Raw genomic sequence first — 57,671 nt, 5'->3', positions numbered from 1 at the left:
CTATAGATGATACTGGGGTATTATTACCACTTTTGCATAAAGTTTGTGAAAAAGGTTTTGAATTAGAAAAAAATCCTACAGAAATTGTAGATCATTTTTTTGAAAAATATCAGGAAAATCCAACTGAAAAAGAAAAAACAGATTTACTTTTTCGTTTTATTCAATTTATAGAACGTCAAGTAGTATTGTTTGATGCTGTAGAAGATGCTGCTTACCCAGTAATAAATAATATGAATGGATTTGGAACACTTAGAAATTCTAAAGACGCTGCATATCTTAACAATAAGAAAGACGAATTAAAAGCCCATTTAGAAGATTTTAAAGTTCGTATTGTGTTAACTGCGCATCCAACTCAATTTTACCCAGGTTCAGTTTTGGGTATTATTACAGATTTAGATAAGGCGATACAAAAGGATGATTTATTACTCATCAGAAAGTTATTAGCTCAACTAGGAAAAACTCCTTTCTATAAAAAAGTAAAACCATCCCCTTTTAATGAAGCTGTAAGTTTAATCTGGTATTTAGAGCATGTATTTTATCACTCTATACCAAAAATTTACAATTACATTCAACATCATATTTACGATGGTAAACCAATAGAAAATGAAATTATTGATCTTGGTTTTTGGCCAGGTGGAGATAGAGATGGAAACCCATTTGTAACTACAAAAATCACATTAGATGTTGCAGAAAGATTGCGTCAAACAATTTTAAAAAGCTATTACAGAGATGTAAGACGTTTAAAAAGACGTTTTACTTTTGATGGTGTTCAAGAAATTTTAGCAAGAGTAGAAAAAAGATTATACAAGCATGTAATTAGAAGCTATGTTGAAATTAACTTTTCTCAAAAAATTCTTTTAGAAGAATTATATGCTGCAAGAGAAATTATTGTAAACGAACATCAATCTTTATTTGTTGAGGAGTTAAATGATGTAATCAACAAAGTTAGAATTTTTGGTTTCCACTTTGCAACATTAGATATTAGACAAGATAGTAGAGTGCATCACCATGCATTTGTACAAATTGTAGAAGACTTACAAAAAACTGGAGATACAACGTTCCCTAAAAATTATTTAAGTCTTTCTGAAGAAGAACAAGTTGAGGTTTTATCTGTTGTAAAAGGTAAAATTGATCCAAGTATTTTAACGGATGAAGATTCTGTTAAAACCATAGAATCTATTTACGCGTTAAAAGAGATTCAACATAGAAATGGAGAGCGTGGAGCAAACCGTTACATTATTAGTAACAACCAAACTGCTTTACACGTAATGGAAACATTTGCAATGTTAAACTTATGTGGTTTTGAAAATGAATTACCTGTAGATGTAATTCCGCTTTTTGAAACTGTAGAAGATTTAGAAAACGCAGAAGAAGTAATGAGAACTTTATATTCTAATAAAGTTTATAGATATCACGTATCTAAAAGAAAAGACAAACAAACGATTATGCTTGGTTTCTCTGACGGAACAAAAGATGGTGGTTATTTAATGGCAAACTGGGGAATCTTTAAAGCAAAAGAAGCTTTAACAAGAATTTCTAGAGAATTTGACATTGAAGTAATTTTCTTTGACGGACGTGGTGGACCACCTGCACGTGGAGGAGGAAAAACACACCAGTTTTATGCTTCTTTAGGCCCAACAATTGAAGATAAAGAAATTCAATTAACAATTCAAGGACAAACAATTAGTTCTAATTTTGGTACTGAAAATTCTTCTCAATATAACTTAGAACAATTAATAAGTTCTGGTATTAAAAACGAAGTTTTTACCAAAGATCAGTTAAATGATAAACATAGAGATTTAATAGATGATATGGCAGCAACAAGCTACCAAACCTATGTAGATTTCAAAAATCATGATAAATTTTTACCGTATTTAGAAAAAATGAGTACGTTAAAATATTATGCAAAAACCAATATTGGAAGTAGACCAAGTAAGCGTTCTAATTCTGATACGTTAGATTTCTCTGCACTTAGAGCAATTCCTTTTGTAGGAAGTTGGAGTCAGTTAAAACAAAACGTTCCTGGTTTTTATGGAGTTGGAACTGCATTAAAAAAATATGAAGACGCTGGTAGATTTGATGAAATTATTGAATTTTACAATGCTTCAGATTTCTTTAGAACACTGTTAGAAAATAGTATGATGAGTTTAACAAAATCTTTCTTCGGATTAACATCTTACATGGCAGATGATGAAGAGTTTGGAGAATTTTGGAAATTGATTTTTGCAGAATACGAAACAACTAAAAGATTACTTTTAAAGCTTACAGGAGAATCTGAATTGATGGAAAACTTCCCAGTAGGAAAAGCATCCATTGTAATGAGAGAAGAAATTGTATTGCCTTTATTAACAATACAACAATTTGCTTTAAAGAAAATTCAAGAACTTCAAAAAACGAACGGAAGCCAGAAAGATATTGAAGTTTATGAAAAAATGGTAATGCGTTCTTTATTTGGAAATATTAATGCAAGTAGAAATTCTGCTTAAGGTTTTATTTATCAAATAATTACAGTATATTTATAAAGTAATAATTCGTACTATGAAAAAATACGCTTCTTTACTTTTAACTTTATTTGTTGGTAGTTTTTGTTTTTCACAACAAAAAACTACCAACAATAATTTTATTCCAGTTAGTATATACACAACTTCTTTTTCGGTTAAAACAGACATTAACCCTTCTTATGCTTCTCTTAAGAAAAATTTAAACTTCAAAAATTATTATAAATTTTCTACTATTTCTTTTGAAGATATTGACAGTGGACAATTTTTAATTTCTGATAAAAATCTCAGTACAAAGGCTACAATATTCATCTATGACGATTACAAAAGTTATAGAGATGAAAATCTTCTAAAAGGCTTTTTACAGAAGTACGATCCTACAAGATGGGATCCTTGCAACTTCAGACAAGCCAACATCAATTAATTTTCTTTATCTTTAAAGAAAAAAAATGCTTGTTAAAGTCTATGGTTCTGCCGTTTTTGGTATAGAAGCCACCACAATTATTGTAGAAGTAAATATTGATAAAGGTATAGGCTATCATTTAGTCGGTTTACCAGATAACGCTGTTCGTGAAAGTTCCTATCGGATTTCTGCCGCTTTAAATAACAATAGTTACAAACTTCCTGGTAAGAAAATCATCATTAATATGGCGCCTGCTGATATTAGAAAAGAAGGTGCTTCTTATGATTTAACTTTAGCTGTAGGGATTTTGTCTGCTTCTAATCAAATAAAGTCAGACAAGATTGATGAGTATGTAATTATGGGCGAACTATCTTTAGACGGAAGTTTACAACCTATAAGAGGCGCTTTACCTATTGCCATAAAAGCAAGAGAAGAAGGTTTTAAATATTTAATTCTACCAAAAGAAAACGCTAAAGAAGCTGCAATTGTAGATGAGTTGGAAGTTTTAGGTGTAGAAAATATTCTGGAAGTAATCAATCATTTTAATGGTGATCAAAAAATTGAACCCACTATTGTAGATACAAGAGCTGAATTTTATAAAAACATCGATTTCCCAGAGTTTGATTTTTCTGATGTTAAAGGGCAAGAATCTATAAAACGTTGCATGGAAATTGCTGCTGCAGGTGGACATAATATTATTTTGATTGGTCCTCCAGGATCTGGAAAAACAATGTTAGCGAAAAGATTGCCTTCTATTTTACCTCCGATGACTTTACACGAAGCTTTAGAAACCACAAAAATTCATTCTGTGGTTGGTAAAACTAAAAAAGAAGGATTGCTTTACCAACGTCCTTTTAGAAGTCCTCATCACACAATTTCGAATGTAGCACTTGTTGGTGGAGGACAATATCCAAGACCAGGAGAAATTTCTTTGTCTCATAATGGTGTTTTATTTTTAGATGAATTGCCAGAGTTTAAAAGAGATGTTTTAGAAGTTATGCGTCAACCTTTAGAAGATAGAGAAGTTACTATTTCTAGAGCAAAGTTTACAGTTACATATCCAAGTAGTTTTATGTTGGTAGCAAGTATGAATCCTAGTCCTTCAGGATTTTTTAACGACCCCAATAGCCCGATGACATCTTCTCCACAAGAAATGCAACGTTATTTGAGTAAAATATCAGGGCCTTTGTTAGATAGAATCGACATTCATATTGAAGTGACTCCTGTTCCATTTTCAAAACTATCCGAAGAAAGAAAAGGAGAATCTAGTGTAGATATTAGAGCACGAGTTACAGCATCTAGAGAAATACAATCTGAACGTTTTAAAGATTTTGAAAACGTACATTATAATGCACAAATGAGCGTAAAGCAGATTCGTGAATTTTGTAAATTATCTGAAGAAAGTAAAACACTTTTAAAAACTGCGATGGAAAAATTAAACCTTTCTGCAAGAGCTTATGACAGGATTTTAAAAGTATCTAGAACAATCGCAGATTTAGCAAATTCTAAAGATATTACTCCTGATCAAATTGCAGAAGCAATACAATATAGAAGTTTAGATAGAGATGGTTGGTTGGGTTAAAAACCTAACCTTTCTTTCTTTTTAAATAGATGTTATATATTAAACCTAGCATTATAAGAAAGATACCTAATAAGGTCCATAAGTTATAAACTTCATCAAACCAAAAAGCACCAATTATAATCATAAAAACAACTTCTAAATACTTTAAAGGAGCAATTACATTTGTTTCATGAGATTGTAATGCTTTTGTCATATACAATTGACCAAAATACCCAAAAACACCTAAACTCAGTAGAAGTAACCATTCTGTTAGATTGGGAGTTTTCCAATGATTAATAGACATTATACCTCCAAAAACGAAAGCCATTACCATAAAATAATTAATAATAACTAATGGGTTTTCTGAATTTCCAATTTTACGAATCACAACAAATATTAAACCTAAAAATACTGCTGATAGTATTATAAAAAACAACCCTAGAGAATGCATGTCTGTGCCAAATCCTTTTATAATTAAAACACCTATAAAAGCAATTAAAAACAACACCCACTGAATAGGTTTCACTCTTTCTTTTAAAAATATTAAAGCAAAAATCGCAGCAAAAATGGGAGAAGTATATCGTATTGAAACAGCTGTACCAACTGCTAAATAATTTAATGATTGAAAGAAGCACGTTAAAGAGATTACACCAAAAAGTCCTCTTAAAAACAACCACTTTTTATTGTTTCCTAAAATTGGAATTTTAGCTTTTAAAATTAACGGAATCGTAAACATTAAAGTCCCTATAGATCTAAAAAAAACAATTTGGTACGCATGAAATGCACCTAAATATTTTACAACAGCATTCATTAAAGAAAAAGCGATTACGCTAATTATCATATAAAGTATTGCAGTAGAACTTTTCATAAATGCTTATTTAGTTTTGGGCAAAAATAGTATTTTTAAAATTGGTTAACCAGTTTGATTTTAGATATTCTAAAAACTCCAGTTTTTATAACTGCTAGATTTTTCTAAGGTATCTTCGATAGAATCGTCTAATTCTTTAAAGAAATCGATACCTGTTAACGCTTCTATTTTATCTACAGAAACTACAAATTTGTACAAAGGCAAGTTTGATTCTTTATGAGGCATTAAAAAAGCCAACATTTTAATGCTACCGTTTGTTTTGTCTAAGATTACTTTATAAAATTGTTCTGGTACAGAAACAGATTCGCTACCAATTGTTTTTAAATTATTTTCTAAAACACCACCTGTAATTACAAAAATACCATCGTTTTTCTTTGCCCAATAACGTACTTTCTGTTCTAAACGATTCCAAATGCCTGCGTTAAACTGATGTTCTTGCGGACTAATATTACTTGTTAAAAAGGTTTCGTCATGTGCCGACTTTGCAAAACGTCTGTCTCCTGCCGGACATAAATGCCCTTTATCGAAACCAGACTTTTTATAATTACGCCAATGTGCCGCTTTCGTTTTTACAGCATTGTCTATTTGAAAATAAGGTCTTTTGTGGTTTGTTTTACTTAAATGTGCAGTTTTTAACTCGTAAGCAACCCATTCTGCTTGTTCGTGTTTTTCACTATATGATAACGAGTAATTTTCATGATGTACAACTTGATTAGTAGTACTTGTTGGTAAAAAATACTGGTTTGTTATTGCTTTTGGTGTTTTACCTGCTTCTATTAGAACGCCTTCTTCATTAGAATTTAAAAATTGTTCGTAACCATAAACTGCAATTAAAATAACTACAGAAATTATAGAAAGCAATGTTTTTTTCTTCAAAATAGATTTTTTTAGTATTCTTGATTGCTGCAAAGATATAGAAGTAAAAAAATAGAATCTACTTTTTTAAAATACTCTTTACAATCTTTAGGTGATGCTTTGTATGTGTATCCATAAAACGGAAAACTCTCTTCTTATTTATATGTCCGAATAATGGATGTCTGAAATAAGCATTGTCTTCTAAATTATTAATTCCTTTTATATGTTGTCTTGCTTCTGCTAATTGTGAAACAATTGCTGAATCTAAAATTACTTCTGGTGGTTTTACATATTTTGGTGCTTTCGCTTTTCCTCTTGGAAAAAAACCAATTTTAAGACATATTTTTCCGATGAAGGTAAAGTTATTTCTGAATAATGTTGGATCTGAAGTTTCCATACTTTTTGCCACAGCATTTAACACTTTTAAACTGTGATCTAAATGCCATGCAACATCAGCTTTAGAAATAGTTACATCTACACTTTTACTATGTGGAATATAACTTTCTAAAGTTTTTAATCTGTTTTCTAAAGTTGAAGTATTTACGGTTTTCATTCAGGATTTATTTTTTTGAAAGGTACTTAAAATTGATGAAACTCTTTTTATGATTAAAGAATCGATCGCGTTAAGGATTGAACGGTTTGTTTGAGCTCTTTTTGTTTTTTCAACAAAAAAGCGAGTAGTGAAAGCCTGTTAAAACGCCCAAAAAGATAAAGAGAGATTCCTCAATAGTTTATCTTGAGCGAAGTCGAAAGACCTAAAAAGGCTCATTTCGGAATGACAGAAAATGAAAAAAGCAGAAATGACAGACAAAGAAAAACCCTTTCAAATGAAACTGAAATAAATTCAGCTCAAGTGAAAGGGTTTTTGAGTTTTAATATTTGAGATTCCTCAATCGACTAAAAAGTCTCATTTCGGAATGACAATTATTTAGTATCTATAGTGTTCTGGCTTAAAAGGACCTTCTACTGTTACACCAATATATGATGCTTGATCTGGTCTTAATTCTGTAAGCTCAACTCCTATTTTTGCTAAGTGTAAGTTTGCTACTTTTTCATCTAAATGTTTTGGTAACATATACACGTCGTTTCCGTAAGCATCTCTGTTAGTCCAAAGTTCTATTTGAGCCAAAGTTTGATTTGTAAATGAGTTAGACATTACAAAACTTGGATGACCTGTTGCACAACCTAAGTTTACTAAACGTCCTTCTGCTAAAAGAATAATATCGTTTCCGTTGATGTTATATTTATCAACTTGTGGTTTAATAGTATCTTTTGTATTACCATGGTTTTTGTTTAACCAAGCCATGTCAATTTCGTTATCGAAATGTCCAATATTACAAACGATTACTTTGTCTTTCATTGCTTCGAAATGACGACCTTGAATAATATCTTTGTTTCCTGTAGTTGTAATAATAATATCAGAATTACCAACAACAGTTTCTAAACGCTTCACTTCAAAACCATCCATTGCTGCTTGTAAAGCACAAATAGGATCGATTTCTGTAACCGTTACAATAGAACCTGCTCCTTTAAAAGAAGCTGCTGTACCTTTACCAACATCACCATAACCACAAACAGTTACACGTTTACCTGCTAACATAATATCTGTTGCTCTACGAATTGCATCTACTGCAGATTCTTTACAACCATATTTATTATCAAATTTAGATTTTGTAACAGAATCGTTTACATTAATTGCTGGCATTGGTAAAGTTCCTGCCTTTACTCTATCATACAATCTGTGAACTCCTGTTGTAGTTTCTTCTGATAAACCGTTGATTCCTGCAGCTAATTCTGGATAACGATCCAAAACCATGTTTGTTAAATCTCCACCATCATCTAAAATTAAGTTTAATGGTTTTTTATCTTCTCCAAAGAATAAAGTTTGTTCTATACACCAATCAAATTCTTCTTCACTTAATCCTTTCCAAGCGTAAACAGCTGTTCCTGTTGCAGCAATTGCAGCAGCAGCTTGATCTTGTGTAGAAAAAATATTACAAGAACTCCAAGTAACTTCTGCTCCTAAAGCTTGTAAAGTTTCAATTAAAACTGCAGTTTGAATTGTCATGTGTAAACAACCAGCAATTCTAGCACCTGCTAATGGTTGAGAATCTCCATATTCTTCTCTCAAGCTCATTAACCCAGGCATTTCAGCTTCTGCCAATTTAATTTCTTTTCTTCCCCAATCAGCTAAAGAAATATCTTTAACTTTGAAAGGTACGTAAGCTGTATCTTTACTCATAATTATGTATATTTATATTCTAATTTTTTCGAACTGCAAAGTTACGACATCCATTTTAAAAAAGTATGCCTCTTTACAAAAGTTTAACGATTGATGAAAAAACGAAAGTTCTAATCTGGAAGATTGAAGAATCTTTTAATGTTTTAAACACGAACGTTTTACTTTCTGATAAAAGCCAGATTCGTTTAGATAGTATGAAATCTGAACTACACCAAAGAGGTTTTTTGAGTGTACGTCATTTACTAAAAGAAGCTGGTTATTCTGATGCTGATTTAGTTTATGATGAATTTGGAAAACCGCATTTAAAAGACGGAAAGCATATTTCTATCACACATTCTTTTACTTTTTCTGGTATTATTGTTTCTGATAATAAAACTGTTGGAATTGATATTGAAAAACAGCGTGATAAGATTCTGAAAATTGCACATAAATTCACACAAGTTGAAGAATACAAAACCATTGCAAATGCGGATGCTTTAATTAGTAAATTAACGATTGTTTGGGGCGCAAAAGAGAGTTTGTATAAAATTTATGGAAAGAAAAAACTGCATTTTATAGATCATATTTATATTGAGGACTTCTCTTTTGAGGATGAAAAAACAACTGGAGAAATTCGTTACAACGGAGATACATTACCTTATAATATTCACTTTTTAGAGTTTGAAGGTTTTACGTGTACGTATGCTTATTAATTAAGTTGCAATAATTTTTAGAAAACAAAATTCGTATTTTCGCAATTGTGAATATTTACCAAAACATTTTATCAGCAAAAAAGGTACGCAGGAAACTGTTAGCAGTTTTAATAGATCCTGAGAAAATTGATCTTAAAAATATCCCTTCTTTTTTTGAGAAAGTGCATCAATCTATTACTACGCATATTTTTGTTGGCGGAAGTACCGATGATAACAATCAAACAGAAAACGTAGTTACTGCAATTAAAAAGGCAACTCATTTACCTGTTATTCTTTTTCCTGGTGATGTTTCACAAATCTCAAAAAAAGCAGACGGAATCCTATTTTTGAGTTTACTTTCTGGCAGAAACCCTGAGTATTTAATTGAGCAACAAGTTAAGGCTGCACCTATTTTAAATAATTCAACTTTAGAGATTTTACCAACGGGTTATATTTTAATCGATGGAGAAACAGCAACGGCAACTCAAAGAGTCAGTAATACAAAACCAATTGCTCAAGAAAATTCAGAATTAATTTTAAACACAGCTTTAGCGGGTCAATTTTCTGGAAAAAAATTAATCTATTTAGAAGCTGGTTCTGGCGCGACGAAGGTCGTCTGCCAAGAAATTATAAAAGAGGTTTCTGATAATTTGAGTATTCCTTTAATTGTTGGTGGAGGAATTCGTTCTAAAAAACAACTCAAAAATGCTTTTAATTCTGGCGCAGATTTAGTAGTTATTGGAACTGCTTTTGAAAACGATGAAACTTTTTTTGAGGATTTAAAAAAATAAAACTTCTCCTTCTCAGTTTTTTATCATTTCAATCGAAAAAATGACTCGAACTGACAAAAAATATTAAATTTACATTCTTAAAAAAAATCAATGTCAGAAATTATTGACTTCCTTTTTGGACAATACAAAACGTATGAAACAATAGATATCGTTTTAGAAATTATTGCGGTAATTTTTGGTTTTTTATCTGTTTGGTTTTCTAAACAAAATAAAATCTGGGTTTTTCCAACAGGAATGATTAGTACCGTTATTTTTGTTTATTTATTACTGAAATGGGAACTTCTAGGTGATATGATGATAAACGCTTATTATTTTATAATGAGTGTTTATGGTTGGTATATTTGGACTTATAAAAGTGATGGAGAACACGCAACTCCAATAACTCGCACAACTTTAAAAGAAAAAAAACAAAGCATTGTCATTTTTATTGCAACACTTATTTTTGTGTATGCAGTCTATACTTATTTTGATAAATGGACAAGTTGGACCGCTTATGTAGACACAATTACAACCGCAATTTTCTTTGTAGGAATGTGGTTAATGGCAAAACGAAAATTAGAAAATTGGATTTATTGGATTATTGGAGACATTATTTCTGCTCCTTTATATTTTTATAAAGGGTTTACTTTTACTAGTTTTCAATATTTAATATTTACTTTTATAGCAATATTTGGTTACATCGCATGGAAAAGAAACTTAGACAAAAACCCATCAATCTTGTAAAGGTTGTTTTATTTGGGCCTGAATCATCAGGGAAAACGACACTTTCTCGTCATTTAGCACGTTATTATCATACTGTTTGGGCGCCTGAATTTGCGCGTGAATATTTACAAGAAAAATGGAATAACGAACGTAAAACTTGTGAAGCAGAAGATTTACTTCCTATTGCTGTTGGGCAAATGAAATTAGAAAACAAATTGGCTAAAAGAGCTGATAAAATTCTAATTTGTGATACAGATTTATTAGAAACTAAAGTATATTCTGAAGAATTTTATGGTGGTTTTGTAGATGAAAAATTAGATAAAGCAGCAAGCGAAAATCAGTATGATTTATATCTTTTAACTTATATAGATACTCCTTGGGAAGAAGACGATTTACGTGACAGACCAGAGTTACGCTTAGAGATGTTTAATGCTTTCGAAAAATCTTTAATAGACAATAACAGACCTTATATTTTATTGAAAGGTGATAAAGAAACTCGTTTAAAAAATGCGGTTGAAGCTATTGATAAAATTATTGCTAGCAAAGAGAATCTTTACTCTTTTTCTGATTCTTTACTAGATTTAGATATGCATTTTATGCATCAAAATAATGATTTTGGTAATTCACCAGAATATTAAATGAACACTTCTGAAATTATAAAAGAATTAAATTTTAAAGCGATTAGAAGTTCTGGCGCTGGAGGACAACATGTAAATAAAGTGTCGTCTAAAATTGAATTGACTTTCAATTTAGAAAACTCAAACGCTCTTTCTGACAGAGAAAAGGAGCTTTTAAAAACAAAGCTTTCTTCTAAATTAACGAAGGAAAACAACCTCATCTTATTTTGTGACGAAACACGTTCTCAACACAGAAATAAAGATCTTGCTATTAAACGTTTTTTAGATTTATTGAAGACGAATCTAATTCGCCCGAAAAACAGGAGAAAAACGAAACCGACTAAAGGTTCTATAAAAAGAAAAACAGAAAACAAAAAAAGAGTTTCTGTAAAAAAAGCACTTAGAAGAAAACCAAAATTGGATTAAACTCTAATAATTGGCAAACAAGTCTAGCCCTGATTGAACGGTTTGTTTGAGCTCTTTTTTATTCCTTTTTAGGATAAAAAAAGCGAGTAGTGAAAGCAGGAAATAGCTTCTAAAAAATTTAAGAATTCATTTTCTTTAAATATTCTCCCATTTTTTCATGCACAACGTTTACTGCTTGCAAAGGTCTTACCATTACTTTAATTTCTTTCAGTTTTCCGTCTTTTGTAAATTGAATCATGTCTACACCTTCTACCGTAATTCCGTTTATTTCTGTCTCGAATTCTAAAATTGCATTCTCGTTATCACAAACTTCTCTTACGTATTTAAAACTACCGTTTCCAATAATTTCTGCTGCTGCCATTAAATACATTCCCACCATAAAACTGCCTTTAATTGGTCTAAATACAATTGGAGAATATAGAATTGCATCGTCGTCTATAAAATCACTAAAGTCTTCGTAATTTTTATTTTCTACAAAATTGTGCCAAGTATCTAATCCTTTTAAAGTGCTCATCTGCTATTTTTTATTTATCAAATTTACAAAAAAATACGTTTGTTGTTTTCTATGTCAAAAATCTAACTTAATTTCGCCGCGTTCTCATAAAGGGGTGCTTTAAAAAGCTGAGATCATACCCAATGAACCTAGAACAGATAATGCTGTTTAGGGATTTTGAATGTTTTTTCGAGAAAGTATCGTAATTTACTTATACTTTTCTCGTTATGACAAACACTAATTATTCAATATTAATCACAAGAATAATTACCTCTTTTTATTCGTTTTAAAATTTTTTAAAATGAAAAAAATTACCATTTTTTTATTCTTGTTTGTAAGTACACTTGCAAACGCCCAGTCCTTTACGCTTTCAGGAAAAGTAGTAGACGAAAACAATGATTTTTTACCAGGAGCAACTATTTTGGTGAAAGAAAGTAAAAAAGGAACGTCCACCGATTTTGATGGTCAGTTCTCTGTAAATCTTTCAAAAGGAAAGTACACAATTCAAGTTTCTTTTATTGGTTACAAGTCTGTTTCTAAGGAAGTTTCTTTGACTAAAAATGATGAAATTGAGTTTTCGTTATTGCCAGATTCTACGGTTTTAGAAGAGGTTTTGGTTTCTGCAGTTCGTGTAAAAGCGAATTCACCTGTAACACACTCTAACTTATCAAAAAAGGAAATTGCTAAGCGTAATTTAGGGCAAGACATTCCTATTCTGCTTAACTATTTACCTTCTGTAACTACATCTTCTGATGCAGGAGCTGGTGTTGGTTACACATACATTCGTGTTCGTGGTTCTGATGGAAGTCGTGTAAATGTTACTGTAAATGGAATTCCGTATAACGATGCTGAAAGCCAAGGGAGTTTTTGGGTAAATATGGGAGATTTTGCTTCTTCTACAGAAAGCTTACAATTACAACGTGGTGTTGGTACATCTACAAATGGTTCTGGTGCTTTTGGTGCAAGTTTAAATATTTTAACCGATGCTATTTCTGAAGAAGCTGGTGGAGAAATTTCGAACTCTTTTGGTTCTTACGGAACAAGAAAACACACTGCAAAGTTTACAACAGGAAAAGTAAATGACCATTTTGAGTTTGCCGGACGTTTGTCTAATGTGTATTCTGATGGTTATATCGATAGAGCTTTTACTGATTTAAAATCGTATTTCTTACAAGCTTCTTACGTAGATGAAAATACCTTAGTAAAAGCATTGGCTTTTAGTGGTAAAGAATATACATACCAAGCTTGGTTTGGTTTAACCGCAGAAGAATTAAAGGAAGACAGAAAACAGAATCCTTATACGTATGATAATGAAACTGACAACTACCAACAAGATCATTATCAATTACATTGGAACGAGAAATTAAACAAAAACTGGTCTACAAACTTAGGTTTAAACTATACAAGAGGTAAAGGTTATTTTGAACAATTTAAAGGAGAAGAGTCTGCAGCAGATTTCAATAATTTAATTGAAGAAGATAGCGATGTTATTGTTAGACGTTGGTTAGACAATCATTTTTATGTAGCAAATTTTAACGCGACTTATAAGAATGATGAGATAGAGATTATTGGGGGAATGTCTTACAGTAACTATACTAATGATCATTATGGAGAAGTAATTTGGGGAAGTGATTTATCTGATGGAACAACTATTAGAGATCAATATTATTTTAGTGATGCTAAAAAAACAGATTATAGTTCGTTTGTAAAAACGACCTATAAAGTAACAGATCAATTAACTGCTTTTGTAGATTTACAAGGAAGATTTGTAACTTATAAAACAAAAGGATTAACATCTGATAGAGATGCAATAGATGTAAATTCTAATTTTAATTTCTTTAATCCTAAATTAGGATTCACATACGCACTTAACGAAACAAATAGTTTTTATGCCTCTTATGCAAAAGCAAATAGAGAACCTAATAGAAATGATTTTGAAGTAGGAACTACACAACATGAAAGTTTAGATGATTATGAGTTAGGTTGGCGTTTAAAAAACGAAAACATTAAATTAAGTACCAACGTTTACTATATGAATTATAAAAATCAGTTAGTATTAACTGGTGCTTTAAATGATGTTGGTTCACCTATTAGAGCCACAAGTGGAAAAAGTTACCGTTTAGGTTTAGAGGTTGATGCAGATATTCGTATTAGTGATCAATTTTCTATGAGACCAAATGTAGCAATTAGCTCTAATAAGAACGTAGATTTTAACGCTCCCATAAATGGTGCTTTAATAAATTTAGGAAATACGCCTATTTCTAATTCTCCTGATATAATTGCTGGTAATGCTTTTGTTTTTCAGCCTTTAAAAAACTTACAATTTTCTCTTTTATCTAAATATGTTGGTGAACAATATATGGGTAATTTAGGCGGTGCAATTGTTAATGAGCCTTCAGTTCTTTATAGCGAAATATCTACAAATAACGAAAAATTAAAAAGTTACTTTACAAGTGATTTTAATGTAGTTTATGAACTAGAAACAACTAAAATATTTAAATCAATTGTGTTTTCTGCTTTAATAAATAACATTTTTGATACAAAATATGTAGACAGAGGTTATTATTACACGTATGATGATACTTGGTCTGTAGCAGGTGAAACTACTACGATAGATGGTGCTGGTTATTACCCACAAGCAACTAGAAACTTTTTAGTTGGTGTAACTTTAAAGTTTTAGAAAATTAATTAATTCTATGAAAAGGAAGAATCCCAAGTATAAAAGCTTAGGATTTTTTTTGGTTTAAAAACTGATGGTTTACTGATGGTTTTCTTATCTAAGTTTACTGTTGTAAGTCATTAAACAGATGTCATCTCAGTTTAAAACGTTGACCACAATCTAACATAACAACTAAAATGCAAACAATAAAGTTTACTTTATTTGTTTTTTGTAAACAAATATAATTACTTTTTTATATATTTGTACACACATAAGTTTACAAATATACCTTTTTGTAAACTTACAGATTTAGAAAAAAATGAGAAATAAGCGAAAACTTTTAATTGAGCAACTAGACCAAAAGCTTCAACCATTTTCTGAAGCTAGTAAGGTATTGGTCCCAGAACGTGGATGGATACATACAATTCGAACGACATTGAATATGACAATGGCACAACTTGGCACCAAATTAAATATAACTAGGCAAGGTGTAAAAAGAATTGAAGAGAGTGAAGCTAATGGTACAATAACACTCAAATCTTTAAAAAATGCAGCTAATGCAATGGACTTAAAATTAGTTTATGCACTGGTTCCAAAAAATGAAACCATCAACAATTTAATACAACTAAAAGCAGAATCACTGGCAAAAAAAATAGTTTTAAGAACCAACCAAAATATGAAATTAGAAAACCAAGGAATTGGAGATGAAAAGATCGCTAAAACCATAAAGGAACTTGCGGATGAAATAAAACGAGAGATGAAAAAATCATTATGGGATTAGAATTCGATTATAAAGTCGGACAAACACCTTTAGACGAAGAAGAAAAAGAAGGGCTTAAAATAAAGTCAATTACTACTCAAGGAGAATTGGATGAATTTGAGCAATTGAATATTGAAAAAGCAGTGGAATGGACGATTCATACAAAAATAAAACCTGAAAAAATTTTAACAGAAAAGTTTGTAAAAAACTTACATAAAAGAATGTATGGCGATGTATGGAAATGGGCAGGCGAATTTAGAAAGACAGAAAAAAACATTGGAATTCCGTGGACGCAAATTGGAATTGAATTAAAAATTTTACTTGACGACACTAAATATTGGATAGAAAACAAAACTTTTTCGCCTGAAGAAATAGCTATACGATTTAAACATCGCATAGTATCCATTCATTGTTTTCCAAATGGAAATGGAAGGCACTCTAGAATGATGGCTGATATTATAATGGAATCAATATTTGGAAATGAAATATTTTCTTGGAACCAATCAAATATGGTTAAAGCTAACGAAACAAGAAATCAATATATAAAAGCCTTAAGAAAAGCTGATAAAGGCAATTATAAACAGTTAATTGAATTTGCAAAAAACTAAAAAAGGGAGCAATTTGCTCCCTTTTTTAGTTTTTTATAAACCAATTATTAAGTTTTATTTCTCTGCTTCTTTAACATAATGGAATGTTGGATCATTCTCGGTAATAGTACCTGCTCCTTTTTTATTAATCTTAAAAGTAACATCTTTTGTTGTAGTAAATAACAACACAGACAAAAAAGGATTTTTAAGATGTTCTTTTAAAACATCAAAAGCCTCCTCTAAAGTAACTTCTGTTTCTACATCTTCTGTTTCTCTAGGTCTATAGCTAAACTTCAATAGAACTTTAACGTCGCCCTTAGAAGCAACGGGTCTTAGAAATATATTTTTCAATTCGAGTTTACCAATAGTTTTTGCCATTGTTAATTTAGCAAATTCACCTTTTTGTACACTTTCTTTTACTTGTTCTAAGAAAAGAACAAACGCATCTTGATATGGCATAAATATCTTATTTTGGTTCTAATAATAATACTATTTTATTAAAATCTGCTGCACTATTAATTACAGTTCTATATTCTTCATACATTGCTACTTGTACAATGTTTTCTCTATAATGTTCGTCTGCAGTTACTGTTACAGTATTTCCTTCTAATTGATAAGAAGACTTAAAAGAGAACAATTCTTTTCCGTTTTTAGAATATGAATTATCAATATTAATATCATCTAAATTAGTAATCTTATAACCTTCAGGAATATTAATTGTTAAGGTTCTTAAATAACTTCTATGAAACTGCTCTTCTAAAGGCAAAACTCTTTCTTTTTCTTGATATAATTGTACTTGTTGTCCAATTAAATCGCCCAACTTAAACAAATATTTTCTTCCTGCTTTTTCTACAAAAGCTTCCGTTGTAAAATCTACAATAAATTGCAATGGTTTTACACCAAACAATTCTGAGTCATCATTTATAAGTTTTCTATCTGTAATTTCGAATTCTGTTGTAATACCTTCAATAAAACTATCTACCAATTCTTCTCGATCATCTCCTTGTATTAAATGCATAAAAGGCTGAATATTCATAGCATAATATCCGCTGAAAGCTCTATCAAAATTAATACTATTCTCTGTTAAGTTTTCTTTATCGAAATCGATTGTTACTTTCATAACATCTACAACTTCATCTGCTTTTACAGGTTCAATATATTTAATTTTTCCAACGGCAGATTTAAAATCTCCAATAACAACTTCTTTTATAAATAGTCCATAATTATCCATCATATAAGGCATCGGAAACCCAAATCTTGTTCCTGATGCATTTGGTGATACATACTTTTTAGATTTTGGAAAATACAGTAAAAAGTCCGTTAAAAAATTAGTCGCTTCGAATTCTGTATCGAATCTCATTTGTTTTCTATCCGTAGTTAAAACAAGTTCGTGCTTTATATTTAAAGTTCTTAAAACTGCAATATATAGTTTGATAACTCCCGTTTCATTCGCTACACTTTCTGTTAGAATTTTATCTAAATCTTCCAAATCTTCACTATAAACATCTTGCGAATACACATTTGATTTAATGTAAAAATCTAATTTTCTAATAATGCTTTCTTCATCTGCATTTTTTGGCAATTCTAATTCTTTAATATAATCGCGAATTAAACCTGCTGTCTTACTTGAATATTCTTTATAATATCTACTATATATATTTTGTGAAACATTGTTATATGAAACCATATCTGCACCATTACCTGCTGTGTTTTTATCCATTTTATAAACAATAAAAGCTCTAGATGCATTGTAAGGTGCTTGGTATTCGCTTTCTAGTTTTTTAACTTTATCGATATGTAGTTTATAATGTAGTTTTTCTTTAGTTAAAGTATCTCTTTCTACTGTTGCTAAATCATTAAAACTCTTAAACTTGAACAGTAAATTACTTGGCGAAAACAAATCGAACTGAACTTTATCTTTATTATAAGAATCTTGAATGTAGACTTTTTTGCCGGTATAACTTGGTGGTCTTTTTACAACATACATATACTCTATAAAACTGCCTTTTGTAATTCCTTCTAAGGCATAATACTTATACGTTCTTCCTGTTTCTTCATCTTCTGCAGTTAATATTTTAGATTGATCTAAAGTGATTAATTTCCCTTCTGGAGTAATTACTCTTGCTTTGTTTATTTGCAATTCTGCTCTCGATGAAAAAGGCAAATATATTTTGTTATATTCTTCAATTGCATCATCAGAATTTAGCCACAAAACTTTGTGTTCTAAAAAATATTCTACTAAATCTTTTTCTTTAAAATAAAACTCTGTAACTGTTTTTTCTTTTACAGCAATCATATCTTCTGTACTTCCTTTTTCTACTGTATAATTTGGAGTTTCTTCCCAATCATAACTTTCAAAAAAAGGTTCGTTTTGCGCTACTGTAATTTGAAAGGCAAATAATACTGCCACTAATATGCTAAATTTCATCTTCATAATTCTCTTTTATTCTTTTTTTAAAACTACTATTTCTTTGTAATTTCTTTCAATTTTTTTAATCAGTTTGTTTACTTCTTTTTGTTGCTCTAAACTTAAAACTAAAAAATTTAATTCAATAGTATGATTGTAAATTACTTTATTCCCTTCTACTACATAAGTGATTTCACTTGTTAAAAATTCATTAGAAACTTTTACAGCTTCTGGTAAATAATCTACTTTATAACCTGTAGGAATTTCTAAATTTGTAGTGTATTTAAAATATCTTTTATAATCGTATTCTATTGCGTTTTCACGTTTTTTGTCCGTTTTATAATACGTTAAATCTTTGTTTAAGTTTAGGTTGATATAAATTTCATCGCCCAATTTTTTAGAATAATTTTTAATTTCGAAATCGTAATCAACTATAAAACCATTGTCGTAATGATATTTATTCGCTTCTTTAAAACTACTGACTAAAAACTTGTTATTCCCTTTTTCGAACATTCTATTATAGAATTGTTTCAATTTTGTTTGGGTATTTTCGTTTTCTAAATCATTAAAAACATCAATTTTTGGATACCCAGAAATACTTGTTTTTGAAGACCCAATTACACTTCCGTTTTCAATTTTTATGTTTGTAATATCTATAATTGCGTTTTCTTTAGCAGCAACAACAGGTACTTTTTTAATCTTAAAATCTTTACCATAAGAAACCAATGCTTCTTTTCCTTGAATAAAAGAAGTCGGAATTCCGAATTTAATATATCTTCCTGTTGCGTCTAAATAATACGTTCTTCCGTTGTTTTCATAAGAAAGAATCATGTGATTATCTACCACTGGCGTTGGCACTTCTTCATAGGTATAAGGAATACTTCTTGTACCAATCCACGTTAAATTTCCTTTTACGCCTGCAATTTCTAACATTCTGTAAAGTATACTTGAGTTATCTTTACAATCGCCATATTTTTTTCTAAAAACCTCGTTAGATTCTCTTGGTATAAAACCTCCAAGAGCATACTCGAAAGCAATATATTTTATGTTTTTCTGTGTCCAATAATAAATTGCTTTTACTTTTTCTAGATCGGTTTTTTTATCCGCAGTAATTTTAGCTACTAAAGTGACCAATTCTTGATTTGCAGGTTCTATATTCACGTTTTCAACCAAAGAATAATACCAATCATATAAATCGGATACTTCACCCAAAACCTTTTTTGTTTCCTTTTTAATTTTATAAGAAGTGATGATAGGCACAATATGAGGCAAAATGGTTTTATAGTTTGGCGTATATGCTTCATGCTCGTATTTTTCTTGATCATTAAGCTCCCAAGTATAAATTGTTTGTTTACGCTTTTCTTCCTTTGTAAATTTTATTTTATCATCAGAAATATTGAATTTTCTGAATTCTAGATTCACACCTTTATCTGCAATAATGGTTATTTTATTCTTTTTGATGGGATAATATTCACCAAAATAAAAAGGCATTAAAAAACGAGGGTTTTTAATTTTCTGTGAATATTTTAATTTTGATTTTGATCCTTTTCTTAAATTAGGATATACATAGTTTAACGATTTTGTGTCGTCATAAAAAGAAGTATTTAACTCATCCTTTTCTGTAAATTTTACAACTTCTTTTTCTACATATTCATTGTTTTCAAAAGAAAATGAGGAAGCTTCAATTTGATTCAATTCAAAAAAAGCAGAGAAATTTAATGTGTTTTTAGAATTATATGTTGCAGCTTGATTTAGATACAAATCTTCTTCTAAAAATTCTTGATTTATTTCTAAACCTTCTTTTGTAGCTTCTATTGTAATAACTGTTTCTTGTTGCAAGCGAATTCTTGCGTCTTCTGGATGCAGTTTACTATACTTTAAAAACTCAGTAGAATATTGAGCATTTAAGCCTGTAACTACGAATAAAAAAACCGCAATTAAACTTGATTTATATATTTTCAACCTTGTAAACTTTTCCATTAAAATATTCCTTTTTCGTTTTTACTTTTCCTGCTTCATCATAAATAAACGACATTCCATGTTCTACATCATTCGTAAACATCAATTCTTCTTTCTTATTTCCGTTTTCGAAATATACAATTTGTTTTCCATGCTTTTCTCCATGACTGTAATTTGTCTCTTTTTTTACATTACCATTCGAAAAATATGTTCTTTTTACACCATGATAATTACCATCTAGATAATTAATTTTTTCAATTAAACTTCCATCATAAGTATACGATTTGTAGCTATTTATAAACTCTCCGTTTTTAAGTTCTAGTGTTCTTGAAACTTTTCCGTTATCGAAAAAACCTTCTATCTTACCACTTTCTTTATCTAATGGAATCATTGCAATTTCTGTTCCGTTTTTATCTAAATAACTATAACCAATAATTTCTCCATGGTTATAAAAACGAATTAACTGAAGTTTTCCTGAAGTATCATAAAACACATGTTTACCATGTTTTTTTCCTTCATAATAATCAACACTAAACTTTTTAACACCATTATCGTAGTATTTAAAGCTAGTTCCTACTTCTAAATCATTTTCATAAGTATAAGTACCTTCTATTTTCCCATTTTCATAATAGTTGATTAATTTACCATGAACATTTCCTCTAGAATAATCAACTTTACTCTCTACGTTTCCGTTTTCGTAATACCATGTCCAAGTTCCGTGTTGTTTTCCATTCAAATAACTTCCCTTAATTTTTGTTTTACCATTAAAATAGAAAATCTCATAATCTCCATGTTTTATTTCATTTACATAAGAAAGATTCGTTCTTATATTTCCATTATAGTGTTTAGAAGTTATTTTATATTCGTTTTCTTTAGATGTATAATTTATCTTTTCGAACAAAATTTCATCTTTACCAAGAATGTTTTCTGAAATTAAATCGCCAAATTTATAAAAAGTAGTAGACGTTAATTTACCTCTTACCCCATAAGATTCTTGGGTTCCATTAAGCGCTCCTTTATGATAAAAATTAATGGCATTTAAACTACCATCTAAATTATAATACTTCCATTCTCCCTGTTGATTTCCTTCTTTATACCAACCTTGAGTACTCATTTGTCCATTATCATAATAGCCTACATAATAACCGTCTATGATATCTTCTTTGTAGGTTGTTACATTATCAATTTTACCGTTTTTAAAATAGGTAAAATACTCGCCTATTATTTTATCTTCCTTAAAGTTTCCTTTATTTTTTAAAACGCCATTATTGGTATAGAATTTCCATTCACCAACTTTTCCACCAGAAATATCATACAATCCTTCAATTGTTTTATTTCCTTTAGGAGAAAATCCTTCATAATAAAAGGCACCACCTTTCTTTTTCCCTTTCTTTAAAATAGTTGCATCTTTATTATAAAAAGTAAAAGCAATAATTTCTCCTTTTCTGTAGATATAATCATAATACAATTTACCATCTGTGTCATAGTAATTGTACAAATCACTTAAATCTCCTTTTTTATAAGAAGATTCACTTTCTAAGGTTCCGTCAGAATAATACGTTTTCCAATCACCTGTATAACTACCTTCTAAACTTTGCCCAACTTCATTTGGTTTTCCATTAGAATGAAACGATTTATAATCACCACTTATCTCACCATTTACATAGTTAATTTCTGAAGAAACCTTTTTATTATAATGATAAACTGTTTCTACTCCGTTCTTTTTACCAGCAAAGTAATACGATTTTGCATATAAATCTCCATTTGCATAATACTCTAAAACTTCACCATCTACTTCGCCATCTTTATACGGAATCTTAAATTCTAACAATTTTTCTCCTACACTAAAATAAGATTTATAGATACCATCTACTTTACCAGATTTAAAATATTTTCTTTGTACTAAGGCTCCTTTGTTATTGAAATATTCATATTGTCCGTCCAAAGAATCATTTCTATAAACAGCATCTACATATTTTTTTCCATTTGTATAAAACATAAAGTTCTTACCATCTAACACTCCTTCTTTATAAAATGCAATCTCTTTTATTTTATTAAATGAAGAATACCAAGTCCATTTACCAATTCTATCTCCAGAATCATCAAAATTCCCTTCTGCTGTTAACTTACCTAATTCATTATAGAATTGCCAAAAACCAACTGCTTTTCCATCTTTATAATTACCAATTGCATCTACATAAGAATCACTATATTCATAAAGAACATCTTGTTGTTTTCCATTAAAAATAATGTTGTTTTTAGATACGTTATTTGCCCATTTAATTTTTAAAGCTGATAAAAAAGCAATTATTTGTTTGGTGTTTTTCTTAATTACTTTTTGATAATCTTCATTTTCAATAGAATAAGCTAACGTATAAATAAAATCATCGAATTTATTATTTGTAGCAATCCACTTATAAAAAGGAAGATACGTTTCATCCCAAAAACCACCATTTCCTTCAAAGTTTTTTAACTGTTCAATCATTGCATGATTCTGTTTTGCTAATGAAATATCAATTGGGTTTCCTGTTTTGTAATTCTTATTCAAAGCTACATTACTACTTAGTACTAAATCTATATCTTCAAAAGAATCATCTTGATCATCTAAAATAATAGTTCGATCTCTTTTATTAGTGTTTTTAGATTTAACAACATTATTTAAAGACTTTAAAACAGAAAAAGCTCCATCTACATCTGGCTCTAAAAGTAAATACATATTAAAACACATTAACGCTTGTGTTAAACGCTCTTGTTTGTAGTAAATATTACCAATTTGTAAATGTGGTTTAGTATAAATTGGGTTTAAAGTAATTGCTGTTTTATATGCATTTACAGCTTCATTTAACTTTCCTTCTGTTTCTAATGCAAATCCTTTATTAAACCACAATAAATAGTTCTTTGGATAAATTTTAAGGCCTTCATTATAATTTTTTAAAGCTTCATCATTTCTTTTTAAATTTGATAAAGCAACTCCCTTATTTGCATAAAAATTAGCTTTAGGATAGTCATTATTGCTATTTAGACCTTCGTTTACAACATTCAGTGCCTCTTCATACTTTTTTAATTGCAGTAAATAATATGACTTTGAAATAAGTAATGAATTATAAGCCGAATCGTTTTTATTAAGTGTCTTAATAATTTCTACAACTTTATCATTGCTTTCTTCTTTAGAAATTTTTTGAATGATTTCATCATAATCTATGAACGGAATTTTTTCTTGTGAAAAGCTAAAATTAGCCACAAGTAACATAGCAATCAATATTTTTTTCATGAAACTAAATTAAGAAAAAAGAGGGAACAAAAACTTGAAATAATAAGTTTTTGTTCCCTCTTTTTAAGAGTTTAATTTTTTTAAGAATCCATTCTACCAACAGCGCAACTCACAAACGATTTTGCCTTGTGTAAAACAGTGTTTTTATCACCAACTTCTGGATATCCTAATTTAGATAATTTTAATTTAATTTCTTCTAAATTATCATTTTCTGATGCAATTGAAACAATTGATTTTTCAATATCAATTTCTATTTCACTTACGCCTTCTATTGCTAATATTCCTTTTTTAATAGTTGCAGCACAACCACCACATTTTAAATTTTCTATTTGTATTTCAGCTTTCATTATTTCTTGTTTTCTTGTTTCCACTTATTATATCCGCCTAAAACATTATAAACTTCAAATCCTTTATCTTGTAATATTTTAGTTGCTTTACCACTTCTATTACCAGTTCTACAGTATACATATACTGGTTTATTTTTGTCTAATTTCTGAATCGCTTTTGCAGTAAAGTCAGTATCAAAAAAATTGACAAAAAGCGCAGTTTCTATAGCTCCATATTTTACCTCTTTTTGAGTTCTTACATCAATTAATTGAATTTTATCTTTAGATAATAACTCTTTTAATGCTAGTGTTGTAATTGCATTTCCTTCTTGTACTTCTGCACAATTGATAAAAAGAAAACTCGCAAAAAGTATAAAAATTAATTGTTTCATATTTCTATTTTAAAGTTGATGGACAAACTGCGTATGTTCTATCAATATTTGTGTTTCTTATTGCTGCATATCCTCCAGCAACATCAATTACGTTATGATAACCTCTTGCTTTTAAAATAGAAGAAGCAATTACAGAACGATATCCTCCCCCACAATATACATAAAAATCTTCTTTTTTAGGAAATTCAGCAATGTGATCATTTAAGAAATCTAAAGGTGTGCTTTTTGCAATTTTAATATGCTCACTTGCAAATTCACCAGGTTTTCTTGCATCAAAAACCAACGCATTTTCTTTAATTTTTTCTTCTAAGAAATCCGCAGAAACAGAAGTTAATGTGTCTATTTCTTTACCTGCTTTTTTCCAAGAGTCAAAACTTCCTTCTAAATATCCTAAAACATTATCGAAACCAACTCTTGACAAACGTATAATTGTAGCTTTTTCTTCTCCTTCTGGAGTTACTAACAAAATTGGTTGTTTAATATCTTTTATTAATGCACCAACCCAAGGTGCAAAAGTACCACCTAAACCAATAAAAATAGATTGTGGTATAAAACCTTTTATAAATTCTGATTGGTGACGAACATCTAAAATTAATGCATCTGTTTCATTTGCATGAATCACAAATGCTTCTACAGACAATGGTTTTGCACTGTTTTCTATAACATCATCTATATTTTGATATCCTTCTTTATTCAGTTTTACATTTAAAGGAAAATATGCAGGAGGAGGCAATAAACCATCTGTAACTTCTTTTACAAATTCCTCTTTTGTCATATCTGCTCTCAAAGCATAATTGGTTTCTTTTTGATTACCAATTGTACCCACAGTTTCTGAACTTAAATTTTTACCACAAGCAGAACCTGCTCCATGTGCAGGATATACTATAACATCATCTGCTAAAGTCATTACTTTATTTCGTAAACTATCAAATAAATAACCTGCTAAATCTTCTTCTGTAATATCTCCTTTTTGCGCTAAATCTGGACGACCAACATCACCTAAAAAAAGTGTATCACCACTAAAAAGAGCATGATCTTTTCCGTTTTCGTCTTTTAATAAATAGCAAGAGCTTTCCATAGTATGACCTGGAGTATGTAATACAGTAATTGTAATATCACCTACTTTAAAAACTTGATTATCTTCTGCAATAATTGAATCGAAATTGGTTTTAGCTGTTGGACCATACACAATTTTTGCGCCTGTTTTTTCAGCCAAAGTAACATGTCCACTCACAAAATCTGCATGAAAATGTGTTTCAAAAATATATTTAATTTTCGCATTATTTTTATCTGCACTATCAATATAATCTTGTACTTCTCTTAACGGATCTATAATGGCAACTTCACCATTACTTTCTATATAATAAGCTCCTTGAGCTAAACAACCTGTATAAATTTGTTCTATTATCATTTCTTTTCTCTTTTTAACACCTTAAAGTAACTTCAGAAAACAACGTTTTCAAATGATCCTTATCAGTTTTTGTTTTTTAATTAATGGTATGCTTGATGAATGTATTTTGCATATTTTTCTTGTTGTGCTCTATCTCCTGTTTTATAAAATTTTACAGCATCATTTGCACGCATAAAAAAGTGATTAACATCTATAATTGATAGAATTCCACTTCTAAACAAATCGTCTCTTACAGGGCCTTTAACACCTGCTAAAAAGATAATAATACCTTTCTTTTTATAGAACTTAATTCGCTCTTTCAGCATTTCTACTCCTGTACTATCAACTCTATTTATACTTTCTGCATCTAAAACTATCAATTTTAAAGCAGCTCCTTTTTTAAGAGCCATATCATCTAATTTATCTCTAAAGTAACTTGAATTTGCATAAAAAATTTGTGCATCAAACCTAAAGATTAAAATATCTTCTTCAATAATAACTTCTTCAAAACGACTTCTATTTCTATAAAAATCTGAGTTCGGAACTTTTCCTAATTCAGCAACATAAGGTCTAGATGTTCTAAAGATTAATACAATTAATGACAGCCCTACTCCAACTATAATACCAAACTCAATTCCTAATAATAAGGTTCCTATAAATGTGGCTAGCATCAACCAAAAATCTAAATGATTTGCTTTCCAAAGAAAGGCAGCTTCCTTAATATTTACCAATCCAAAAACCGCAACAATAATTATTGCTGCTAAAACAGTTTTTGGTAAATGATAAAATAATGGTGTTAAAAACAATAATGTTATAACCACCATTACAACTGAAATTAAAGCAGCCATTCCTGTTTTTGCGCCACTTTCTTGATTAATTGCAGAACGCGAAAAACTTGAAGTAGTAGGAAAAGCTTTAAATAATGAGCCAACCATATTACTTAAACCTAATGCTATTAATTCTTGATTTGGTCTTATTCTATATTCATCTTGTTTTGCTTCTAATGATTTTCCTATAGAAATGATTTCTAGATAACCAACCATTACCAAGGTAAGAGCTATTGGGAACAATTCTCTAATTAAATCGATATCAAATTCTGGGATTCCAAAACCAGGTAATCCTGATGGAATATCTTTTACAATAGAAACATCACCAAAAGACTTGCCAAAATATTTCATTATTAAAATACCAAAAATCACAACAATTAATGCGTTTGGTATTTTTTTATTAATTTTTCTGAAGATAAAAATCACAACAACAGAAATAAGTCCAATAATAGTTGTGTGATAATTTAAACTGGAAATTTGAAGCCAAATATCTCCTATAACATATTGTAATTGATCGCTCTGAACAAAATCTACTCCAAATAAATTTCGAAATTGATTAAAACCAATAATTAGTGCTACTGCAGATGTAAAGCCCGTTATTACAGGTTTAGAAAGGAAATTTACAATGAAACCTAAACTAAAAACGCCCATTATAAATTGAATTGCTCCAACCATTAAAGCCAACAAAATGGCAATAGAAATATAACTATCAGAACCCGCCAAAGCTAAGGTTGAAACACCCGTTGCTACAATAAGTGAATCCATTGCAACAGGACCAACTGCTACTTGTCTAGAAGAACCAAAGATTGCATACATTACTTGTGGAACTAATGCACAATACAAACCATAAATTGGTGGTAAACCTGCAATTAGAGCATAAGCAATACCTTGTGGAATTAAAATAATACCAACAGTAATACCTGCTACTAAATCTCCTTTAAATAGAGACGTATTGTAGTTTGGTAACCATTCTAAAATTGGTATGATTTTTTTAATATTCATTAGCCCATCTTAACCTTCCAAAAGGGAAGGGATTCTTACTCTTATCTTTTTTTAAACTCTTCTTTCTTTTCTCTATTTTCTTAATCTAAAATAATTCTCCTTGATTTTTTCCTTTTACTCTCCCTAAATGTTTGTACGCTAAATCAGTAACTTCTCTTCCTCTTGGAGTTCTCATTATAAAACCTTGTTGAATTAAAAAAGGCTCGTAGACTTCTTCAATAGTTTCTGTATTTTCAGAAACTGCAGTTGCAATAGTACTTAAACCTACTGGTCCTCCTTTAAATTTATCAATAATGGTTTTTAGAATTTTATTATCCATTTCATCTAAACCATGTGCATCAACATTTAACGCTTTTAAAGCATATTTTGCAATTTCTATAGAAATAGTTCCATCTCCTTTAATTTGTGCAAAATCTCGAACTCTTCTTAATAAAGCATTTGCAATTCTTGGTGTTCCTCTACTTCTACCTGCAATTTCTATGGCAGATTCCATTGAAATAGGAACTCCTAAAATATATGCACTTCTTTGAATAATTGTAGTTAATAATTCCGTTTTGTAATAATGTAATCTACTACTAATTCCAAAACGAGCTCTCATTGGCGCTGTTAACAATCCTGAACGAGTTGTTGCTCCAATTAAAGTAAAAGGTTCTAAATTGATTTGAACTGTTCTGGCATTTGGGCCAGATTCAATCATAATATCAATTTTATAATCTTCCATCGCAGAATATAAATACTCTTCTACAATGGGACTTAATCTATGTATTTCATCAATAAATAAAACATCACGCTCATCAAGATTTGTTAATAACCCTGCTAAATCTCCGGGTTTGTCTAAAACAGGACCAGAAGTAACTTTTATACCAACTTGCAATTCGTTTGCTAAAATATGTGCAAGTGTCGTTTTTCCTAAACCTGGAGGTCCATGAAAAAGTGTATGATCTAAAGCTTCTTCTCTTTGATTTGCTGCTTCAACAAAAATCTTTAAGTTATCAATAGCTTGGTCTTGTCCTGTAAAATCATCAAAAGAAAGCGGACGTAATTTTTTTTCTACGTCTAAATCTTCGTTTGAAAGATTGTCGTTTTCAGGATTTAAGTTTTCGTTCATAACTACAAAGATAAATGATTTTCAACTACAGTTTTGTATGTTTTGTTACACAAAAATATTATAGACTAACTATAAATAGCTGCTTCTATAAATGCTTTTTTTGAAGCTTCTGTAACACATCACCTTCAAACAGTTTTTCATAACGAGCATCTAAAACATAAGCTTTTACAACCACTTTTTATAAGAATCAATCGCTTGATTGGTTTATAAGATTTTAGACGAAGGATAAATATAAGTATTTGCATGCCACAAAGAAGTTCTTTCGTCTCCATGGTTGTTAACTACTAGAAGAGGAAGTTTCACAATTATCAAAAGCAAGTTCTAAATTTTTTAACTCTTCTTCTCTATTATTTAAAAATCTTTGTTTTGTATTGCATACAAAGTAAAACGTTCTAAATATTCTTCTGGAAGTTGAATTTTTTCTTCAGCTTCTTCAATAATTGAAACTTACTTTTTTCTTCTATATCAAAAAATTTATAAAGAAAGCTGATGGTATTTTTGAATTTTGCTATTAATAGCTAATATAACAAATCAAAATGACTCTTTTAAAGCAAAAAACCTTTCTGAAAAAGAAAGGTTTAAAATCATTTATTAAACGATTATTCTCTTAGTATTTTTTTCATAAACATCATTTCTTTAGATTTTACTTTAACCATATAGATTGATGTTTTTAAATTACTTGCTTCTAATTCTAGGCTTTTAGATTGTTTATTAAGATTCCAAGTTTTAATTTTTTTTCCTAAAATATTAAATGCTTCAACTTGTTCTATATATAAATTTTCTTTATTAGAAATAACGATTTTATTAGCTTCATGATTCATGTAGATGTCTAAGTTTCTTTCTAATAGTTCGTTATTTGAACTCAAAACTGTATTTTCATTAAACACAAGAAAAAATCTATCTTCATAAACACCCTTAGACAGTTCTAATTTTATTGTACTATCAATAAATATTTCTTTGGTTGTATTTTTGACAGCATCATATAAAAATATAGTTTTTTCTATATTTTCTATCTCATCAACTCTTAAATAAACAGGGTTATTAGAATCTATTATAAAAGCAAGAGGAACTTTTAAATTGTCTTTGATATCTTCTACACCAGCTATAACCAACTTCTTACTATCCATTTCATCAAAACTCCAATAAGCATCTGTTGGCTGTATATCTATCATTTCGCTCTCATAACCATAATCGAACTCAAAAGAATGTTTATTATTGAAAGAAATACCTAATTGCCTGTGAATAGTTAAACCATTTTTGTTACTAAAATCTATTCCTAACTTTAAAATAGAGAGTTTATCTGAAACTACATTTTTTGAAGATTCTTTAAAAAAGTACGGTTCAGTTGCTTGATAACTTCTTTGTTTATTACTAAATGCAATTGTTCCTCCATCAATATCTGAAGTCACAAAGAACCCTTGACCTGCTGCAATGTACCTTGATGGCACACTATATGTATAGCCATTTGTTAATCCAGCAATACCAGTAACAAGACTGTTTGCTGCAGTACCCATAGAAAAAGTTAACTGTGCATAACCACCTTCATAACCAAATTTTGAGTGCCCAAAGTCTACTGATTCACCTGAATGTTCCCAAAAATAAAGTGAACCGTCTATTGAATCTTCATTATTTAGTATGAACGCGTGTCCATCTAAAGTTCCTGCATATGGATTACCTACTAGACTTGTAGTCTCGCCAGTAATCCCAAAAGTTATATCTCCATCTATTGGACTTCCAGAAAAAGTAAAATATTGTGGATTTTCACCCGTACTTTTCATTGTAAATCCTAAACCTCTATCTAAATAACTAGTTTCTTTTAACTGTACCCAATCATCTCTTGTTTTATTATCAAAGAAAGCCCATATCCAATAGTTAGATATTTGAATAGGAGAACCTGTAGCTCCATCATAACCAGATATAAAATCAATATCATTAATCATTGATAAAGCAGTAAGATCTCCTCCAGCATCCTTTAATATGTTCGAAACTCTATATGTAATTCCATTAGGAAATTCTACTACTGGTGAAGACCAATAATTATATCTATAGGTATTTGGTAATTCACTTTTCTGGCTTATTAATAATTTTCCACTACCAGAAACATCAGAAACACCTTCATGAATTTGAATAAATTGTGCTGATCCTAAAATCCTTATTGTTGCGTCTGTATTAATATTGGTATTATTAAATACTATTAATGGGTTGTTACTTACACTTAAAGTATTACTTCCTTGAACATCTATTTTTCTAGCTTTTAAACTATTGCTGAAATTTTCATAATTCTCTTGAATAATTACACTTCTCGATTTATCGGGATAACCATTACTCCAAGCATTAGAAATTCTGATTGTAGGATCTATTCTATGCAATCCTAAACCATTGTTAGCTTGAGCATTTGGGCTTTTTACTTCTGATAAAAGTGGCGCATTTGCGTGCCTTGTTGTTGCAGGAATTGGATCTGTATCACCTAAAACTGGAATACTGTCGTCTATAAAATTAATCCATTCTGATGATGTAAATTCAGTATTTGCTTTGGTTACTTCATCTATTCTTACAAAAGAAGATTCATCTTCTATATTACTAACTACATCATAACGATTTGTCCAAGATGTGTTATCTGTTGTAGTTGAAAGAAACAAAGTGTCATTTCCTGCTGCTATCTCTGTAATATTTACATCTTCTATTTCTAATGGACTATTTATAATGGTTGTACCAGTTAATGAACCTGAAAAAGATTTTATAATAACTGAACTACCAGCAGCTAAAGGAGGAATTTGTAAAGTTGCTGTAGGTATGGTATTACCCGGAGATACATCTTTAAAAAAAGCTAGAATTATACTACTAGTTGTAATAGAAGCACCAATATTAGTTAATTCAATAACATTACCAGCAGCAGTTTGATAAACTTGACTAATTATTACTGGAGGTAAACTACAGTTTGATGGTGTTACTGAGCCATTTTGACTACTACCAATATCTTGGCCACTTGCGGTCGCGATTAAAGGAATACCGTTATTGTCTACTCCACCCTTTAACATATTATTACTATCTAAATCTGCTAATGTAAAATTAGCTCCTCCTTCAAATGCATCTGGGCAACCATCTGCATCACTATCTGTATCAAGATTATTTGTCAACAGATCTCCATCTGGATTTGCTGTACCTTCGTCTGTATCTAAAATACCATCATTATCATCGTCTAAATCAACAAGATCTATGTAGCCATCTGAATCTGTATCTGAGGTATCACACGATTTAGTTCCAGCAATTTGACTATTACCAATTGCTTGTCCGTTACCAGAACCAGCTTCTGCCAAAATTGGAACTCCATTCGCATTTACTGCACCGGTAATTACAAAATCCGAGTCTAGTTGAGATTCGACTACAGTTCCTGCAGCTTCTAGTGCATCTGGACATTGATCTCCATCACTATCTAAATCGAAATGATTTGGAATACCATCATTATCTGAATCTAAACTCGTCCAAACACCAAAACTATTAATTGTATCGCTAACAACTCCTGTATCAAAATCTGGGTCTTTGTAATTGGGTATTAAATCTGTATCGTGATCTGCAGAAGGATCAAAACCACCAAATTCATCTACATCTAAAATACCATCATTATCATCATCATCATCACTAGTGTCTATTACACCATCACAATCACTATCATTACCAGTTTCAGATATTGTTAATGTGTTATTACTTAAACTACTGTCTTCTTGAAAAAGAGGTTCTGCAACTGCAGTAAAACTTATAGGAAAAGGAGCAGTAGATACAGATGTATTAGCCGTTAAGGTTACACTTTCTCCTGGCAATAATTCTATAACTGTCCATTTACTTTCTAAACCACTATAAGAAGCGTAAGATAATGGCACACCTGCTTGAGTGAAACTTGCACTACTACTTGTTGCTGTTGCAGTAGAAGGTATTTGAAAATCGACTTCAAAATCTTTAGCTACTTCGGTAGAATTATTTCTAATTTTTGTTGTGAAAGTCGCTGTAGTTGGCAAGCAAAAATCATCTGCAATAATGGTTGAAGTGACAACTTCTAATTCTATTGGCGGAAAACTAATTTCTACACTATCTGAACTATAAGCAGTAAAAGCAATGTCTGTAGTACCAGATATAGTATGAACAAAATTACTTATTTGACTAAAATTTGTTGTAGTTATACCAAAATCACTTAATCTAAAACTTAAAACTCTTAAATCTCTGTAGGTATCTATACCAAAAGCACTGTTTACCAATCCTGAAGAAGGATTAACTTTATATATAGACCAATCTGTTCCCGAGACTATTGAAACACCATTAAAACTTACATTTAGTTCACTACCAACAGTATCTCCATTAACATCTATAAATTTAAATTTATCGGTTGCAGAACTTGGAGCTCCTGTTTGAGTAACAATAATGTCTGGTTTTGCATCGTTAATACTTACGGCTTGATTTATAACAATAGCTTCATAAGTAATTACTTGACTCTTAATATTAAAAAAATTTGTTGATAACTCTAAACCTCTATTACCATCTCTAACAAAAAAAGAAGGAACAATAGGGCTAAATGTTTTGATATAATCTCCAGTACCGTTATTTTGCGAAACTCCTCCCCAATTGGTAGCAATACCTATAAGTTCTTGTGAATTATAATTGATATCGGCAGGCATAGGAAAAGCTAGATAATTTCCTATAGTAAATGCAACACTATTTGATGTTAAAATTGGATCGTTAACACCTGTTGAATAAGTAATCCCATCAACAGTAAAACCTAATAAATTATTAGAATCATCATAAGTATTTTTTGATGACGAGGAAGATTGAAAAAAGCCACCCAAATCTCCATAAATAGAAACTACACTTTGTTGTGCTTCAATTAAATAACTTAACGAAAAGAAAGTAAATATAAATGCATTACGTAAAAATCTATTTGAAACTAACATATATTTAAACAATAAGGTATTTATGTAAAGAGAATAATTGCTATTAATGAAACAAATATAAGTGAAATACGTAATTTAAAAAAATAATCGTTTAATAAAATAACTATATCGTTAAACAGATATTGAATATAGGAAACACATTTTTATTGATAAATAAGTTATTTCCATTTAGGTATTAAAAGTAAAAACCTTTCCAAAATTGGAAAGGTTTTTGCATATATATTTTCTTTACTATTTATGATGGATCTTCACCATCTAATAGAGGTGTCGTTTGTAAAACGTAATCTTCACCATGTAAGTAATCACTATCATCATCTTTAGGATCTACACGTTTACTATAATCGTATGCCCATCTATGAACTTCAGGAATCTTTCCTGGCCAGTTACCATGAATATGTTCTACAGGAGTTGTCCATTCTAATGTATTAGATTTCCAAGGATTTTGTGTTGCCTTTTCTCCTCTATAAATAGAGATAAAAAAGTTAGCAATAAAAAATATTTGAGCGAAACCACCTACTAATGCAAACAATGTAATAACAACATTAATGTCAGATAAATCATCAAACATTGGAAAGTTAGTATTTGTATAGTATCTTCTTGGTAAACCTGCTAAACCAATAAAGTGCATTGGCCAAAAAACTCCATAAGCACAAATTATGCTTAACCAAAAGTGCCAATAACCTAATGTTTTATTCATCATTCTTCCATACATTTTAGGAAACCAATGGTACACACCAGCAAACATCCCAAAGATTGCAGAGACTCCCATTACTAAATGAAAATGCGCTACTACAAAATATGTATCGTGAATATTAATATCTAAAGCAGAATCTCCTAAAACTAAACCTGTTAAACCTCCTGTAACGAATGTAGAAACTAATCCGATAGAAAATAACATTGCTGGATTTAATTGTAGATTTCCTTTCCACAAGGTGGTGATATAGTTAAATGCTTTTACTGCTGAAGGTATTGCAATTAATAATGTTGTAAATGTAAATACAGAACCTAAGAAAGGATTCATTCCAGAAATAAACATATGGTGACCCCAAACAATTGTAGATAAAAATGCAATTGCCATAATAGAACCAATCATTGCTCTATAACCAAAAATTGGTTTTCTAGAGTTTGTTGATATAATTTCTGATGTTATACCTAGTGCTGGTAATAATACTATATATACTTCAGGGTGACCTAAGAACCAGAATAAGTGTTCAAACAATACTGGTGAACCACCTTGATAATGTAAAACTTCTCCAGAAATAAATATATCTGATAAATAAAATGATGTTCCAAAACTTCTATCAAAAATCAACAATAGAGCTGCTGATAATAATACAGGAAAAGAAACTACACCAATAATTGCTGTAATAAAGAATGCCCACATTGTTAATGGCAATCTTGTCATTTTCATTCCTTTCGTTCTTAAATTGAAGATAGTTACAATATAGTTTAACGATCCAATTAGAGAAGAAGCAATAAAAATTGCCATAGAAACTAGCCATAAAGTCATACCTGCACCAGAACCTGGTATTGCTTGTGGTAATGCACTTAAAGGAGGATAAATTGTCCATCCTGCAGATGCTGGTCCTGCTTCAACAAATAAAGAAATCACCATAATTACACTCGAAATAAAGAATAACCAGTATGATACCATATTTAAGAAACCAGAAGCCATATCTCTAGCTCCAATTTGTAATGGAATTAATAAATTTGAAAATGTACCACTTAAACCTGCAGTAAGTACAAAGAATACCATTATTGTACCATGGATTGTTACCAATGCTAGATAAATATCTGGATCCATTATACCATCTGTTTGATGTGAACCTAAAAACGCTTCAACAATTGAAAACGATTTTTCTGGCCATGCAATTTGCATACGGAATAACATAGACATTAATACACCAATGATTCCCATAAACATACCCGTTACAAGGAACTGCTTAGATATCATTTTATGATCTTGGCTAAAAATATATTTTGTTACAAATGTTTCTTTATGATGATGTTCTGACATAATCTTATTATTGATTTGTAGTATCTTTTAATTATAATTATTTAATAACTGATGCTAATGTAGGTTGCTCTGCAATCCATTCGTCATATTCGTCTTGCTCTACAACAGTAATCTTCATTTGCATGTTGTAATGAGAAGCTCCACAAATTTTATTACATAACAATAAATAGTCAAACACATAAGGATCTTCTCCTTTCGCTTTTCTAATTTTATTGATTCCTGCCGTTTTTTCTATAACTTCAGATTGACCTCTCATTTCTTCAGTAGTATACTTGGGTGTAAAACCAAACTCAGTAACCATACCAGGAACACAGTTCATTTGTGCTCTAAAGTGAGGCATATAAGCTGAATGTAAAACATCTTGAGAACGGAATTTGAAATGAACTTTTCTACCTTTAGGTAAATACAATTCAGTAACTTGTTTATCGTCTTGAGAGTTTTTATCAGTCATATCAACACCTAAAGTGTTAATTCCTTTTATATAGTTTACATTTCCTAAACCTAAAGTATTATCTTCTCCTGCATAACGTGCATCCCATCTAAATTGTTGAGAATATACTTCGATAACTACGGCATCTTTTTCATCGGATAAATCCATGATGTTATTCCATTGCCATAATCCATATCCGATTAAAACAACTAAAACTACAGCTGGTGTAATTGTCCAGATTGCTTCTAACTTATGACTATCTGCATAAAACTTAGCTTTCTTTCCTTTTTCACCTTTATATTTAAAAGTAAAGTAGAAAATTAAAAATTGCATAATAAATTGTACAACACCAATTAACCAGAAAGTAATATCAAAAAGGTTATCATCATGTTCTCCTTCAAAAGAAGCAGATTCTGGCAACATAATTACGTTCATAAAAATTAAACAATAAATCATTATTGCATATAAAAAAACCATAAAATATATGGCATTTTTACCTTGGGTTGCGTTGTCTTTATCAGTAGCTATTACGCTTCTTAAGTTCATTATTCTGGTTATTTGCCAGAAACTTACACCGATTGCAACAGCTATAAAAATATAAAATAGAGCTAGCATATTTATCTCGTCTTAATTATTTTAATTCAAATTATTTATTAATGATGATCTCCTGAACCTTCTCCTCTGTGTTCAATGTTATAGTAGTGGAAATGTTCACTCTCTTCTAAGAATGGATTTCCTTTTGGTATAGGATTTGCTTTGGCAAATGCACTAAATGTAGCGTAAATAAAGATTCCTAAGAAGAATAACAATGAGCCTAATTCAGCAATACCAAATGACCATTGTGCTCCTACAGTTGCTGGCATTATCATTACAAAAACGTCAACATAATGTCCAAAAAGGATAACAATACCTCCAATAACTACAAACCAAGGAATACTCTTAAAGTCACTATTTAAAAGTAACAATATAGGAAAAACAAAGTTCATACCTACCATTGCTAAAAATGGTAACTTATATTCATTAAATCTTGCAACGAAATATGTAGTTTCCTCAGGAATATCTGCATACCAAATTAACATAAATTGAGAGAACCATAAGTATGTCCAGAATACAGAGAAACCAAACATAAATTTCGCTAAATCATGAATATGACTATCATTTACAGCTGGTAAAGCACCTTTAGAACGTAAGTAAATTGTTACAAAAGCGATTACTGTTACTGCACTTACTAAAAGACTTGCTAAAACATACCATCCAAATAATGTAGAGAACCAGTGTGGGTCTAATCCCATAATCCAATCCCAAGACATCATAGATTCTGTAATCATAAATAAGAAAATAAAACCAACAGAAACATTATAATTTAACTTATAAATTTTACCTCCATCATTTGCTGTATCTTCTTTTATAGAGTTTCTACGGATAAACCATCTGTAAGCATTCCATATTGCTAAATAAACAATACTTCTAATAGCCCAACCTGGTACATTCATCCACCAAGATTTACCATCTACAATTGCATCGTAATTTTCATGACCTACTGTAACTGTTCCTTCTGCCATCCATGGAAACATGTGATTCCAATGCATAACAGCAGCAATTACAACAAATACCATAATGATAGATGTTGGTACTAAATTCGCAGTTATTGCTTCCATCACTCTAAATAAAACAACAGACCAACCTGCTTGTGCTACTCTTTGAATAGCATAAAATGCCAATACTAGTAACGATATTCCTAAAAAGAAGAATAATGCTACATATAATGCAGACCAAGGTTTGTTCTGTAATTGATGAAAAACATGTTCATCATGAGCTGCGTCATGATGTTCTCCATGTGCTTCAACAGCACCGTGTGCTTCAACAGCTACATGAGCATCTTGTTTATGCGCATCAACTTTTACTTCATCGTGAGAAGTAGCATGTTCATCTCCATGAGATGTTTGATGTGCTATAATTTCTTTAGCCTCTTCAACCGTTTTAGGTGCTGAATAAAAGCCATATGCAATACCCAAAGCTCCTAATATAATTAGTGCTATTGAGAGTGTTTTTAATTTACCTGAGAATTGATACATATCTTTTCGTATTCTTTCTTTTTGTAATTATTTTGCTAAATCTAAACGTAAAACTTCTACGTACTGTACTATCTGCCAACGTTCTGCATACGTTATTTGTGATGCATGAGAACCCATTAAGTTTTTACCGTGCATAATTACATGATAAATACTACCTGCGTTAATATCTCTATCCTTATAGTTTGGAATACCTGAAAATTTTTCTCTTTGAGATAAAACTCCATTTCCATCACCTTTTTTACCATGACAAGAAGCACAGTATATTTCATACATTGCTTTTCCGTTTGCTAAATTTTCTTCAGTTGCTTCTAACGGATTTGTTAGTGAAGTTTTAGCCAACTCATATCCTTCGTTTGTATCAGCAATATCATAAGCAGGATGTCCTCCTCTTGCAATTGTACCTGCAACAGGTTCTGAATTTACTGGATTTCCATTTAAACCTTCTGCACCATTAGGATTGTAAGGTATAGAAACATACATATCTGGCATGTATTGTAACTGAGGCGTACGTTTATCATTACAAGAAATAATACTTGTAAGAGTAACTAAAGCGATAATTAATTTAAAATTCTTCATTATCTATATATTAGTGCTTGTCTACTACATTAATTTCTACAGCTCCTGTTTTAACTAATAAAGCAGTAATTTCAGCTTCATTATTGTTTACAGGGATTTCCATTAAAAAATGATCATCTGTAGTTCTTGGATCTGGGTTTTCAGCTTCTTTAAATGGCCATAATCTACTTCTCATATAAAAAGTAATTACCATTAAATGGGCAGCAAAAAACACTGTTAATTCAAACATAATTGGCACAAATGCTGGCATATTAGCAAACCAACTAAAGTTTGGTTTACCACCAATATCTTGTGGCCAATCTTGAATCATCATATAATTAGTCATCCAAATAGCAAAGCATAAACCTGTAATTCCGTAGAAAAATGCAGTTATTGCTAATCTTGTTGGAGCTAATCCCATTGCTTTGTCTAAACCATGTACAGGAAAAGGACAAAATACTTCTTCTATATGAAGATGTTCTGCTTTTACAGCTTTCACTGCGTCCATTAGAACTTCGTCATCATTATAAAATGCGTGAATAACTTTTGATGATTCCATAATTATTCTTTATTAGATTTATCAGATGTACCTGCTACGTTTGCTAAATTAATAGCTGGTTTAGTTGGTATACCTTGTTCTCTTCTCTTCTTGTAAAATTCACCAGAAGATTTTAAAATAGTTTTTACTTCCGCTTGCGCGATAACAGGGAATGTTCTTGCATATAATAAGAATAATACAAAGAAGAATCCTATTGTTCCAACAAAAATACCAACATCTACAAACGTAGGTTCAAAACGCCACCAAGTAGAAGGTAAATGACCTTTACTTAATACAATTGCAATAATATCGAAACGCTCAAACCACATACCAATATTAATAGCGATAGAAATAATGAAAGTAATTATAAAACTTCTTCTAAATTTCTTAATCCATAATAATTGAGGAGTAATAATATTAAATATTATTAGCGACCAGAATGCCCAAGCATAAGGCCCCGTTGCAGCACCTACAGATAAATATGTATAGTTTTCGTAAGGAGAACCTGTATACCAAGCAATAAAGAACTCTGTTGCATAAGCTACAGCTACAATACCACCAGTTAAGATAATTACAATGTTCATATACTCAATGTGCATACGTGTAATGTAATCTTCTAGGTTAGTAACCTTTCTCATTATACCCAATAACGTCTGTACCATTGCAAATCCTGAAAATATTGCTCCTGCTACGAAATAAGGAGGGAAAATTGTTGAGTGCCAACCTGGGTTAATTGATGTAGCAAAATCCATAGATACAATTGTATGTACAGAAAGTACTAATGGTGTTGCTAAACCTGCAAGTACCAAAGAAACTTCTTCAAAACGCTGCCAATCTTTAGCTCTACCTGACCAACCAAATGATAATAATGCGTAGATTTTCTTTTGGAAAGGCTTCACAGCTCTATCTCTAATCATTGCAAAATCGGGTAATAAACCTGTCCACCAGAAAACTAATGATACAGATAAATATGTTGATATTGCAAACACATCCCATAATAATGGCGAGTTAAAGTTTACCCACAAAGAACCAAATTGATTCGGCATTGGCAATACCCAATATCCATTCCATGGTCTTCCCATGTGAATAATAGGAAACAATCCTGCTTGAAATACAGCGAAAATTGTCATTGCTTCTGCAGAACGGTTAATTGCCATTCTCCATTTTTGACGGAATAATAATAGTACTGCAGAAATAAGTGTTCCTGCGTGACCAATACCTACCCACCATACAAAGTTGGTAATATCCCAAGCCCATCCAATGTTCTTGTTTAATCCCCAGACTCCAATACCAGTTCCTACTGTGTAGAAGATACATCCAAATCCCCAAAGCATTGCTGCTAAAGAAATATAAAATGCTATGTACCAGTTTTTATTTGCAGCACCTTCAATCGGTTTTGCAATGTCTTCTGTAATATCGTGATAACTTTTATCACCTAATACTAAAGGTTCCCTTATGGGTGCTTCGTAATGAGACATATTTTTATTACTTAGTTTTAACTTTATTTGTTTAAAGCTGAATTTAAAAAACCCTAACTTTCTACTTGTTTACGCTTCGTTTGTATTTTTTACTTTTACTTGATAGATTACATTCGGTTTTGTCTGTAAATAATCTAACACGCCAAAAGTTTTCTTATCTTCAACTAATGCAGCTACTTTATCTTCTTCGTTATTAATATCTCCAAAAACCATAGCTCCAGTTGTACATGCAGATGAACAAGCTGTTTCAAACTCATCTGTATTAACAGCTCTTCCTTCTTTTTTCGCTTTTAGAATTGTTGCTTGTGTCATTTGAATACACATAGAACATTTTTCCATAACTCCTCTAGAACGAACTACAACATCTGGGTTTAACACCATTTTACCGTATTCGTTATTCATATTGAAGTCAAACTCGTTATTATTTGAATAATTAAACCAGTTAAAACGACGAACTCTATAAGGACAGTTGTTTGCACAATATCTTGTACCTACACATCTGTTATAAGCCATTTGATTTTGACCTTGACGACCATGAGATGTTGCTGCAACTGGACAAACAGTCTCACAAGGAGCATGGTTACAGTGCTGACACATCATCGGTTGAAAAGTAACCTCAGGATTTTCTGCTTCAGTTTCTATCGCTTTGTATAAATCTCCCCCACTTAATCCTTGTGCTTTCGCTTCTTCACGAGTTGCAATTTCAGAAGAGTAATATCTATCAATACGCAACCAGTGCATATCTCTACCAACTCTAACTTCTTTTTTACCTACAACAGGTACATTGTTTTCTGCATGACATGCAACAACACAAGCACCACAACCTGTACAAGACGTTAAATCTATTGATAAGTTAAAGTGATGACCAATCTCTCTGTTATGCTCATCCCATAAATCAATTGTTTTTGCTTCAACTTCTTTATGATCATAAGATACAAATGCTGGCTTGTTCCAAGAATGTTTTGGATCGGCACTACTTGTAACATCTTTTAAAGAAGCAACTTTTAAAATATCATGACGACCAGCAATTGTTTTTTGCACTTGTGTACAAGCAAATTGATGCGTTCCTGATACTTTTTCTATTGTAACTCCGTACTGAATATTGTTTCCGTTAGTGTATAATGAATACGCATTTACACCAACTTGCATTTCTTTATTTAAACCAAATGTTTTTCCATAACCTAATGCTAAACCTACAGAACCAATTGCTTGACCTGGTTGTATCATTACTGGAACAACAACTTCTTTTCCGTTTACAGATACTTTGGCATAATCACCATCAATAGCACCGTTATCTTTTATAGGATTTGTAAAACCTAATTCTCTGGCATCAGCCATAGACATCATTAAGTAATTATCCCAAGAAGCTCTTGTAATTGGATCAGGAAATTCTTGTAACCAAGGATTGTTTGCTTGTTTACCATCTCCTAAACCAGTTTTGGTATATAAGTTTAATTCAAAACCTGAAGCTTTTTTAGCTGAACTAGAAAGTTTAGCAGCTGCATCTGATACAGAAAATTCGCTTAAAGTAGCTTCAGAAAGAACAACTTCTTTTGTAAAGAAACCATTATGTAAAGCTTTGTTCCAAGAACTAAGTCCTAAAACATTTGCAGTAGCAAAAGATTTTAAATAATCGTAATATTTTGTAGTATCTCCAGACCAAGTTAATAACGAATCTTGAACTTGACGCGTATTAAATAATGGCTGAATTGTTGGTTGCATTAAACCATAAGTAACAGAATCGAACTGAGCATCTCCCCAAGATTCTAAAAAGTGTGGCGTTGGTAATACAAAATTAGAAGCATTTACTGTCTCATTATTTTCTGTTGATAATGCTACCGATAATTCTAATTTTTTTAATCCTTCAGAAAAATCTGATGAATTTGATAATGAATAAATTGGATCTACATTGTAAGAAATTAATCCTGCAACTTTACCAGCTTTCATATCAGAAACTAATTGAGCAACTTCAGCATCATTTCCTTGACGGATATTTAATGTGTTGTTTACATCTATAATTTCACTATTTAATGCTTTGTTAATTGCTAATGCAATTAGTTGCGCATTTTTATCATTTAGCCCTGTTAGTACAACACCCTTAGAACCATCTTTCTTTAATTGAGTAGCTAAATCTTCTATAACTGCATCTACAGGAGTAGATTTAGAAGAAACGTTAGCACCAGTTATAGCGTTATATAAGTTTAACAATGCAAATACTTGATCAGATGGTTTTACAACCACTCTTTTATCAGAGTTTGCACCAGTTAAAGACATGTTACTTTCAATCTGTACATGATAAGACATGTGTCCTGTATCTGATTTTCTACCAGCAACATAACTTTTTTCAAATCCACCATGAAAATCTCCAAGGAAATCCGCACCAAAAGAAACAATTGTTTTTGCTTTATCTAAATGATAATTTGGTAATGCACGTTTACCGTACATTGCCATAAAAGCATCTGCTGCTCCAGATTCTGAAACGGCATCGTAAACAACGTGTTTTGCATTTGGATTAGCAGCAATAAATCCTTCAATTATTTTATCTGTAGATGGACTTGCCATCGAACCAGTTAATAAAACTACCGATTTATTTGCTTCTTTTAGTTCGTTTAATTTAGTTCCAATTTCTTTATCAGCATTTGCCCAAGAAATTGTTTTTCCATTTTTAGTAGGTTCTTTTAAACGTAATTTTTCATCATATAAAGATAAAACAGCAGCTTGTACTCTTGCGCTTGTTGTTCCGTTTGCTTCTTTATTTGGCATTATTTGAATCGGACGACCTTCACGTGTTTTAACTAACACATTTGCAAAATCGTAACCATCTGCCATTGATGTTGCGTACCAATCTGCAACTCCAAGAGTAACATCATCTGGTTTTACAACATAAGGAATAGACTTTCTTACTGGCCCCTCACAAGCTGCTAAAGAAGCAGCTGCAGTAGTAAAACCAACATATTTTAAAAAGTCCCTACGAGAAGTAGAAGAGTTTTCTAACGTTTCTTTATCACCTAAAAACTCATCCGCAGGAATTTCTTCTACAAATTCGTTTTTACTTAACGTTTCAACAATAGAACTACCTTTAAGTTCCTCAACACTTTGCCAGTATTTTTTGTCTGAAGCCATTTATACTTTTTATTTAATGATTGAAAGATTTAAAAAATTGTAAACCAATTTTTTAAACTTTTAATTTTTAATTTTTTAAAACTAGTAGTGACACTTACCACATTCTTTACCACCTAATTGTGAAATAGTAACTTGATCTACATTGAATTTCTTTGCCAAATCTTCATGAATTTTTTTGTAATAATCATTACCTTTTAAATCCACTTTAGTTTGTTTATGACAATCGATACACCAACCCATTGTTAATGGAGAATGTTGATACAATTCATCCATTCCCTCTACAGGTCCATGACATTTCTGACATTTTAACCCTGCAACTGTTACGTGCTGTGAGTGATTAAAGTATACAAAATCAGGTAAATTATGGACTCTCACCCATTTAATTGGTTGTGTTTTACCTGTATACTCTAAGTTATCTGCATCCCAGCCAGCAGCTTTATATACTTTTGCAATTTCTAAATCTAATTCTTCTTTTCCAAGAACAATTCCATCTTCTAATTCAACAACAGTATTATCTGCAACTTCAGAAATGTTTTTATGACAATTCATACAAACATTAACAGATGGAATACCAGATGTTTTACTATGTTTTGCTGATGAATGACAATATTGACAATCTATCTTATTATCTCCTGCATGTATCTTGTGTGAAAATGCAATTGGTTGAATTGGCTGATAACCTTCATCTACACCTACTTTAAATAAGGTTCCGAAAAAGATATAAATTCCAATTAATACTAAAAATATTGTTGACAATACTTTTAAGAACGTATTCTGCTTTAAACCTACCCAAAGTTCATGTAAATCTGTTTTAAGATTAGAACTTTCTCCTGGAGCAACATTTCCTTTTAACTCATTTACTTGTTTTAATAAACTAGCAATCATTAAAAAGGCAACTATAATAGCTGCTGCTAAAACATAAATTAACCAACCTGGAGCATCAGAAGAAGCTTTAACTACAGTATCTGATACAACTTCTTTCTTTTTAATTTCACCAACAGTTGTGTAGTATAAAATATCATCGATATTTTTATCTGACAACTGTGGAAAAGCAGTCATAGAAGCTCCCTTATACTCATCAAAGATGGCATTAGCATCTGAATCGCCCGAGGCTCTTAATTCTGCATTGTTTTTAATCCAAGCTTTTAACCAATCATTCTCTCTTCTTTCCTCAACACCTCCTAAAGCAGGACCAATAAGCTTCTTGTCTAACTTATGACAAGCAGCACATAAAGATTTGTATATTTTCTTACCTTCTTTTTGGCGAGCTTCATCTATATCTTGTGAAAAAGAAGACAAGCTAAAAGCAAAAAACAAAAGGACTGTAAAACTTTTTAGAAGTAATGTGGTTAGTCTATTGTGCAATTTTACACTTTTCATATTTAAACTTTCTTTAAAAATATCTAATAAAAAATGATAAAAGTCATTTTTTTTCGTTCAGCAAAAGTACTACTTCTTCCTAAAGTTTGAAAAGCTAAAGGAATGTTAAACTTAATTTATAATTATTCTAAATAAGGGGTTTTACTAATTTATTACTGAACTTGTCGTTATTTTTGTAGAAAATATTGAACACCATGAAAAGTAAATCTATAGCACTTTTGTTTTTGATTGTTTTATTAACAACAAGTTACAGTGCATTTTCTCAAAATAAAACAAACAAATCAAAAGAAATTAAAAGCATCATTTCTAAAAAAAGAAGCTATAATAATACCTATGGCTTTGGATATAGAATTCAACTTTATAATGGTAATGAACAAAAAGCGAGGAAATTTAGAGCTCTTTTTGGTATTGAGTTCCCTGGAAATTTTTCGAAATTAGTTTATAATGCACCTGAATGGAAGGTACAAGTAGGTAATTATAAGACAAAATTAGAAGCTGATAAAGATTTAATAAAGTTTAGAGAAAAATTTTCTGGAATTATAGTTGTTCCAATGGGAAAATAATTATTTTTCTTCTATTTCTTTAACGGAAACAGATACTATCGTTTTCCCCCACCCTAAATACATGGTAACAGTTTCTTCTTTATTTTTATTAAAAGTTATTGAAAAAGCTTCAATATTTTTTTCTGATTCAGATACTTTACCCAAAACTCGAAGAACGTCATCTTTCTTATCATAAGTATAATGACCCCAAACATTTCGAACAGAGCTAAGAATTAATGTCCATTCTTTTTTAGCAGGAATTGTAAACAAAGTATACGTGCCTGCTTTAACTTTTTTACCAGCAAAGAGCACATCTTTAAAAAAAGTAACTTCTGGAGCTTCGTTAGCACCAGTTCTCCAAACTCCTTTAGTAGAATCTGCAACTGCCAATGTAGACATTGCTCTTCCTTTTAATTGCGGCCTACCATAAATGACTTTTACTAATTTATCAGGATCTTTCCAACTACTAGGGTAAGAAGCTGCATCCAAGGGACTGACATCTAATCTTGAAAATTTTTGAGCAAAAGAATCTGTAGTTGAAATAAGTGTCATTGCAAAAATTGCAATTGATAAGATTGTATTTTTCATCTTTAGTAATTTATTATGAAGTAGAATTTCAAAAATAGAAAACCCTACACTGTGAAGTTACTAATTTTGTGTTAAAGAAATAAGGAGCTTATAAACTCTTTATTTTAGATTAGATTAGAAAAGATTACTTAAATCATTAACAACCACAACCTGAATCGCATCCATTACCTTTTTTAGAAGGAAAAACATATTTCCTCACTAAAAAAACAACTGCTAAAACAACTAACGTATATGCTATAATTTCTTGCATTAACTTAAAATTTGATAGGTAATAAATGAAGCTAAATAAGCCAGTAACCCCATACCAAACAACTGAATTAAAGGCCATTTCCAAGTTTTGGTTTCACGTTTCACAATAGCCAAAGTTGCCATACATTGCATTGCAAAAGCATAGAAAACCATTAATGACATTCCTACAGGAAAATTGAATCTCTTCTTACCAGTGTCTGGATTGACTTCGGACCTCATCTTCTCTTTAATAGTAGAAGTGTTTTCATCATCTGACTCTACACTATAGATTGTAGCTAAAGTACCTACAAATACTTCTCTTGCTGCTAATGATGTAATTAAAGCAATTCCTATTTTCCAATCATAACCTAAAGGTCTAATTGTTGGTTCTATTGTTTTTCCTAAAATTCCGATATATGAATTCTCTAACTTAACGGATGCTATCTTTTGTTGTAATTCTTGGCTTGATAAGTTTTGATTCGCAACATTTTCAATCGTATTTTTCTCAGCATTATCAAAAGATACAGGTCCGTTTGATGCTAAAAACCATAAAATAACAGACAATGCTAAAATAATTTTACCTGCTTCCAAAACAAACGATTTTGTTTTTTCTACAACTTCGAAAAATACATTTTTGATAGACGGTAGTTTATAATTTGGCATTTCTACCACAAAAAATGATTTCGATTTTATTTTTAATGTTTTATTTAAAATATACGCTGCTACTATTGCTGTTGTAAACCCTAAAGCATATAATGATAATAAAACTAAACCTTGTAAATTTAAGAATCCAAAGATTTTAGTATCAGGAATAATTAAAGAAATTAGAATTGCATAAACGGGTAAACGTGCAGAACATGTTGTAAAAGGAACTACTAAAATAGTAATCAAACGCTCTTTCCAACTAGAAATGGTTCTTGTTGCCATAATTGCAGGAATTGCACAAGCTGTTCCAGAAATTAAAGGAATTACACTTTTTCCATTCATACCAAAACGACGCATAATTTTATCCATTAAAAACACAACACGACTCATATAACCAGTCTCTTCTAAAATTGCGATAAATAAAAACAGAATTGCAATTTGTGGTATAAAAATTAAAACACCTCCAATACCTGGAATAATTCCTTCTATTAATAAATCAGTAAGCACGCCTGTTGGTAAACTACTTTTTGCTAAATCTGCAATTTCTGCAAAAGTACCGTCAATCAAATCCATAGGCAATGTTGCCCAATCAAATATTGATTGAAAAATCACTAATAATAAAAAGACGAAAAATACATATCCAAATACTTTGTGTGTAAAAATTCTATCTAGTTTACCACGTAAATCTGTAGCTTTACTCTTATCTATAATATACGTCTTTTTAAGAATTTTATTAATTTCTTGATAACGATAAATAGTTTCTTTATGTTGATACTTCTTAAGTTTAGAAGTGTCTTTTTTAAATGCTAGTAACTTCTCTTTTTCTTCTTTTGTTACAGAATCTGGATAATTACCTTGCGTAACCATCAACCATAATTGATACAAAGAATAATTAGGACTGATTTCTTTTAATTTTGTAAAATAATCTGGATCTATTTTATGATCAATACCACATAAAGGCGATGCTTTTGCAGCAACATGACAACGAATAATAGCAGCTTTCACTTCATCTATTCCTTCATTTTTCCTTGCACTTATTAAAATTACTTCTGTATTTAATTCTTTCTTTAATAAAGACAAATCAATGGTAATTCCTTTTCGAACCATTTGATCAGCCATATTGATTGCCAATACAGTTGGAATTTCTAAATCTTTAATTTGAGAAAAAAGCAGCAAGTTTCTTTTTAAGTTCTCGACATCTGCAACCACCAAAATAACATCTGGAGATTCTTTAATATCCTTTTTTAATAAGGTTTTTAAAACAATACTTTCGTCTATAGAAGTAGGATTTATACTATAAGTACCTGGTAAATCTGTAATAATTGCATTCTGAGTAGAAGACAATTTACTAATACCTTCTTTTTTATCAACAGTAATTCCTGGATAATTTCCTACTTTTTGATTTAAACCAGTAAGTTGATTAAAAAGTGAAGTTTTCCCTGTATTAGGATTTCCTATTAAAGCAACTTTTATATCGTTTTTAGCCATTTAGGATTAGCTTTTCAGGATTATAATTTTAGATGCAGTTTCTTTTCTAATTGCCAAATGACTACCATTAACACATATATATAAAGGATCTTTTAAAGGTGCAATTTGAACTAATTGAACCTCCGCACCAGGTAAACAACCCATTTCCAATAATTTCAGAGGAATAGAATCTAATGATTCTTCAGAAATGTATCCTATTTCTCCTTTACGTAATGTAGCTATAGTACTCAATGAATTTTATTTGGGATACAAATATAAGAATTTAGAATGATTCTAAACAAGTTATTGCGAAGCATATTCTTGTTTTAACAAAACAATATCTTCTTTAAGCTTTTTCATGTCTTTTTTCTCTGTACCATCATAATAACCACGAATACGTCTTTCTTTGTCTACCAATACAAATTGCTCTGTATGAATAAAGTCGTTTTCATCTCCATTTCCTTCATCTAAAACAGCAAAATAACTTTTTCTAGCTAGTTCGTAAATGTGTTTTTTAGGCCCAGTAGTTATATTCCATTTACCATCAATAACACCTTTTTTCTCAGCATACGCTTTTAAAACAGAAACACTATCCATTACAGGAGTAACAGAATGTGATAAGAACTTAATATCATTATCCTTTTTATAATATTCTTGCAACTCACTCATATTATAAGCCATAGCAATACAAATTGTTTGGCAACGTGTAAAGAAAAAATCTGCTACATAAATTTTATCTTGATAATCATTATTAGTAATCGTTTTTCCATTTTGATTGATCAATTTAAAATCTGCGATCGTGTGATTTTTTTGAACATGCAACATACTTTCATCAACCAATCTAGGGTTTACATCTATAGGATTATAAATTTTAAGATGATTATCAACTTTTAAAAGGTGATAAAAAACGGTGAGTGCAACTGCAGAAAATACTACGAAGAAGATAAGCGTAGGTATAGACTTTTTAAAGAATTTTAGCTCCATAAAACATTTTATATAAGTACAAATTTACGACTTAAAAATCCCACAGAAAAACAAACAAAAACAAATACTTTCTAAAATCTTTGTTAAAATAAAAACCAAGTTCTATTAGCCCTTTTTATACTCTCTTTAAAAACGTACATTTGCGACTATTTTAATTATGATTTAACGCTGAATGGAAATATTAATAAAAGTATCGCAATTTATCTTAAGTTTATCTTTATTGATTGTATTGCATGAATTAGGGCACTTTATCCCTGCAAAATTATTTAAAACAAGAGTAGAAAAATTCTACTTATTCTTTGATTATAAATTTTCAATTTTTAAGAAAAAGATTGGAGATACTGTTTACGGTATTGGATGGATTCCATTAGGAGGATATGTAAAAATATCTGGAATGATCGATGAAAGTATGGATACTGAGCAAATGGCTTTACCTCCACAACCTTGGGAATTCCGTTCTAAACCGGCGTGGCAACGACTAATTATAATGTTAGGTGGAGTTTTTGTAAACTTTGTTTTAGGTATTTTTATCTACATTATGTTAATGTATGCGTATGGAGAAAAATATTTACCAAACGAAAATGTAAAGGATGGAGTTTGGGTACAAGATTCTTTAGCAATGAATTTAGGTTTACAAACTGGTGATAAAGTTTTGACTATTGATGGTGAAAAAATCAAAAAATTTAATGAGTTAACATTAGGTTTTGTAAATGGAAATAATTTTCAGATTGAAAGAAACGGATTAGTTATTGATAAAGAAATTCCTGAAGATTTCATCTCTCAATTAGTTGACAGAAGTAAAGATGCAGGTCCTGTGATTGCAGTTAGATACCCTTTTGTGATTGCACAAATTCAAAAAGATTCTTTAAATGCTAAAGCAGATATCCTACCTAAAGACATAATAACTGCCGTTAATGGATATCCAGTTTTATACTATGACCAAGCTAAAAGCGAAATAGCGAAATACAAGGGTCAAAACATTTCTATCACATTAAAAAGAGAAAAAGAAATAAAAGAAGTACCTGTTAAAGTCTCTAATTACGGAAACATTGGAGTGGTTTTTGGCGGAACTTCTTATAATGATTTAGAAAAATTGGGTTATTATGATTTAGCAAATATTGAGTATTCTTTTGCAGAAGCAATTCCTGCAGGATGGAACAAATCTGTAAAAACACTTACAGATTATATAAAACAATTAAAGAAGATATTTAATCCGAGTACCGGTGCTTATAAAGGTTTGGGTGGTTTTATTTCTATTGGAAGTATTTTCCCTTCTGAATGGAGCGCAGAAGCATTCTGGAACATTACAGCATTCTTATCTATTATGTTAGGGTTTATGAACCTGCTACCAATTCCTGCTTTAGATGGAGGACACGTTGTGTTTACCCTTTGGGAAATGATTACAGGTAGAAAACCAGGAGATAAGTTTTTAGAATACGCACAAGTAACAGGGTTTATTCTTTTAATAGCACTATTACTTTTCGCAAACGGAAATGATATTTTTAGGCTGTTTAAGTAAAACACCTTGTACTATAATATAAAAAAGAGCCTCACATTTGTGAGGCTCTTTTTTATATACTGAAAGAACGATTGATAAAAGAAACCCAAATATATTCTACATTACACTTGTCGCAAGCAAAAGCTTTTGTTCTTGGAATTAATTTAGCAAACGCACCTCTTTTCATTCTGTGATTAGATTCAGATTTACATTTTGGGCAAGATATCATATTAGAAAACTATTTATTTTACGTCTGCAATCTACTAAAAGCGACTAAAATAAACTTATTCCAAATTAACTAATTTATATTTTATTTCTTCTAATTGTTTTATATGCTAACACCTCTAAAAACATACTATAATAAGACAAATTCGAATAAAAAAAGCCTCACGTTTGTGAGGCTTTTTTTAAACTCTTAAAGAACGATTGATAAAAGGAAACCAAGTATACTGTGTATTACACTTATCGCAAGCATAAGCTCTTGACCCTGGCACTATTCTAGCAAACGCTCCTCTTCTCATTCTATGCCTAGACACAGATTTACATTTAGGACACGCTTTCATATTGGGGAATTAGTTGTTTAACACCGGCAAGTTACTAAAAACTAACTCATTATTACTAAGTAGTTATACCCATTTAATCATTTTTAGACATTTTTTTTACCAATATATTTTGAAGTAATAAGAAACGAATAACTACATTTCTGTCAAAATAAATAGTTGATAAAAAAAGCCATCATTCAAAAAGTTGAATGATGGCTAATATCTAAAAACTAAGTATTGTTATTCTTAAGCAGGTAAATTATCTTTAGTCTCAGTAACCTCTGTAGATGCTATAACCTCAGTAGTTTCTTCGGTAGAGATTTCTTCTGCAGGAATATTTTTTCCTTTTAGATAATTAGGCAATTCCATTCCTGCCATATTAAACATTTCTTGTAAAGGCGGAACTGCTTTATACATTCCAGAAATAAAGTTAGAAGTAGATGTTTTTCCGTCTTTTCCTCCTCCATTTTCCCAAACAGTAACTTTATCAATCTTAATATTTTTAATTGCTTCTGCTTGTATCTTAACTAATTCTGGCAATTTATCTGCAATTAATAATAATGCTGCATTTTGAGAATTGTTTCCAGCTGCTTTTACAATTTGATCGAAACCAGCTGCTTGCTTTGTTAAAACTTCATACAAACCATTTGCTTCTGCCTCTGCTTTTAAGAAAATAGCATCTGCATCACCTTTTGCAATTCTTCTAATATTTTCTGCTTGCGCTTCTGCATCAATCTCTACTTTCGCTTTTGCAATTTCTGCAGGAATAACAATATCTGCATATTTTGTAGCTTTATCTCTAGATGCACGTGCATTTTCTGCCTCTTGCTCTGCTGCATATGCTTCTTCTAGTGCTTTTGCTGCTTGTACTTTTTCTGTTGCAATTGCTCTTTTTTCTGCTTCAGCTTCTCTTTCTCTTCTTAAAGCATCTGATTCTGCAATAGAAATTTTAGCGGTATTTTCTCCCGTTATCGCAAGTGCATCTGCTTCAGAAGTTTTAATTCTTTCTGCTTTTAACGCTTCTGCTTCTCCAATTTTTGCTAATGCAATCGCATTTGCTGTTTGTACTCTCTCATTTTGATTAGCATTTGCTTCTCCAATTTTTGCTTCTGCCATTGAAGCTGCAACTAGCGTTCTTTCATTTTGAGCCGCTTTTGCTTCTCCAATTTTTGCCATTGCTTGTAACTGAGATACTTTAATTCTTTCATCTTGTACAGCATCTGCTACACCAATAGAACCATCTCTCGTTTTTTCTGCTACAGATTTACGTGCTGCGTTAATTGCATGTGCCGCTGCTTCCTTACCTAAAGCTTCTATATAACCAGATTCATCAACAATATCTGTAATATTTACGTTGATTAATTTTAAACCAACTTTCTTTAATTCTGATTCTACAGATTTAGAAATATTCGTTAAAAATTTATCTCTATCAGAATTTATTTCTTCGATATCCATAGATGCAACTACCAAACGTAATTGACCAAAAATGATTTCTTGTGCTAATTCTTGAATATCAGCTTGTGCTAAACCTAATAAACGTTCAGCTGCATTTTGCATGATTCCTGGTTCTGTAGAAACTCCAATTGTAAACCTTGAAGGTACATTTACACGAATATTTTGTTTAGAAAGTGCGTTTACCAAATTCACTTCTATAGAAATTGGTGTTAAATCTAAAAACTGATAATCTTGAATTACAGGAAAAATAAATGCGGCTCCACCATGAATACACTTCGCAGATTCTCCCCCACTAACTTTTCCATAAACAACCAAAATTCTATCTGAAGGACACCTTTTGTATCGTTTTACCATTGCAACAAGCAATATAAAAATGAATAGAATAGCAATTCCGATTCCAATTAATCCAGCAAATTGGCTAGCTTGTAATATCATTAAATTTAGCATAGTTTTTTTATTATTTTTGAGGTTCTATAATTAATATTCCGTTGTTTGTTACTTCAATCACTTTTATGACATTTCCTTGTGTTAAGTCTTCATCATAATCTGTTAAAGCGTCTAATTCTCTTAACGCTCCCTGCACTTTTACTTGTACTTTTCCGATACTTGATCTTTTTGCTCCTACAGTTAAATAAACTTCTCCAATAGTATTTAAAGCATTTTTCATTTTTAAAGTTCCACTAGAAGTTAATTTACTGATGTAATAAAACATTGCTGCCATTACAAACATCATTGCCAAACCACAAAGAAGTGAAATAATAATTGTTGTAGTTTTTGAATTTCCTGCATCTATACTTGAAATTCCGCTCCAACCAAAAATAGTAAAGAATGCTACTAAATTTTTCAATGTAAAAAATTGAAAACCAGCACCTGTATCTGCTTCTATTTCTGCATCTACATCACCAATATCATCTGCATCTGCACCAATAAAAGTACTGATTAATACGATAATAAAGATAAAGGTAGAAATCCCCGTAATTATCCAATACGTCTTTTGAAAAGACGACAATTCTTGAAACCATTCCATCATAGCAAGTTCGTTTTAAAAGTGATTAAATATAAAGGTTTTTGACTAAATAAGACCACTTATTTTATCAATATAAAGAGAAACTCTTTTTTACTGAAATCAACTTTTAAATGCGCTGTTTTTTGATGATTTCAAACTTCAATTAATACCATTTTATCCTAGAAATAAAAGTATTGAAGAGTTAAAGTGTGGTTGAGCTTCTATTATTAGTAGTTTAAAACTTGATTTTGTTACATAAAATTTTCAATAATTTTAAAAAACAAAAAGCCTTGATACAAATGTATCAAGGCTTTTTTTAATTTTTATATAAACGTCTTCTTTAGAAACTATAACGCAATCCAAATAAAACATTACTTGGTGGCATTGGTACAAAACCAGATTCTATATAGTCTGCATCAAAAATATTATTAGCAGTAGCTGTAAAGCTAAATTTATTAAAATCTACAATTACAGAAGCATCCCAAACATTATAACTTGTACCGACAGTTCTTTCTGCATGTTTATAAATAATATTTTGTCTTACATTTTTAAACAATTTACTTGTAAAACGTGTTATAAACTGATGTTTTAATGTGTTTAAAGAATAACGAGATAAATCTTTATTCTGATCTAAAATATCATCATTTAAAAAATTATATCCAAAAGATAAAGTCTGGTTAAAGTCATTTAATTTAAAACGATAATCTGCATTAAACTCAAAACCTTGTGTATTTACTTTTGCAATATTTGTTGCTTCATACTTTGATGTTACATCTGGTCTAATAAAATCGATTAAATTATCTGCATCTCTATTAAAAATTGCTACAGAAGCTGTAAATCTTTCTGAATTATATTTTAATCCAATTTCTTGAGCAAACGCTTCTTCTGGTTTTAAGTTCGGATTACCAATTGTACTTCTATCATTATAATACAAATCTGTATATGTAGGTATTCTGTAAGTAGCACCTAAGTTACCATACGCTTTTAAATTATCAGACAATTTAAAACCAATATCCAACCCTGGAAAAGCATGGAATTTAAAATCAGAAAAATAAGTAACAGCAACTCCTGGAGTAACATCTATTTGACCATCTGCAAATTTAAAACGGTGTTCTAAAAACAAATTTGCCATCGTTCTATTTCTGTTTCCTAAATTATTACTACTGATAAAAACTCTAGAAATATCTACACCAAAACCAGTAATACCTAAATCTGATGTGTAAGACGCGTTTGTTTCTACACCTACTTTATTTGTAATATGTAAGTTTCTATAAACACTTGGGTTATCTCTAATATAAACATAGTCGTCTTGCCCTCTTTTCCAATAAACTCTTGGCGTAATTTTAAACTTTTCTGTTTTAAAAGTAGTAGAAGCACCTAATAAACTACTCTGCGTTTCTTCATATTGTTCTGTAGCAGTTGCACTTGCATAGAATCCATTTGCTCCGAATTTTTTATCGAAAAAAGTAGCTAATACTTCTATAGGTTGTTTTTTCTTATTGAAAGTTCCTTTTAATACATAATTTTTATTTTCAAAATCTGAATTATGTCTATAACCATTCGACTGTAAAACACCTACGTGTGCTATAATAGAAGTATTTTCATATTCTTTTCCAACAGTAATAGAGCGATTAATTTGACCAAAAGAACCAACTTCAATATTTGCAGAAACGGTGTTTGCTAATTTCTTTTTAGTTACAATATTTATTGCTCCAGTAAATGCATTCTGACCGAAGACTCTAGCAGCTGGACCTTTAATAACTTCTATTCTTTCAATAAGCTCAATAGGTAAAGCAGCATTTAATGTGTGATGTCCTGTTTGAGAATCATCCATTTTAATACCATCAATTAAAAGTAACGTTTGATCAAAACCACCACCTCTAATATATAAATCTGCTTGACTACCTGCAGTTCCTCTTCTTCTAATATCTACACCTGCAACTTGTTGTAATAAATCGGCAACATTTGTAGCTGCACTATTTTTTATAACTTTAGATGTAATAACATTAATCGTTCTAGAGTTCGCTTTAAAAGGTAAATCTATTCTAGAAGATTTTATTAAAACTGTATCTAATTCTTGAACCTCCTTTTTTTCCTGAGAAAAAGAAGCCATAGACAATGCTAAAAGAGCAATAATTAAAAATTTATTTCGTGTCATTTTATTTTGATTTTAAAACGCTACAAAAGTCGTAACTTTCCGGACGATTAAACTAGTCCAGTTTTAAAATGAAAGATAGTCCGGTTAACACGTTATTTAAACAACTCATAGATTTTGATAAAAGTCTATCTCAACCTTTATATATACAAGTCTCTCAGCAGATTATAAATGCGATACAACGCAGGTATTTAACCAAAGGTGCAATGTTACCAGGAACCCGTGTTTTAGGTGAGTTATTAAAAATTCACAGAAACACAGCAGTTGCTATCTATGAAGAATTAGCTTCTCAAGGTTGGGTGGAGATAATACCCAATAAAGGCACATTTGTTTTAGATCCTGCGGAACAAACAGCAAAAATAAAAGCAACTTCTCAAAAAGTACATCAAGCTTACACCTACTCTAAAACAACAGGTTTTCCTTTTCAAACATCATTTAATCTAGCATCAACTACTCAATTAACAGATGCTAAGTATACAATTAATGACGGAAAACCAGATTTACGATTGCATCCTGTTCATGAATTTACAAGATGGTACAGCGCTGCCATGAAACGAAAAACGTTGGTAAATAAATGGAACAGACACAATGAATCTTCCTATTCATTATTTCAAACGCAACTATGTAATTATTTAAATGCAACTCGAGGTTTTCATATAAATCCAAATAATTTAATAAATACACGTAGTACAGAAATGAGTTTGTACATCGTATCTCAATTATTAATGAAACAAAACGATATTGTATTAGTTGGACATTTAAGTAATTACGCATCAAATATGATTTTTCAACAAGCAGGTGCAAGTATCAAAACAATTCCTGTAGATAAAGATGGTTTGGATGTTGATTATATTAGAAAACATTTTGTAAAAAAAAGTATCAGATGCGTTTATGTTTGTGCTCATAGAGATTACCCAACTGTAGTTACATTAAGCGCAGAGCGTCGTTTAGAGTTGTTACAACTTGCCAAAGAATACGGATTTGCTATTATTGAAGATGATTACGATTACGATTTTCAGTTTGAAGGTTCTGCAATGTTACCAATGGCAAGTGCAGATGCGAATGGAATGGTCATTTATTTAGGGAAATTAGGAAGGTCTTTATTTCCAAGTTTTCAAACAGGATTTGTAGTCGCACCAGAAAATCTAATTTCTGAAGCAAAAAATTATCTGCAATTATTAGACAAACAAGGTGATTTAATTCAAGAACA

The 57,671-nt window shown here is 30.6% G+C and carries 45 protein-coding genes (2 of these 45 only partly in view); 14 read left to right on the top strand and 31 right to left on the bottom strand.

What is annotated here, in order from left to right; translation table 11 throughout:
- The 3 genes in view from BTO07_RS13315 to BTO07_RS13305 are tightly spaced (at most 52 nt apart) and all read left to right on the top strand, a layout consistent with a single transcriptional unit that may run on beyond the window.
- On the top strand, positions 1-2,486 hold the 3' portion of the coding sequence (locus BTO07_RS13315; RefSeq protein WP_087521698.1) for a phosphoenolpyruvate carboxylase. It extends 94 nt beyond the left edge of the window; only the last 2,486 of its 2,580 coding nucleotides appear in the window; its start codon lies off the left edge, out of view; its stop codon occupies positions 2,484-2,486.
- Between the two features lie 52 nt (positions 2,487-2,538).
- A complete protein-coding gene (locus BTO07_RS13310) occupies positions 2,539-2,922 on the top strand; it encodes a hypothetical protein (protein WP_087521697.1) in 384 nt (127 codons plus the stop codon).
- Positions 2,923-2,947: 25 nt separating this feature from the next.
- Complete coding sequence (locus BTO07_RS13305) at positions 2,948-4,483, top strand: YifB family Mg chelatase-like AAA ATPase (RefSeq protein ID WP_087521696.1); 1,536 nt, start codon at positions 2,948-2,950, stop codon at positions 4,481-4,483.
- 4 nt (positions 4,484-4,487) lie between these two features.
- Here the strand turns inward: BTO07_RS13305 and BTO07_RS13300 are convergent, their stop codons facing one another.
- The 4 genes from BTO07_RS13300 to ahcY form a co-directional block, all read right to left on the bottom strand.
- Positions 4,488-5,330: a DMT family transporter gene (locus tag BTO07_RS13300; protein ID WP_335682119.1), complete on the bottom strand. Its 843-nt coding sequence runs from the start codon at positions 5,328-5,330 to the stop codon at positions 4,488-4,490.
- 69 nt (positions 5,331-5,399) lie between these two features.
- A complete protein-coding gene (locus BTO07_RS13295) occupies positions 5,400-6,206 on the bottom strand; it encodes a DNA/RNA non-specific endonuclease (RefSeq protein WP_087521695.1) in 807 nt (268 codons plus the stop codon).
- 58 nt (positions 6,207-6,264) lie between these two features.
- Positions 6,265-6,738 (bottom strand): DUF1569 domain-containing protein, encoded by a 474-nt coding sequence (locus BTO07_RS13290; RefSeq protein WP_087521694.1) that lies wholly within the window; start codon positions 6,736-6,738, stop codon positions 6,265-6,267.
- Positions 6,739-7,113: 375 nt separating this feature from the next.
- Entirely contained in the window at positions 7,114-8,427 is a 1,314-nt protein-coding gene (gene ahcY / locus BTO07_RS13285; protein WP_087521693.1) for an adenosylhomocysteinase, read from the bottom strand.
- A gap of 65 nt (positions 8,428-8,492) precedes the next feature.
- Here ahcY and BTO07_RS13280 point away from each other — a divergent pair, with 65 nt between their 5' ends.
- From BTO07_RS13280 to arfB, 5 genes are all read left to right on the top strand, one after another.
- Positions 8,493-9,119, top strand: a complete 627-nt coding sequence (locus BTO07_RS13280) for a 4'-phosphopantetheinyl transferase family protein (protein WP_087521692.1) — start codon at positions 8,493-8,495, stop codon at positions 9,117-9,119.
- A 44-nt stretch (positions 9,120-9,163) separates the two neighbouring features.
- Positions 9,164-9,889 carry a geranylgeranylglyceryl/heptaprenylglyceryl phosphate synthase gene (locus BTO07_RS13275; protein WP_087521691.1) on the top strand — a complete coding sequence of 242 codons (726 nt, stop codon included), beginning with the start codon at positions 9,164-9,166 and terminating at the stop codon, positions 9,887-9,889.
- 90 nt (positions 9,890-9,979) lie between these two features.
- Positions 9,980-10,612, top strand: coding sequence for a nicotinamide riboside transporter PnuC (gene pnuC, locus BTO07_RS13270; RefSeq protein ID WP_087521690.1), 633 nt, complete (start codon positions 9,980-9,982; stop codon positions 10,610-10,612).
- Entirely contained in the window at positions 10,573-11,229 is a 657-nt protein-coding gene (locus BTO07_RS13265; protein WP_087521689.1) for an AAA family ATPase, read from the top strand. The genes pnuC and BTO07_RS13265 overlap by 40 nt, the downstream gene beginning before the upstream one ends.
- The gene (gene arfB, locus BTO07_RS13260) at positions 11,230-11,634 is read left to right on the top strand and encodes an alternative ribosome rescue aminoacyl-tRNA hydrolase ArfB (protein WP_087521688.1); all 405 of its coding nucleotides are present in this window, start codon (positions 11,230-11,232) and stop codon (positions 11,632-11,634) included.
- Positions 11,635-11,752: 118 nt separating this feature from the next.
- Here the strand turns inward: arfB and BTO07_RS13255 are convergent, their stop codons facing one another.
- Complete coding sequence (locus BTO07_RS13255; RefSeq protein ID WP_087521687.1) at positions 11,753-12,148, bottom strand: nuclear transport factor 2 family protein; 396 nt, start codon at positions 12,146-12,148, stop codon at positions 11,753-11,755.
- 280 nt (positions 12,149-12,428) lie between these two features.
- Here BTO07_RS13255 and BTO07_RS13250 point away from each other — a divergent pair, with 280 nt between their 5' ends.
- The 3 genes from BTO07_RS13250 to BTO07_RS13240 all read left to right on the top strand — a co-directional run bounded on the left by BTO07_RS13250 (position 12,429) and on the right by BTO07_RS13240 (position 16,154).
- Positions 12,429-14,807, top strand: coding sequence for a TonB-dependent receptor (locus BTO07_RS13250; protein WP_087521686.1), 2,379 nt, complete (start codon positions 12,429-12,431; stop codon positions 14,805-14,807).
- A gap of 298 nt (positions 14,808-15,105) precedes the next feature.
- A complete protein-coding gene (locus tag BTO07_RS13245; protein WP_087521685.1) occupies positions 15,106-15,567 on the top strand; it encodes a mobile mystery protein A in 462 nt (153 codons plus the stop codon).
- Positions 15,558-16,154 (top strand): mobile mystery protein B, encoded by a 597-nt coding sequence (locus BTO07_RS13240; RefSeq protein WP_087521684.1) that lies wholly within the window; start codon positions 15,558-15,560, stop codon positions 16,152-16,154. The genes BTO07_RS13245 and BTO07_RS13240 overlap by 10 nt, the downstream gene beginning before the upstream one ends.
- Positions 16,155-16,208: 54 nt before the next feature.
- Here the strand turns inward: BTO07_RS13240 and BTO07_RS13235 are convergent, their stop codons facing one another.
- From BTO07_RS13235 to BTO07_RS13150, 18 genes are all read right to left on the bottom strand, one after another.
- A complete protein-coding gene (locus BTO07_RS13235) occupies positions 16,209-16,592 on the bottom strand; it encodes a hypothetical protein (protein ID WP_087521683.1) in 384 nt (127 codons plus the stop codon).
- Between the two features lie 7 nt (positions 16,593-16,599).
- The gene (locus BTO07_RS13230) at positions 16,600-18,561 is read right to left on the bottom strand and encodes a DUF3857 domain-containing protein (RefSeq protein WP_087521682.1); all 1,962 of its coding nucleotides are present in this window, start codon (positions 18,559-18,561) and stop codon (positions 16,600-16,602) included.
- 15 nt (positions 18,562-18,576) lie between these two features.
- A complete protein-coding gene (locus tag BTO07_RS13225; RefSeq protein ID WP_087521681.1) occupies positions 18,577-20,520 on the bottom strand; it encodes a DUF3857 domain-containing protein in 1,944 nt (647 codons plus the stop codon).
- Positions 20,489-23,770 (bottom strand): toxin-antitoxin system YwqK family antitoxin, encoded by a 3,282-nt coding sequence (locus BTO07_RS13220; RefSeq protein WP_087521680.1) that lies wholly within the window; start codon positions 23,768-23,770, stop codon positions 20,489-20,491. The genes BTO07_RS13225 and BTO07_RS13220 overlap by 32 nt, the downstream gene beginning before the upstream one ends.
- 80 nt (positions 23,771-23,850) lie before the next feature.
- Positions 23,851-24,117 (bottom strand): heavy-metal-associated domain-containing protein, encoded by a 267-nt coding sequence (locus tag BTO07_RS13215; RefSeq protein ID WP_087522649.1) that lies wholly within the window; start codon positions 24,115-24,117, stop codon positions 23,851-23,853.
- Complete coding sequence (locus BTO07_RS13210; RefSeq protein ID WP_087521679.1) at positions 24,117-24,488, bottom strand: rhodanese-like domain-containing protein; 372 nt, start codon at positions 24,486-24,488, stop codon at positions 24,117-24,119. Before BTO07_RS13210 ends, BTO07_RS13215 begins: the two co-directional genes overlap by 1 nt.
- A 4-nt stretch (positions 24,489-24,492) precedes the next feature.
- A complete protein-coding gene (locus BTO07_RS13205) occupies positions 24,493-25,899 on the bottom strand; it encodes an MBL fold metallo-hydrolase (RefSeq protein ID WP_087521678.1) in 1,407 nt (468 codons plus the stop codon).
- A gap of 80 nt (positions 25,900-25,979) precedes the next feature.
- Positions 25,980-27,707, bottom strand: coding sequence for a SulP family inorganic anion transporter (locus tag BTO07_RS13200; RefSeq protein WP_087521677.1), 1,728 nt, complete (start codon positions 27,705-27,707; stop codon positions 25,980-25,982).
- 85 nt (positions 27,708-27,792) lie between these two features.
- On the bottom strand, positions 27,793-28,815 hold the full coding sequence (ruvB, locus tag BTO07_RS13195) for a Holliday junction branch migration DNA helicase RuvB (RefSeq protein ID WP_087521676.1): 1,023 nt from the start codon (positions 28,813-28,815) through the stop codon (positions 27,793-27,795).
- A gap of 599 nt (positions 28,816-29,414) precedes the next feature.
- Complete coding sequence (locus tag BTO07_RS13190) at positions 29,415-33,755, bottom strand: DUF11 domain-containing protein (RefSeq protein WP_087521675.1); 4,341 nt, start codon at positions 33,753-33,755, stop codon at positions 29,415-29,417.
- Positions 33,756-33,990: 235 nt separating this feature from the next.
- On the bottom strand, positions 33,991-35,772 hold the full coding sequence (locus BTO07_RS13185; protein WP_087521674.1) for a cytochrome c oxidase subunit I: 1,782 nt from the start codon (positions 35,770-35,772) through the stop codon (positions 33,991-33,993).
- A 37-nt stretch (positions 35,773-35,809) separates the two neighbouring features.
- Positions 35,810-36,817: a cytochrome c oxidase subunit II gene (locus BTO07_RS13180; protein ID WP_087521673.1), complete on the bottom strand. Its 1,008-nt coding sequence runs from the start codon at positions 36,815-36,817 to the stop codon at positions 35,810-35,812.
- Between the two features lie 38 nt (positions 36,818-36,855).
- Positions 36,856-38,277, bottom strand: a complete 1,422-nt coding sequence (locus BTO07_RS13175; RefSeq protein WP_087521672.1) for a quinol:cytochrome C oxidoreductase — start codon at positions 38,275-38,277, stop codon at positions 36,856-36,858.
- 27 nt (positions 38,278-38,304) lie between these two features.
- The gene (locus tag BTO07_RS13170; RefSeq protein WP_198342470.1) at positions 38,305-38,853 is read right to left on the bottom strand and encodes a c-type cytochrome; all 549 of its coding nucleotides are present in this window, start codon (positions 38,851-38,853) and stop codon (positions 38,305-38,307) included.
- A 10-nt stretch (positions 38,854-38,863) separates the two neighbouring features.
- Complete coding sequence (locus BTO07_RS13165) at positions 38,864-39,391, bottom strand: DUF3341 domain-containing protein (protein ID WP_087521671.1); 528 nt, start codon at positions 39,389-39,391, stop codon at positions 38,864-38,866.
- A 2-nt stretch (positions 39,392-39,393) separates the two neighbouring features.
- A complete protein-coding gene (nrfD, locus tag BTO07_RS13160; protein ID WP_087521670.1) occupies positions 39,394-40,848 on the bottom strand; it encodes an NrfD/PsrC family molybdoenzyme membrane anchor subunit in 1,455 nt (484 codons plus the stop codon).
- A 69-nt stretch (positions 40,849-40,917) separates the two neighbouring features.
- Positions 40,918-43,971: a TAT-variant-translocated molybdopterin oxidoreductase gene (locus tag BTO07_RS13155; RefSeq protein ID WP_087521669.1), complete on the bottom strand. Its 3,054-nt coding sequence runs from the start codon at positions 43,969-43,971 to the stop codon at positions 40,918-40,920.
- 81 nt (positions 43,972-44,052) lie between these two features.
- On the bottom strand, positions 44,053-45,351 hold the full coding sequence (locus tag BTO07_RS13150) for a cytochrome c3 family protein (protein WP_087521668.1): 1,299 nt from the start codon (positions 45,349-45,351) through the stop codon (positions 44,053-44,055).
- A 194-nt stretch (positions 45,352-45,545) separates the two neighbouring features.
- Here BTO07_RS13150 and BTO07_RS13145 point away from each other — a divergent pair, with 194 nt between their 5' ends.
- A complete protein-coding gene (locus BTO07_RS13145; RefSeq protein ID WP_087521667.1) occupies positions 45,546-45,914 on the top strand; it encodes an SPOR domain-containing protein in 369 nt (122 codons plus the stop codon).
- On the opposite strand, the gene BTO07_RS13140 is transcribed toward BTO07_RS13145, so the two are convergent.
- The 5 genes from BTO07_RS13140 to BTO07_RS13120 all read right to left on the bottom strand — a co-directional run bounded on the left by BTO07_RS13140 (position 45,915) and on the right by BTO07_RS13120 (position 49,805).
- Entirely contained in the window at positions 45,915-46,481 is a 567-nt protein-coding gene (locus BTO07_RS13140) for a DUF2911 domain-containing protein (protein WP_087521666.1), read from the bottom strand.
- A 136-nt stretch (positions 46,482-46,617) separates the two neighbouring features.
- Entirely contained in the window at positions 46,618-46,731 is a 114-nt protein-coding gene (locus BTO07_RS13135; RefSeq protein WP_087521665.1) for a FeoB-associated Cys-rich membrane protein, read from the bottom strand.
- A complete protein-coding gene (feoB, locus tag BTO07_RS13130) occupies positions 46,731-48,842 on the bottom strand; it encodes a ferrous iron transport protein B (protein ID WP_087521664.1) in 2,112 nt (703 codons plus the stop codon). The genes BTO07_RS13135 and feoB overlap by 1 nt, the downstream gene beginning before the upstream one ends.
- Before the next feature lie 6 nt (positions 48,843-48,848).
- Positions 48,849-49,073 (bottom strand): FeoA family protein, encoded by a 225-nt coding sequence (locus tag BTO07_RS13125; protein ID WP_036825361.1) that lies wholly within the window; start codon positions 49,071-49,073, stop codon positions 48,849-48,851.
- Between the two features lie 51 nt (positions 49,074-49,124).
- Positions 49,125-49,805, bottom strand: coding sequence for an SCO family protein (locus BTO07_RS13120; RefSeq protein ID WP_087521663.1), 681 nt, complete (start codon positions 49,803-49,805; stop codon positions 49,125-49,127).
- 172 nt (positions 49,806-49,977) lie between these two features.
- Between BTO07_RS13120 and rseP the strand changes: the two genes are divergently transcribed.
- Complete coding sequence (gene rseP, locus BTO07_RS13115) at positions 49,978-51,324, top strand: RIP metalloprotease RseP (RefSeq protein ID WP_087521662.1); 1,347 nt, start codon at positions 49,978-49,980, stop codon at positions 51,322-51,324.
- A 767-nt stretch (positions 51,325-52,091) separates the two neighbouring features.
- On the opposite strand, the gene BTO07_RS13110 is transcribed toward rseP, so the two are convergent.
- From BTO07_RS13110 to BTO07_RS13100, 3 genes are all read right to left on the bottom strand, one after another.
- On the bottom strand, positions 52,092-53,735 hold the full coding sequence (locus BTO07_RS13110; RefSeq protein WP_087522647.1) for a flotillin family protein: 1,644 nt from the start codon (positions 53,733-53,735) through the stop codon (positions 52,092-52,094).
- A gap of 22 nt (positions 53,736-53,757) precedes the next feature.
- The gene (locus tag BTO07_RS13105) at positions 53,758-54,327 is read right to left on the bottom strand and encodes a hypothetical protein (protein WP_232457034.1); all 570 of its coding nucleotides are present in this window, start codon (positions 54,325-54,327) and stop codon (positions 53,758-53,760) included.
- Between the two features lie 319 nt (positions 54,328-54,646).
- The gene (locus tag BTO07_RS13100) at positions 54,647-56,464 is read right to left on the bottom strand and encodes a TonB-dependent receptor plug domain-containing protein (protein WP_087521660.1); all 1,818 of its coding nucleotides are present in this window, start codon (positions 56,462-56,464) and stop codon (positions 54,647-54,649) included.
- A 68-nt stretch (positions 56,465-56,532) separates the two neighbouring features.
- Between BTO07_RS13100 and BTO07_RS13095 the strand changes: the two genes are divergently transcribed.
- On the top strand, positions 56,533-57,671 hold the 5' portion of the coding sequence (locus BTO07_RS13095) for an aminotransferase-like domain-containing protein (RefSeq protein ID WP_087521659.1). The gene runs 370 nt beyond the window's last position; the window shows 1,139 of its 1,509 coding nt (coding positions 1-1,139); its start codon is at positions 56,533-56,535; its stop codon lies beyond the right edge, outside the window.

Source organism: Polaribacter sp. SA4-12, from assembly GCF_002163675.1.
Lineage (GTDB): Bacteria > Bacteroidota > Bacteroidia > Flavobacteriales > Flavobacteriaceae > Polaribacter.
The sequence above is the reverse complement of the archived record's forward strand: the minus strand, read 5'-3'. Positions and strand labels throughout refer to the sequence as shown.

Bases quoted from the DNA above. Each gene is read 5' to 3' on its own strand.
- BTO07_RS13310 (WP_087521697.1), top strand. From the start codon at position 2,539: ATGAAAAAATACGCTTCTTTACTTTTAACTTTATTTGTTGGTAGTTTT.
- BTO07_RS13305 (WP_087521696.1), top strand. From the start codon at position 2,948: ATGCTTGTTAAAGTCTATGGTTCTGCCGTTTTTGGTATAGAAGCCACC.
- BTO07_RS13300 (WP_335682119.1), bottom strand. From the start codon at position 5,330: ATGAAAAGTTCTACTGCAATACTTTATATGATAATTAGCGTAATCGCT.
- BTO07_RS13290 (WP_087521694.1), bottom strand. From the start codon at position 6,738: ATGAAAACCGTAAATACTTCAACTTTAGAAAACAGATTAAAAACTTTA.
- ahcY (WP_087521693.1), bottom strand. From the start codon at position 8,427: ATGAGTAAAGATACAGCTTACGTACCTTTCAAAGTTAAAGATATTTCT.
- BTO07_RS13280 (WP_087521692.1), top strand. From the start codon at position 8,493: ATGCCTCTTTACAAAAGTTTAACGATTGATGAAAAAACGAAAGTTCTA.
- pnuC (WP_087521690.1), top strand. From the start codon at position 9,980: ATGTCAGAAATTATTGACTTCCTTTTTGGACAATACAAAACGTATGAA.
- BTO07_RS13265 (WP_087521689.1), top strand. From the start codon at position 10,573: ATGGAAAAGAAACTTAGACAAAAACCCATCAATCTTGTAAAGGTTGTT.
- arfB (WP_087521688.1), top strand. From the start codon at position 11,230: ATGAACACTTCTGAAATTATAAAAGAATTAAATTTTAAAGCGATTAGA.
- BTO07_RS13255 (WP_087521687.1), bottom strand. From the start codon at position 12,148: ATGAGCACTTTAAAAGGATTAGATACTTGGCACAATTTTGTAGAAAAT.
- BTO07_RS13250 (WP_087521686.1), top strand. From the start codon at position 12,429: ATGAAAAAAATTACCATTTTTTTATTCTTGTTTGTAAGTACACTTGCA.
- BTO07_RS13245 (WP_087521685.1), top strand. From the start codon at position 15,106: ATGAGAAATAAGCGAAAACTTTTAATTGAGCAACTAGACCAAAAGCTT.
- BTO07_RS13240 (WP_087521684.1), top strand. From the start codon at position 15,558: ATGGGATTAGAATTCGATTATAAAGTCGGACAAACACCTTTAGACGAA.
- BTO07_RS13235 (WP_087521683.1), bottom strand. From the start codon at position 16,592: ATGCCATATCAAGATGCGTTTGTTCTTTTCTTAGAACAAGTAAAAGAA.
- BTO07_RS13230 (WP_087521682.1), bottom strand. From the start codon at position 18,561: ATGAAATTTAGCATATTAGTGGCAGTATTATTTGCCTTTCAAATTACA.
- BTO07_RS13225 (WP_087521681.1), bottom strand. From the start codon at position 20,520: ATGGAAAAGTTTACAAGGTTGAAAATATATAAATCAAGTTTAATTGCG.
- BTO07_RS13220 (WP_087521680.1), bottom strand. From the start codon at position 23,770: ATGAAAAAAATATTGATTGCTATGTTACTTGTGGCTAATTTTAGCTTT.
- BTO07_RS13215 (WP_087522649.1), bottom strand. From the start codon at position 24,117: ATGAAAGCTGAAATACAAATAGAAAATTTAAAATGTGGTGGTTGTGCT.
- BTO07_RS13210 (WP_087521679.1), bottom strand. From the start codon at position 24,488: ATGAAACAATTAATTTTTATACTTTTTGCGAGTTTTCTTTTTATCAAT.
- BTO07_RS13205 (WP_087521678.1), bottom strand. From the start codon at position 25,899: ATGATAATAGAACAAATTTATACAGGTTGTTTAGCTCAAGGAGCTTAT.
- BTO07_RS13200 (WP_087521677.1), bottom strand. From the start codon at position 27,707: ATGAATATTAAAAAAATCATACCAATTTTAGAATGGTTACCAAACTAC.
- ruvB (WP_087521676.1), bottom strand. From the start codon at position 28,815: ATGAACGAAAACTTAAATCCTGAAAACGACAATCTTTCAAACGAAGAT.
- BTO07_RS13190 (WP_087521675.1), bottom strand. From the start codon at position 33,755: ATGTTAGTTTCAAATAGATTTTTACGTAATGCATTTATATTTACTTTC.
- BTO07_RS13185 (WP_087521674.1), bottom strand. From the start codon at position 35,772: ATGTCAGAACATCATCATAAAGAAACATTTGTAACAAAATATATTTTT.
- BTO07_RS13180 (WP_087521673.1), bottom strand. From the start codon at position 36,817: ATGCTAGCTCTATTTTATATTTTTATAGCTGTTGCAATCGGTGTAAGT.
- BTO07_RS13175 (WP_087521672.1), bottom strand. From the start codon at position 38,277: ATGTATCAATTCTCAGGTAAATTAAAAACACTCTCAATAGCACTAATT.
- BTO07_RS13170 (WP_198342470.1), bottom strand. From the start codon at position 38,853: ATGAAGAATTTTAAATTAATTATCGCTTTAGTTACTCTTACAAGTATT.
- BTO07_RS13165 (WP_087521671.1), bottom strand. From the start codon at position 39,391: ATGGAATCATCAAAAGTTATTCACGCATTTTATAATGATGACGAAGTT.
- nrfD (WP_087521670.1), bottom strand. From the start codon at position 40,848: ATGTCTCATTACGAAGCACCCATAAGGGAACCTTTAGTATTAGGTGAT.
- BTO07_RS13155 (WP_087521669.1), bottom strand. From the start codon at position 43,971: ATGGCTTCAGACAAAAAATACTGGCAAAGTGTTGAGGAACTTAAAGGT.
- BTO07_RS13150 (WP_087521668.1), bottom strand. From the start codon at position 45,351: ATGAAAAGTGTAAAATTGCACAATAGACTAACCACATTACTTCTAAAA.
- BTO07_RS13145 (WP_087521667.1), top strand. From the start codon at position 45,546: ATGAAAAGTAAATCTATAGCACTTTTGTTTTTGATTGTTTTATTAACA.
- BTO07_RS13140 (WP_087521666.1), bottom strand. From the start codon at position 46,481: ATGAAAAATACAATCTTATCAATTGCAATTTTTGCAATGACACTTATT.
- BTO07_RS13135 (WP_087521665.1), bottom strand. From the start codon at position 46,731: ATGCAAGAAATTATAGCATATACGTTAGTTGTTTTAGCAGTTGTTTTT.
- feoB (WP_087521664.1), bottom strand. From the start codon at position 48,842: ATGGCTAAAAACGATATAAAAGTTGCTTTAATAGGAAATCCTAATACA.
- BTO07_RS13120 (WP_087521663.1), bottom strand. From the start codon at position 49,805: ATGGAGCTAAAATTCTTTAAAAAGTCTATACCTACGCTTATCTTCTTC.
- rseP (WP_087521662.1), top strand. From the start codon at position 49,978: ATGGAAATATTAATAAAAGTATCGCAATTTATCTTAAGTTTATCTTTA.
- BTO07_RS13110 (WP_087522647.1), bottom strand. From the start codon at position 53,735: ATGATATTACAAGCTAGCCAATTTGCTGGATTAATTGGAATCGGAATT.
- BTO07_RS13105 (WP_232457034.1), bottom strand. From the start codon at position 54,327: ATGGAATGGTTTCAAGAATTGTCGTCTTTTCAAAAGACGTATTGGATA.
- BTO07_RS13100 (WP_087521660.1), bottom strand. From the start codon at position 56,464: ATGACACGAAATAAATTTTTAATTATTGCTCTTTTAGCATTGTCTATG.